A 57,671-nucleotide genomic window follows, 5' to 3' on the forward strand; every position below is an offset into this window, starting at 1 on the left:
GCAGATTGCGGCGGTCGGTTACCACCAGGCGCAGGTACGTTAGTTGCCGGTTGTGTTGGTCGATGAGCATATGCTAAAGGTGCAACTGAAACCGCGCCGGGTTGCATGGTCGATCACGTCTTCGTTACTCCGCACCATCACCATGGCAGTATTGGATTTGGGCGGGCACGCAGGTGCCAGGCTCGGAGGTAACGGCTGAACAGCTTCAGCCATCTACGCCCTGAAACTTATCCTTGATGTACGGAACCGCTGTCTCAACAAAGAACCCTTCTACATAATGACAAATGTCCGTAACTTAGTGTCAAATGTCTCCTATGGAATCCCTGCTGCAAGACATCTTCCCCGGGCAGCCGCTTGACTCCCGGGCCGACCTGATCGCGCTGAGCCGGGGCGGCATCAGCATGAAGGAGGTTCACCGATTGCTCGCGGCCCTGTCGCTGACCCTGCGGGAGATTTCACGCATCCTGCCCGTATCGGAGCGACAGCTGAACCGGTACCGTGACGATGACACCCTGCGCAAGGATCTGTCCAGTCACCTGATCCAACTCGTGGAACTCTTCGAGCATGGGTACGCCGTTTTCGGAAAGGATAAGTTCGACCGCTGGGTACGTACGGAGAACCGGGCCGTCGATAACAACCGTCCCATAGACCTCCTCGATACCCCGATCGGCATTGAACTGATCGGCGACATCGTCGGCAGGGTCGCTCACGGCGTATACAGTTAGCGGAATGCTGGTTTACCGCATCGCCAAGGACCGGTACATCCGTGACCTCACCGGTACGGGGGCAAAACTGTACGGCGGCCGGTGGAACCCCAAGGGTTACGCCATGCTGTACACTTCGGAAAACAAGTCATTGGCGGCGCTGGAAGTTCTGGTGCACCTCAGCCCCGGCACCGTACCCGATGATCTCACCATCGCCACCCTACGCTTGCCCGATGACGAGCTGCGATCCTACGAAGGTGAAGTGTTGGTATCACCAGGATCGAGAGAGCCGGAACACCGCTTCCTTGCGCAGGCGGGTAAAGCCTGGTTGGACTCCCGAGCCTGTCTGGCCTGGAAGGTCCCTTCCGTACTTATTCCCGGCGAACACAACATCCTTATCAATCCCCTGCACCCCGCAGCTAATGACATTAGCATCGAAATGCTAGAGCCGTTCACCTTCGACGAACGGTTTTTCATTCGGTAGTATAATCACTCGGCCTGCAAGGCTTCGACCTTAGAGCATTTTCTCCAGGCTGGCGATCTTGGCGCGGGCGTCTGCCTGCTTCTTGCGTTCCAGTTCTACGACCTCGGCAGGAGCGTTGGCTACGAAGCGTTCGTTGCTCAGCTTCTTTTCCACGCCTTTGAGGAAGCCCCTCAAACGATTCAGTTCCTCCTCGGTCTTGGCGCGCTCGGCGGCTAGGTCCACCTCCTCGTTCAGGATGAGGTAGGCCGTGTCGTTGCCCAGTAAGAATGGCAGACCGTTTGCGGGAGCTGCGTCAACCAAATCTACGGAACCCAGCACCCCGGCTTTTTTGAGGAAGGCTACGGCACCCGCGTCCGCGCCCAGCAACTGCTCGCTTTGCGGACTGCGCTTGACGGACAGGGTAAGTGCCTCGCCGTGGGAAATCCCCCGCTGATTGCGGACGTCGCGTACGTGGCTAACGGCCTCTTGCAGCCGGCCAAAGTCGTGCAGCATTTGAGGATCGTAAGTCCGGGCTTCCGGCCAGCGGCTGACGATGCAGTCCTCCCCGGCTTTGCGGTCCCGCAGCTGGTGCCAGACCTCCTCGGTAACGAAGGGCAGGAAGGGGTGCAGCAGGGTCATCATGCGTTCGAAAACCCCGATGGCCGCGTCATAGGTGGTGCGACTGAGGGTGCCGTCGCTGGGCTTGATGGCCTCCAGGTACCAGCTGCAGAAGTCGCTCCAGATCAGGCGGTAGAGGGTGACCATGGCCTCGCTGAGACGGTATTCGACCATGAGGCGGTCCACCTCGGTGATGGTAGCGTTGAGGCGCGCCTCGATCCAGCGTGTAGCGAGTTCGGCCGCCGGTTCCGGAGTACGATCGACTACCGAAAAGCCCTGGATGAGGCGGTTGGCGTTGAAGATCTTGTTGCAAAACTTGCGCCCCTGTTCACAGAGCTGGCTCTCGTTAAGCACCTCGCCGTCGGCGATGGGGGCGTCGAAGATGATGTCGTTGCCGGCCGCGGCGCTGGACAGCATACCGAAGCGGACGCCGTCGGCCCCGTAGGTTGCCAGCAGTTCCAGGGCATCGGGGCTGTTGCCGAGTGATTTGGACATCTTGCGGCGCTTCTCATCGCGGACCATGCCGGTGAAGTAGACGTCGCGGAAGGGCTGGCGGCCGTGTTCCTCGACGAATTCCTTACCGAGCAACTCCTCGCTGAATTCGTAGCCGGCCATGATCATGCGGGCTACCCAGAAGAACATGATGTCCCAGCCGGTGACGAGGTCGTTGGTCGGATAGTAGTACTTCAATTCGGTCTTGTCCTCCCCGAAACCATCGAAGACCGACATGGGCCAAAGCCAGCTGGAGAACCAGGTGTCAAGCACGTCGTCGTCTTGCTGCAGGTCGTCCATTGTCAGCCCGGGATGGTGATGGCGGGCATCTTCGAGTGCCTCTTCTGCGGTTTCGGCCACGTAGACCTCATCGCCGTGGTACCAGGCCGGTATACGGTGACCCCACCAGAGCTGCCGGCTGATGCACCAGTCGCGCACGTTGTCCTCCTGCAACCACGAACGGTACATATTGACCATACTGTCGGGATGGAATTTGACCTCCCCGGACTCTACGGCCTCCAGCGCGGTGGCTGCCGTCTCGTCCATCTTCATAAACCACTGTAGGGTAAGCCGGGGCTCCACCACGGCGTTGGTGCGCTCGCTGCGGCCGATCTTGGTGCGGTACTGCTCGATCTTGATGAGGTCGCCGCTTTCCTTGAGCAGTTTGATGATCTCTACCCGTGCGTCTTCCCGGCTCAGACCCACGGCAAACTGCGCCAGCTCGTTCATTTTTCCGTCGGCGGTGATGGTATCGATCACCTCCAGGCCGTACTTCTCACCCAGCGCGTAGTCGTTGGGGTCGTGGGCGGGGGTGATCTTGAGCGCACCGGTGCCAAACTCGGCGTCGACGTAGTCGTCCGGGATGACGGGCACCACGCGGTTCACGAGGGGTACCACCACCTTTCGGCCGTGAAATTTCATGTAGCGCTCATCGTCGGGGTGGACGGCCACGGCCGTGTCGGCCATGATGGTCTCGGGGCGGCTGGTGGCGATGGTCAGGTAGGTATCGTCGGTGCCCTCCATGCGGTAGCGCACGTGGTAGAGGTTACCGTTCTCTTCGGTGTGGATGACTTCCTCGTTGCTCAGCACGGTCTGGGCCTCCGGGTCCCAATTCGTCATCCGCTGGGCGCGGTAGAGCTTGCCCCGCTTGTAGAGCATCACGAAGACCTTGATGACGGTGGCGTACATTTTTGGTTCCATCGTGAAGCGGGTACGCGACCAGTCGCAGCTGGCACCGAGCAACTGCAATTGTTGCAAGATGATGCCCCCGTATTCTTCCTTCCATTCGAAGGCGTGCTTGAGGAATTCCTCGCGGCCGATGTCCGATTTCTTGATGCCCTGTTCCCGCAGTTTCCTGACCACCTTGGCCTCGGTAGCGATGCTGGCGTGGTCGGTGCCGGGTACCCAGCAGGCGTTCTTTCCGTCCAGACGGGCCTTACGGATCAGGATGTCCTGGATGGTATTGTTCAGCATGTGGCCCATGTGCAACACGCCCGTCACATTTGGCGGCGGGATCACGATGGTGTAGGGCTCCCGCTCGTCGGGCACGCTTCGGAAGTAGTCGTGCTCCATCCAGTGGGCGTACCATTTCTTTTCTACCTGGCGGCTGTCGTATGTGGCTTTGGCGGACATAAGGGGTATTTGGACCGGCAAAGATAGGCAGTTGTCCTGCGCCGATCGTCCGGCGGGGGGAGCACGCGAAAAATCTAGTTAAGCGCCTGCTTCAGATCGGAGATGATGTCCTCCACATGCTCTATTCCGATGCTGAGGCGAATCAGTCCGTCGGTGATCCCGTTGGCCAGGCGGGTTTCCGGGTCGAGGCTACGGTGACTCATGGTACTCGGGTGCAGCACCAGGGTATCGACGTCGCCCAGGGTAGGTGTAAGGGTGCAGAAAGTGAGCCGGTTCATGAAACTTTTCGCGCACGGCAGGCCGCCCACAAGCTCAAAGCTTAGCATTCCGCCGTGCAGGATCATTTGTTTACCAATCGTGGAGCAGTCGGGGTGGCCCGGCAGACCGGGGTAATTGACCGCCGCAACGCGAGGATGAAGCATCAGGAATTCGGCCACCCGTTCAGCGTTTGAGGAGTGACGCTCCATGCGCAGCGCCAGGGTTTTGAGGCCATTGAGTACCAGCCAGGCGTCCCAGGCATTACCCGTGCCCCCGTGGAGGCGATGGATCGGTACGAAGACCTCTTCCATCAGTTTCTTGTCGCGGGTGACGATCGCTCCCGCCACTCCCGTGCCGTGCCCGTTCAGGTACTTCGTGGTGCTGTGGACGACTACGTCCGCTCCGTGCTTAAGGGGTTGCTGGCCAATCGGGGTAGCGAAGGTGTTGTCGACCACCAACCGGGCGCCGTAATGGTGCGTGAGGTTAGCCAGCAGTACCAGGTCGGTACAACGGAGTGTAGGATTACTGGGGGTTTCGACGTAGACGGTATTCAGGCTGGGGTTTTCGGAGAGTATGTCCTCCAGTTTTTCCGTATCGCGCAGGTCGGCGGTAATGCGCCGCACGCCGCGAGCGGTCAGGCTGTCAATGAGCGCGCTGCTGCCGCCGTAAAGGTCGCCCTGGGTAAGGATGATATCCCCGCTCTGGCACAGCCCCGCGAGCACCGTGGAGATGGCCGCCATACCGCTGGCGCAGAAGAGTCCGAAAGCTTCTCCGTCCAGGCCATGGTTTTCCAGGGCCGCGATTTTGTCCGCCGCCGCATCTACCGTCGGGTTGCCGAATCGCCCGTAGATGTGGCCCTTCTCAACGCCATCGAAGATGTTTATGCCCTGCTCGATCGTGTCGAACACAAAACTCGACGCGGCCACCAGCGGCACCTGGTGGGCGTGGTTGTAGTGGTTCTGAGGAGGATCTTTGACAACAAAGCTGGATATCTTCATGGGTGGGCACCAAACCCCTTCGATAATGCTTGCCATTGTCTATCGGCGAGACTATATCCGGAGGGGCATTTTGATCAAATTGATCTCCCGAAGATACTCCCCCTGCATCTGGGAAGAATATATTTCTTGAATTTCGGCAGCTGTCCGGAGATCGCTTCGGCAACCTACCTTTGCCCCATGGAAGATGAAGCAGACAACGAAGAACTGTTCGAAGTACAAGAAATACTGGTGGATCCAAAGCAGTCGCCGGTTCGGATCGACAAATTCGTCACCGACAAACTGCCCCGCGTCAGCCGCAACCGCGTACAAAACGGGATCCGTACCGGCTCGATATTAGTCGATGGGCAGCAGGTTAAACCCAATCATAAACTTTCCCCGGGAGAACTGATCACCGTCATCGTCCCCCGGCACGCCGATCGGCCCGAAGGACTGGTCGCCGAAGACATTCCCCTGGATGTTCGCTACGAGGACGACGCCCTGATGATCGTTCACAAACCGCCGGGCATGGTCGTACACCCCGGCGTCGGCAACCCCTCCGGCACGCTGGTCAATGCCCTGGCTCATTACCTGCGCCACGAAGGTGATATACCTGTACTTCCGGGTAATGACGACGACCGCGTCGGACTCGTTCACCGCATCGACAAGGACACTTCCGGTCTGTTGGTTATCGCCAAGACCGACGAGGCCATGAGCCATTTGGCGCGCCAGTTCTTCGACCACAGCATCGACCGAACCTACCAGGCCATCGTATGGGGCAGCCCCGATCCGGCCGAGGGCACCATCGACCGCAACATCGGCCGCCATCCCCGCCTGCGGCAAAACTATACGGTCTTCGACGAAGAGGAAGCCGGCAAATCCGCCGTCACCCACTACCGCACCCTGGAAGACCTGTACTACGTGAGCCTCTGCGAACTCAAATTGGAAACCGGCCGCACCCACCAGATCCGCGTGCACATGAAAAGCATCGGTAACCCCGTATTCATGGACGATAAGTACGGCGGCAACCGCATCGTAAAGGGCACCGTCTACAGCAAGTACAAAACCTTCGTGGAGCGCTGTATGGAATTGTGCCCACGCCAGGCCCTGCACGCCAAGAGCATCGGGTTCATCCATCCTACCACGCGGAAGTACGTGCATTTCGACAGCGACCTTCCCCAGGACATGCACGACAGCCTTGAGCGCTGGCGCACCTACGTGGGGCACCGACGCCACAACAATCTTCTGGAATCGTGAGCCCAGAACAGGATACCCGTCGGTGGGTGCAGGACTTCGTGGTCGGCCTGGGACTTTGTCCGTTTGCCGCCCCGGTGTTGGCCGAGGGCCGAGCCATGTTTCTGACCTGTCCGGAAGACTCGGTTGAGTTAGCCTTTTACTGGGCGGGGGCGCAGGTGCAAGAGTTGCTCAGCCAGCCGCCGTCGGAGGTGGATACGAGTCTGCTGATCTTCCCTGAGGTTTTGGCCGATTTCGGCGATTTCCTGGACTTCATTGCCGAGATAGAGGATCTGCTCCAGGCCAGCGGTGCCGACGAATGGGTACAGCTCGCGCACTTCCATCCCCGGTATTGCTTCGGTGGGGTTCCGGAAGAAGATCCGGCCAACGCCACCAACCGCTCCCCCTACCCCACCGTGCAGTTGTTACGTGTGGAGAGTGTGGCAAAAGCAATAGCGCGCTTCCCGGGGGCCAAATCTATTCCGGATCGGAATATGGCCCTGCTCAGGAAGCGCGCTACGTAAAAATCAGCGGGTTATCTATCCCTACTGCTTAATAAAGGTGCGGCTGATCACGCCGGCTTCGGTAGCCAGCACGAGACGGTATAGTCCGGCGGGCAGGTCGGCCACCGACAACTGACCCTGCAGTTGCCCGGTAGTTTTACCGTACTGCTGCTGTACCAGTTTGCGTCCGCTGAAGTCGTACACTGCCGCGGTAACGGTTCCCGCAGTGGGATTTTTGAGCGTGAAGGTCACGAAATTTCCGGCGGGGTTGGGGTACACCGCAACTTCACTGCCCTCGTCGAGGGGCGGACGGGTTGGGGTCAAAGCATTGCTGACACAGTTCAGGCTGAACTTACCAAATCCACTGGGCTTCGCGGCGTTGCGGCCGAGGTAGATTTTGTCCAGCTGGGTATCCGATTCCCGCTTCGCCACGGTAATGGTGTGCATGCCAGCGGAGAGATTAAAGCTGGTGCTGTCTCCCGACTTGTTGACCATTCTCCATTCGAATCCGGTGGTTTTGAGATCGGCCCCGCCGATTTCGTAGGAGAAGTCGATCCAGTCCGAATCGTCCACCTTGACCCAGAAGGAGTTGGCACCCACGTTCTGGGCGTTCATGAGGAAATACAGGAAGTATTCACCGCCTTCGGTGAGGTTCACCTCAAAATTCACCTTGGCGCGGTCATCAGTGGGCGACGGAACGTTGAGGTTGCTGGGCTGGGACGTTTTGAGAAATCCGCCGTTGGAAGCACTGGTATTCACCGTGTACTTGATGTCGCTGGACAGATTACCACACTCGGCTTCGATCCACGCAGCACTTCTGCAAGCTTCGGGGAATCGGGTGCAGTCGGTCTCTTCGTCGCAGTTGATGGCGGGGCCACCCAGTCCGGTAGGAGAAGCGCGCATGGAACTGACGTAGATCTTGTCCAGGCGAGTATTCGGTTCCCGGAAAGCAAAATCGATGATCATCGGTCCGGCGGGTGCGGGGAAGGGGCTTCCGGCTACCTCCCGCCAGTGCCATTCGTTTTGAAAGCGCAGCCGGTTAGACCACTGTACCCATTCGCCTTCGTTGATTCTTACCCAGTAAGAGTCTTCATCCGGGCCGGCCGAGCGTACGCGACCCCACACGTGGAAATCGTCGCTTTGCAGCACGTTAAGGCGGAAGCGCACGCGGTTGGCGGGTACGTCCTCGGGGGGAGTTTGCATGGACTTAAAGCCCGGAGCGATTACTACGAAACTGTCCTGTGAAGCCAGGGTGTCCCGGAGGATTTGCCAGTTGCCGCCCACTTCGGCACATTCACCTTCGAGGAAAACGGCAAAGGGTACTTTGTAAGGGGTTTCTTGTGCCTGTAGGGAAGTGGTGGTAAGACCACCCAAAAGGATCATCAGCAACAGGGCAAAGAGGGGGCGACCAGATTGGCCGCGAAAAGGAGTAAAATTGTTCATCTATACCTATTGGTTAGGATTTGAGAATACGGCAGATGGAGAAACAAAAGTGAATTAAAGGAATCGAACCGGAGGACTAAACCTCCGAAATGTCGGATAATTTCCACGTACCACACAATAGCAGGAATGATTGCCGGATGTTCACCGTACCATCAGAATGGCATTTCACGTAGGAGATTACCTAATTCAATTATTGAAGGATCCGCCATCGTTCTTGATTCCATTTAACAATCACGAGGTAGGCGTGTTCGGTTTTGATTCCGTAACGAAAGGTTAATTGTGCCTGCTTTCCGTTGCCGTGCCAACATCCGGCGACTGGTAAACCATGCCGACGCGGAATTGTACCCTATCGCAGCGGTCGAGCCGGCCGGTCAATCTCCCGATCTATGCATCTTGACGAACGAATCGAACTATTGTCACAATTGGGCAGCCATCTTCTTGGTCCGGAAGATGAGTTTCTGACCGCCCTGATGAAGCGCACGGAGTTTAACAACGGCTGGTTCAGCCTCGAACAGCAGCAACGCGCCTTGCAGACCGTCAGCCGCCAGCTACTCGACCGCGATAAACTTCGGGAGTGGGTCGGAGATTATTCCCTCCCGGCACCCGCGGCCCCGCCCGAACGCACGGTAGGGCTCGTCCTGGCGGGCAACATTCCCCTCGTGGGGATCCACGATCTCGTGAGCGTATTCGTCGCCGGCCACCATGCCCAGATCAAGTTGAGCAGCAAGGATCCGTACGTCCTACCGTACCTCATAAAGGTCATGGTCCGCCTCAACCCCGCCGCCGAGCCGTACTTCCAGATCGTAAACAACCTTTCGGGCTTCGATGCCATCATCGCCACGGGCAGCAACAACAGCGCGCGCTACTTCGAGGCCTATTTCGGGCATTACCCACACATCATCCGCCGCAACCGCAATGCCGTGGCCGTTCTCACCGGCGAAGAAACCGAAGAGCAGTTGCGGGGGCTCGGCGATGACATCTTCTCCTATTTCGGACTGGGCTGCCGCAACGTATCCAAAATCTACGTGCCGGAGGGTTACGATTTCAACCCACTCCTGGAAGTTCTGCACGAGTGGCGGCACCTGCAGAACCACACCAAGTGGAAAAACAACTTCGACTACAACTTCGCCCTGCTCACCCTTAACAAGGAGCACTTTTTGCACAACGGCTCGATCATTTTGCGCGAAGACACCGGCATGGCCAGTCACATCGCCGGCCTGTACTACGAGTACTACCACGATCTGGGCGCCGTAGCGCGGGTGCTGCGTAACCGTTCCGAAGAGATCCAGCTGGTCGTGGCACAGCCCGGGTTGCTGGCCCAACCGGCCACCTACCCCTTCGGTACCGCCCAACAACCAGGTCTGGCTGACTACGCGGACGGCGTTGATACCCTTTCCTTCCTGACTACCGGGCTTTCACAAACGGCCGGGTAAGTCGCTCCTTTCCGTTGATGAGGTGCAGTTGGTACACACCCGCCGGCAGATCACTCACCGGCAGGGTCTCCTGCAGCACTTCATCCGCTTTGTCAAAGGCCCTCCGCAGCACGATCCGTCCGGTCAGGTCAGTCACCAGAACATCGACGCGCCCGCTTCCCGCCCCCTCGAGATGGAAGGTAAGTAGATCGGAAGCGGGGTTCGGGTACACCTCCAGGGAGTTTTCCGCCGTGGGGGTTACGCCTTCGCTCGCTAATGGTGTTGCATAGGCTTGGTTGCCGAGTGTCTGGCTGCAATTTGTAGCGGCCGACCCCGATCCGGTGGGCAGTGTGGAAGACGTAGAGAGGTACACTTTGTCGAGCTGGGTGCCGGCCTCACGGTTGGCGATCGTGATCGTGTGGTTGCCGGCAGTAAGGGGGAAAGATACCGGCCGGGTGTCGTCGTTGACCCTGCGCCAGGCAAACCCCTGAGTGAGCATATTGCTGCCGTCCTCATCCTTCCAGAACTTGATCCAACTGCCATTATCCACCCGCACCCACAGGGAGTTGCGGGCGTTGTCGATGGCGTTGAGTCGGGTGAAAAGGTAATATGTGCCGGCATCCGGCAGGGAGACCTGAAAAGAGAGGTGATCGGTGGAGGGGGAAGCGCCCGGGACCGAGAACTGCGAATCACCCTCCCAGGCAACGTACTTGCCGTTTGACGCCGTGGTCTCCGACTGCACCGTCCAGCGACCACCCTGTAGAGCGCATTCGGCTTCCCCCCAATACTCCGCTGAGGTTGCGGGCGGATCGGCAGGGGGGGGTGGCGGCGAACCGCAGGTGCCGTCAGTGTCACCCAGACCGCTGGGCGCGGTAGTTACGGTAGAACTGAGCATTACTTTGTCCAACTTCAGCCCATCCTCGCGGTAAGCAATGTCAAGGGTAACGGTTCCCGCCGGCAACGAAAAGTCGGTTACGGGTGCCTGGCGCCAGTCGTAGGTTCCATTTCCGGTGACCAACCCGGTCCACCAACGCACCCAGCTGCCGCCGTTGAAGCGATAATAAAAGGAGTCGTCGGAAGTATTGTCAGCCGAAACCCGGGCGAAAAAATTGAACTTGTCCGCCTGAGGCAGGTCGAACTGAAACCGGATCTGGTTGGCGGCGAGGTCCGCGGGCGGAGCGCCGGTGCTATTCATTCCGGATTTGATGGTAGCGAAGGAGCCGTTCGAAGCTCCGCTGGCCTGCTGTACGATCCAGTTGCTTCCCACCGTTGCGCATTCCACCTCCCGGTACTGGGTAAAGGTGGTGGGCGTCGGCTCGCTGGGCGGATCGGGGTCGGGAGCCGCACCGCAAGTAGGATCGGATCCGCCAATTCCGGTAGGTGCCTGGCTGAGGGAGGTCAACAGGATTTTGTCCAGTTTCAGTCCGTCCTCCCGGTAGGCAAAATCGATCGTCGCCGTGCCGGCCGGCAGGGTAAAGGCCGTTACGGGTGCCCGGCGCCAGTCGTAGGTTCCGTTGCCAGTGACCAGCCCGGAACCCCAAGTAACCCAACTGCCCCCGTTAACGCGGTAGTAGAAGGAATCGTCCGCGGTATTGTCGGCCGAGACCCGGGCGAAGAGTTGGTATTGGTCGTTGCGCGGCAGGTTAAAGGTGAAGGTGATGCGGTTGGCGGATGCATCCGCGGGCGGACCGCTGGTGCTGTTCAGGCCGGGTTTGATGGTCACGTAAGAGCCGTTCGACGCACCACTCGCCTGGCCGACGACCCAGTTGCTACCGACGGCGGCGCATTCCACCTCGCGGTAGGCTACGTAGCGGTCGGTGGATGGAGCGGGCTGCCCAACGGTGAAGCTGATGGGCAAACTCGCTGCCGGATAACCCGGGGCAGTAGCGCGCAGGGAATACTGGTAGGTGCCGGAGGGAAGGCCACGCGGGTCTACGGTTACTTCGACCTCGGCGAAGGACTCCCGGGCCACTCCGGTATTGCGGTCGATACTGAGCCACTTTGGGAGGTTGCTGTTGTCGATCTGGTAGTTCACCTCATCCTCGGCACTGTAGTTGGCGAGGATAACCTCCGTGGTGGAACGCTCCTTGCCGCTTACGGCCAGGGTGGCGGGGTGGAAACCCAGCCGGACGGTCTGGTTGGGGGCGAAGGTCTTTATCCGGGTGTGGGATCGGGCTTGGTTTACAGCTACCTCCCCTCCCGTCATCACGATGAGGTTGCCGTCGTGGACGCGGGCGCCGGGGGCAATAAGGCGAATCGGCAGTTCCATGTCGGTGAGAATCCGCCAGGCATTGGTGGCCGGGTCGTATTCGCAGACTTTCCGGCTTTCCTGACCCTGCCCGCCAAGCACGTAAATTTTGCCGTTGTAGGCGAAGGTGCTTGGTTCGATGTGGGAGTTGACGAAAGGAAAATCGGGCAGCCGTTCCCAGCTATCGGTGTGGGGGTCGTAGCGGTGCACGTACGTCAGGTTCTTGCCGCGCTCGCAGGCATCGTGCCCGTGTTGACCGGCCACGGCGTAGAGTTTACCGCCGAGGGTGGCCGCTCCGAAATGGTTGCGCGCCAGGGGCATGGGGGAAGTACCGCTGTAATCCTGCCAGCCCGCGGCCGGGTTGTCGAGATCGTATACCCAGTGATCGTCCACGTCGCAGGCGGAGCGGTAGTCAAAGCCACCAACGTAGTGTACCTGCCGACCAAGTCGGACCAGGCCGCCCCCACCCCGCTTTATCGGCAGTTCGGGACCGAGGCGCCAGGTATCCAGGACGGTGTTATAGACCCACACCTCTTCGGCCACCTCATAGGTATAGTTGCCCGAGCGACCACCCAAAAGCCAGATGTCGTCGCCCACTACCGTTATCCCGGTATGGGTGTTTCCCTTGTAGGATCCATCGGGGTTCAGGGGGATACTGGCCAGCTTGGTCCAGGTGTTCGTTACCGGGTCATACCGCTCGTTTTCATTCAGGTAGGCTACGTCGGTGGTGAAGCCGTTGAAGAGATAAAATTTTCCCTTGTGAGAGATCATGGAACCCTCCGCCCGGGGGTAATTGGCATGACCGATGGTGGTCCAGGTGGGATAGTTGGTTTGCCCTGGGAGGGCACCCGGCAGGCTGATAAGGAAAAGCGGCAGCAGAATTATCAGGGTAAGGCTGTTCTTCATGTGGGGGTGTTCATATGTGTCCTAAAAGGAATTAAAAATAACGGGCCAGGTTTGATTTGTTCCGAGATGTGGGAAAATAATTTTCCAAATGGGACATTTTTCCCCATCGGCTTCCACAGCGGTCATCGGGCGGCATTCTATATATTGTCGGCTGAATTTTCCAGATCATGCCCAGCAAACTTCCCCACCAAATTTCCAGCTTCGACGAGTACCGTGAGGTATACCAAAAAAGCGTCACTGACCCCGAATCGTTCTGGGCCGCGGAGGCCGACACCTTCGTCTGGCGCAAGCCCTGGGACCGCGTGCTTTCGTGGAACTTTACCGACCCCGAGGTGAAGTGGTTTTCGGGCGGGCAGCTCAACATAACCGAGAATTGCCTAGACCGCCACCTGGCCGAACGGGGGGAACAGACGGCCATTCTCTACGAACCCAACGAACCGGACGGTAAGGTGGTGAAACTCACTTACCGTGAACTCCACGCCCAGGTATGCCAGGTCGGGAACGCCCTGCGCGAACTCGGCGTTGGCAAGGGCGACCGCGTCTGCTTCTATATGCCTATGGTGCCGGAACTCGCGGTTTCGGTCCTGGCCTGCGCCCGCATCGGGGCCATTCATTCGGTGGTGTTCGCCGGATTTAGCGCCCAGGCACTGGCCGACCGCGTCAACGATGCGGACTGCAAGGTGATCATCTGCTCGGATCACAACCGGCGGGGACGGAAGAATATCCCCGTCAAGGAGGTGGTGGATGAGGCACTGGCCATCGGCTGCCCAAGCGTGGAAACCGTACTCGTGCACCGCAACACCGGCGAAGACATCAGTTGGGACCCCAGCTACGACCAGTGGTACCACGAGGCCGTCGAGCGGCAGGACGCCAACTGCCCGGCCGAAGTCATGGACGCGGAAGACGTACTGTTCATTCTCTACACTTCGGGCAGTACCGGTAAGCCGAAAGGCGTCGTACACACCTGCGGCGGGTATATGCTCTATACCGCCTACACCTTCCGCAATGTATTTCAGTACTCTCCAGGCGACGTCTACTGGTGTACGGCGGATATCGGATGGATCACCGGGCACAGCTATATCCTGTACGGACCCCTGCTGTGCGGCGCCACCACCATGATGTTTGAAGGGGTGCCGACCTACCCCGACGCCGGCCGTTTCTGGCAGGTTTGCGAAAAGCACCGGGTGAACCAATTCTACACGGCCCCGACCGCCCTTCGCGCGCTGATGGCACGCGGCAATGAGTTTGTAGAGGGGCACGACCTGAGCGCCCTGAAGGTCATCGGTTCCGTCGGTGAACCGATCAATGAGGAGGCCTGGGAGTGGTACCACGAAAAAGTCGGCAAGGGTAAAGTGCCCATCGTCGATACCTGGTGGCAGACCGAAACCGGCGGGATCATGATCTCCGGCCTGGGTGGGCTGAGTCCTCAAAAAGCCACCTTCGCCGGCTACCCCCTGCCGGGCATCCAAATGGCGCTCGTAGACAAGAATACGGGAGAAGAGCTAACCGGCAATCCGGAAAGTGGACTGCTCTGCGTTAAATACCCCTGGCCGGGCATGCTGCGTACGACCTGGGGCGACCACGAACGCTGTCAGAAGACCTACTTCAGCACCGTGCCGGGTATGTACTTCACCGGCGACGGGGCACGGCGCGACGAAAATGGCATGTACCGCATCGTGGGCCGCGTTGACGACGTGATCAACGTCAGCGGTCACCGCATGGGCACCGCCGAGGTAGAGAACGCGATTGACGAACACCCCCTGGTGGTGGAAACCGCCGTCGTAGGATACCCCCACGATATCAAGGGGCAGGGCATATACGCCTACGTCATCCTCGCCCCCGGCGAGCACGATCACGAACGACTACGGGAAGAGATCATCGAGACCGTTCGCCAGGAGATCGGCCCCATTGCCAAGCCCGACAAGATCCAGTTCGTGGAAGAGTTGCCCAAGACCCGGTCGGGCAAGATCATGCGCCGCATCCTGCGCAAGGTGGCATCGGGAGAAACCGACGGTCTGGGAGACACTTCCACCCTCCTTAATCCGGAAGTGGTGACGTCGGTTACGGCGGGGCGGCTTTAGTGTACTGCCTCAGCCGATTTCCGGCCCAGGCACCCTATCCGCGGAAGATGCGGTCGAAGCGATCCTGCAACCTTTCGGCGAGGTACCGGGCTCCGGAGCGCGTCAGGTGCACGGTGTCCTGGCTGATGAACTTCCCGTCCGGCGTAAAGACGAGCACCCGCCCCTCCTCGTTCGCCAGCAGTTCGATGAGATCGATGTAGCGATCGCCCCACTCCTCGCGGAGCTCCTCATTGATGGTCAGGACGTCACCCTTCATCGCGGTCCGGTAGTTCTGGAAATCCGTGTCGTCCTGAATACGGTTGTAGTGTATCCCGTTACTGAAGCCGAAGTCCTTGGTGCCGAGCATCCAAACCTTGCTGCGGTCGATCGTAATGCCGTGGGCCTCCTCCAGGGAAGCCAGGTAGTCCTGGTCGATGTAGGTCTGGGCGGCCAGAATGATGCGATCGGCTGCGAGTAATCGCGATTTCATTTCCTCCCTTTCCCGCAGTTCCTTCCATTCGGCGTAGCGCACCTCAATGCGGTCGCTTACCGACGATTCCAGCAGCAGATTGGCGGCGTCGCGGCCGAAGCTGTTGCCCACCACCAGGGTCTTGATCTTGTCCGTTTCGGAGAAGTCCCGGTCCAGGTCCCAAACGTTCTCGTTGTAACTGATGTGGATGTTGTCTGATCCACTGAAGAAGTTCCGCTGCTCGGGGAGTTGGTCTCGGTAGAGGGCCAATTCGGGATAGTCCTTAACGATCCCACCGATGGTGTACACGTAAAAGGCCGCGCTGGTGCTCAGCAGAAAGAGGCCACCGGTAAAGAGCAGCACCGTCCGGGTGCTCATCACGTTGCGGTCGCGGAAGGGGTTTTCGACGCCGTAGTAGGTGATGATGGAAAGGACGAAGGTCAGGCCCGTCAGGACGATCGCCCAGCCCGGAGTAATCTCTTCCAGGAAAGCATAGCGCGCGAAGGCAAACAGCAACTGGTGCCACATGTAAAGGCTGAAGCTGATGTTGCCGATGAAGGCTACAGCCGGGTTGGCCATCAGACCGGCGTACAACCGATCCGACTCGAAGTACTGCTTGCCGATGATGAGGATGCCCACGGTGATCATGGTGGTCAGGAGCACCCGCAACTCATTGGTGGGTATGATCGGCAGGAAAAGGATAAGCGTGATCAGGCCCAGCAATCCGTAAAGCACCATCCGACCCTGTTCGTGCCGTTCGATGACCACCTTGCTAAACAGTATCGCCCCCAGGCCACCGATGGCCAGTTCAAAGAAACGGTATTGAATAAAGTAAAAGGTGGCCGCGACGCTGTCCTGCAGCAAAAAGGCTCCTAATGACAAGGCCGTCAGTGCGATCAGTACGTGCTTCACGTACTTGAGTCGCGGACCGCCCATGGCGTAGAACAGGAAGGGATACAGCAGGTAAAATTGCTCCTCAATGCCGAGACTCCAGGTGTGCATCAGGGGCTTGTAGTCGTTCTTGACGGCCCAGTAATCCGCCGAGGTTAGGTACATCAGGATGTTGTTGGCCGACACATTGGAGGCGACTACGCTCTGACACAGGTTCTCCAGGTCGTCCGGAAGCATATACACCAATCCAAGCAGGAAGGCCACCGTAGAAACTACCAGCAGCAAGGGGATGATGCGGCGGATCCGACGCTCGTAGAAGTCAATGATGGAAAATTTGCCTTTCTCCGAGCGCCCGTAGACGATGCTGGTGATCAGGTAGCCGCTGATGACGAAGAATACGTCGACGCCGAGGTATCCGTTGGGCAAAAAGCCGAGGTGGAACAAAATTACCGCCACGACGGCCAGCGCGCGCAAACCGTCAATATCCGTCCTGTACTTCACAACATTCTCATTTCACGGAGTTACTGCACTAACCGACAAATTGAAGGAGTTAGCACCCAAAGGGCCAGGCCAACATACTGCAACCGAGCCTCGAAAAGGGATAGAGCCGAACTGTATTCAGGCGTTCAACCGCCCCAGCCCTTTCATTGGTAGCTTAACGACAACCGCCGGTAGCTTATTTGCCGACCCCGACAGGCAGTTTGGAACAACAGCGCAATTGCTGGACCACAAAACTACAGCAGGCGGGCATACTGTACAACCACGGTCACCGGCCACACGAGGATGCCGTGAGTCCGATGACCGGGTCGTCCAGTTCGCTTTCGCCGCGGGTCAGGCTGATCCGCCTAGCCCAGGAAGGGGTAACGGTAATCGACCGGCGGCACGAAATTTTCCTTGATGAGGCGGGGACTGATCCAGCGGTGGAGGTTCAGGGCACTGCCGGCCTTGTCGTTGGTACCCGAGGCACGGGCCCCGCCGAATGGCTGCTGCCCGACGACCGCTCCCGTAGGTTTGTCGTTGATGTAGAAGTTGCCGGCGGCGTTGCGCAGCGACCGGGAGGCCGACTCGATGACGCCGCGCTCGGTGGCGAACACCGCACCGGTCAGGGCGTAGGGCGAGGTAGTGTCCACCAGTTTGAGGGTCTCCTCCCACTTGTCGTCCTCGTAGACGTAAATAGTAAGTACCGGACCGAAGATTTCCTCCTCCATGGTGGTGGAGCGGGGGTCGGTGGTCAACAGTACGGTGGGTGGGATGAAATAGCCTTCCGATTTGTCGTAGTCTCCTCCAGCAATAATCTCCACGTGCTCGTCCTTCCGGGCACCGTCGATGTAACCCGCGATGCGGTCGAAGGCCCGTTCGTCAATGACGGCATTTACAAAGTTGCCGAAGTCCTCCACACCGCCCATTTTGACGGTATCCAGGTCCTGGAGCAGCCGGTCCTTGATGTCGGGCCAGAGGGAAGCGGGCAGGTAGGCCCGTGAGGCGGCGGAGCATTTCTGCCCCTGGAATTCGAAGGCTCCGCGAAGCAGGGCGACGGCCACTTCTTCGGCACGGGCCGAGGGGTGTGCCACCACGAAATCCTTGCCGCCGGTCTCCCCGACGATGCGCGGGTAGCTGCGGTAATTACCTATGTTGTTTCCGATCTCCTTCCACAGTTGCTGGAAGACCTTCGTAGAACCGGTGAAGTGCAATCCGGCGAAGTCCCGGTGCTCGAAGACGATATCTCCGACTTGCGGCCCGTCGGTGTAGATCAGGTTGATGACGCCCTTCGGAAGTCCGGCCGCTTCGAATAGTTCCATGATGACCACGGCGGAGTAGATCTGCGTTTCCGCCGGCTTCCAGACCACGGTGTTGCCGCAGAGCGCGGGTGCCGCGGGCAGGTTCGCCGCGATGCTGGTGAAGTTGAAGGGTGTGATGGCCAGTACGAAGCCTTCCAGGGCGCGATATTCGAGGCGGTTCCAGGTACCGTCGGGGGAGTGCAGCGGCTGCTCGCGGTAGATCTCCTGCAGGAAGTAGACGTTGAAGCGGAAAAAGTCACAGAGTTCGGCCACCGCGTCGATCTCCGACTGGTATGCGTTCTTGCTTTGTCCGAGCATAGTGGCGGCGTTCATCCGCGCGCGGAAGGGACCGGCCAGAAGATCGGCGGCCCGCAGGAACACGGCGGCGCGTTGCTGCCAGGGCAGGGCCTCCCAGGCCGGCTTGGCGGCCAGGGCGGCGTCGATCGCGCGGTGTACGTGCTCGTCGGTGCCGCGGTAAAAATGGCCGAGGGTATGATTGCGCTCGTGGGGCGGGTGTACGCTTACTTTCTCCCCTTCCAGTACCCTTTCACCGTTGATGAAGGCGGGCAACTCGCGGACTTCGGCTTTTGCCTCTTGCAGGGCCTGTTGGAGGGACTCCCGCTCCGGGCTGCCGGGGGCGTAGGCCAGTACGGGCTCATTATTGGGAATAGAAATGTTGAAAATGGCGTCGGACATGTGGTTCTGATATGGTGTAGGGAAGGAAAAGGGCGGGGAGGCCTTCTCCCCTATTTCTTGCGGGCGGGGTCCGAATCCGGCAAACGCTCGAGCGCTACCTGCAGAAACCGCCGCTGGTTGTCGCGCAAACTTACAATAAGGCTGCGTGACTGGTAGCCGGGCGCGGCAATCACCAGCCGGTAGGTGCCGGGGGCGAGGTAGCGGTAAAAATCGCCCGTGCCGTATTCGGTGAATACGGAAGACTGCATCTCATCGTGCCCCGGGATGGTCACGTGGGCCCGCAGTGGCCGGCCCGTGATGCGATCGGTGACTATTCCATGGATCCCGTAGCGGGCCTCGTTGAGGTAATTGAGCAGGGCACCGCGGATGGAGAGCCACAGATTGGGCAGGTTGGCGGCCGGAAAGCGCTTGGTGTTGGTAATCTCCACGGTAGCCTCCCTGGTCCGGTGGAAGTAGTTCATATAGTCCTGCCGCGATCCCGCGATGGGGTACCAGTCGTGCCCGTTGGTGGTACCATTGGCCCGATCCTTGAAGTATTCCCCGAGCCGGCTGTCGCGCTGGGCGGTCTGGGCGAACTCCCGGCTCACGTCCTGCCACCAGTCGGTGTCGGGATGCCGGTTGCGGAAGGTATCCCAGGGGTAGTTGAAAAGCTCGGCCCCGCCGTGGAAATTGATGGCCAGGTCAAAACCGTGGGTGTCGGCGGCGCGCATGAAGATCCGGGTTTCGGGTTGGTGGTCGTTGCCGTCGGGGTAGCGTCCGTCGTCGGGGTCCGGGTAGTTGCGGTTCAGGTCGACGCCGTTGGCGTTGCCCCGGTGGGCCGCGGCCAAGCTGTGGTTGCCCGCCCGGAAGGCGCCGTCGGGGTTCGCCAGGGGGTTGATGTAAAGGGCGACGTCGTCGAGCAGACCGGTGGGATCGGATTCCAGCAATGACTCGGCGAGGCGCAGCAATACCCAGTAGCCCGCCAGTTCGTCGCCGTGCATCGCCGCGGTACAGAGTACCCGGGGCCGGGCAGGTCGTTCGCGGAGGCCGCGGGCCAGTTGGAGGACCAGGATCCTGCGCCCCGACGGCAGCGTGCCCCATACTTCCAGTCGGCAGCGGTCAGGGTAGCGCTGCGACAGGTCGTACATAATCCGTTCGTAGAGGTCGTAATTGGGATAAGCGGCGGCGGGAACCAGGTGGCGGCTGCCGGCATCACCCACCGCCGTAGTGCGCAGGTCATCCTGGGCGGTAAGGACGGACAGGCCGAATAACCAACAAATCAGAACCGGGGCAATCCACTTCACAAGGTAAAAGTACCCCAAAAGGGCCCAAATTGTTTTCGGGGAACGGCGGCCCCGGCCTCACCGCCTACTCTTGCGCCATAGTAGTGCGGGATAAATTTTGCGCTCCCCTCCAAGCTTTTGGGGCGATTATCTACGTATTGGCTACCTTGATCGCGCACTTTTACGCCACCTATGCAGCTCACTTCACTCGATTGGATCATTGTCTTCATCTTTTTTGCCGTGACCCTGGCCATCGGCCTGTGGGCCAGTCGGGGTTCCGGCAAGTCGACCCAGGACTTCTTCCTGTCGGGCCGCAACATGCCCTGGTGGCTGCTCGGCGTCTCCATGGTTGCCACCACCTTTTCGGCCGATACGCCCAACCTGGTGACCGACATCGTGCGCAAGCAGGGTGTGGCCGGCAACTGGGCCTGGTGGGCCTTCCTGCTTACCGGTATGCTTACGGTGTTCGTATACGCCCGACTGTGGCGGCGCTCCGGCGTGATGACCGACCTGGAATTTTACGAACTGCGCTACGCCGGCGGTCCGGCCCGATTCCTGCGGCAGTTCCGGGCGATCTACCTGGGCGTCTTCTTCAACGTCATGATCATGGCCACCGTCTGCCTGGCGGGCATCAAGATCGCGGGCGTGCTGCTGGATATCGACCCCATCACCACCGTCGTGCTAGTCTCCGTCGTTACGGTATTGTATTCCGCCCTGGGTGGCCTTAAAGGGGTGATCCTTACCGACTTCGTGCAATTCACCTTCGCGATGGCGGGGGCCATCTGGGCCGCCTACTATGTGATCAACCTTCCGGTCATCGGCGGACTGGAGGGGCTGCTCTCCCACCCGGAAGTCACTGAAAAATTGGATTTGGTGCCGGACTTCGACAACCCTGAGGTGTATGTCCCCCTGTTCGTCGTGCCGATCGCGGTGCAGTGGTGGAGCGTCTGGTACCCGGGCGCGGAGCCCGGCGGGGGCGGCTACGTGGCCCAGCGCATGCTCGCGGCCAAGAACGAAAACCATGCCGTCGGTGCTACCCTGCTGTTCAATGCCTTTCACTACGCCCTGCGGCCCTGGCCCTGGATCCTAATCGCCCTGGCCTCCATCGTGGTGTTTCCCGACCTGGACAGTATCGCCGCGGCTTTCCCCAACGTGGCCGCGAACGTGATTAACGACGACCTGGCCTACCCCGCCATGCTCAGCTTTTTGCCCGCTGGATTGCTCGGACTCGTCATCGCATCGCTCATCGCGGCTGTGATGTCCACCCTTTCCACCCACCTCAACTGGGGATCGAGCTACGTGGTCCACGACTGGTACCACCGCTTCATCGACCCCGACGCCAGCGAAGATCGCCTGGTACTCATCGGCCGCATCAGCACGGTCCTGCTCATGGTTATGGCGGCCGTGCTGGCCCTGGCCCTATCCAATGCGCTACAGGCCTTCGCGATTCTCCTGCAAATCGGTGCCGGAACCGGCCTGATCTTCATTCTCCGGTGGTTTTGGTGGCGCATCAACGCCTACACCGAGATCGCGGGCATGTTTATCTCTTTCGTGGTGGCCCTTTTTCTGGAGTTTGCCTGGCTCCCGCTGGGGCTGCCCGAACTGGCCGGCTACGCCAAACTGCTGCTCGGCATCGGCATCACTACCGTGGGCTGGCTGACGGTGACCTTCGCCACCCGTCCTACCGACATGAAAACGCTGCAGAACTTCTATACCACTACCCGACCCGGCGGACCGGGCTGGGATCCCGTGGTCGCTACGCTGCCCGCACACGCCGACACCAGTGCCGACGGACAGCTTCCGCTGCGCATACTGGCCATGCTCGTCGGGGCGGTCACCATCTATTCCATTCTTTTCGCTACCGGCTTCTTCTTGTACAACAACCTCAGCGCCACGCTGATAGCCGGACTTATTGCCGCGGCCGGCATCGTGGCCCTGCTGTTCATATGGAGCAAGTTGAATAAGCCAAAGCCGCGGATCGTTTAGGTCGGCCTACCGGCGCAACCGTTTTTGGTGTGATCGCGTTTCCTGACTTCCTCATTAACCGGTATGTCAGATATAGCCACCATCGAACGGGCCATTGCCCCCCTTCACCACCGCCTCACCACCCACCGCATATACGACCTCCTGCGCGACGTCGATGACATCCGCATTTTCATGGAGCAGCACGTTTACGCGGTGTGGGATTTCATGTCCCTGCTCAAGGCCCTGCAGAACGAATTGACCTGCACCACCCTACCGTGGAAGCCGAGCCCCAACCCCCGCACCGCCCGCTTCATCAATGAGATCGTACTGGGAGAAGAAACCGACGTCGACCGCCACGGCGTACCCGTCAGTCACTACGAACTCTACCTCGAAGCCATGGAAGAAATCGGTGCCGATACCTCCCCCATCCGCGGGTTGCTGTCGCGCATCGACAGCCTCGCGAGCGCCCGTACCGTCTTGCGGGAGGCTGGCCTGGGCAAGGGCGTGACCAGCTTTGTAGACTACACCTTCGAACTCATTGCCGGCGGTGAGGCCCACCAGATCGCCGCGGCCTTCACCTTCGGGCGGGAAAGCATTATCCCCGAACTCTTCATCGAAATCCTCAATGGATCGCCGGAAGATAAAAGCCGGTTTCCGCGATTGGTGTACTACCTCGAGCGCCACATTGAGGTGGACGGCGACGAGCACGGCCCCCTCTCGGAAGCCATGGTCGCCGAACTCTGCGGACAGGACGTCACCAAGTGGGCCGAGGCGCAGTCGGTAGCCCAGGAAGCCCTGCGCCGGCGTATCGGCCTGTGGGATGCCATTGCGGAGTCGCTAGAGGCGGCTACTGCTGCCGAACAGCCGGTGGCGGGCTAGCCATCCGGAGGTATACGCCGTTGCTCCAGCCGAAGCCGTCCTGAACGGGATATTCGCCCCCGCCCGCTTCCAGGGTCATGTCTTCCACGTTGTATTTCTCGACCATCTTGTCGACGTTCTCGTACACCCGTTCGTTGTTTTCCATCCACCGCTCCCGGATGGTTTCGGCGAGTGCGTCGTAGCCGTAGTTGCGCAATCCTACGTAGGCCATCCACTGCAGGGGGGGCCATCCGTTCGGGGCGTCCCACTGCTGCCCCGTCTCTTTCAGACTGGTACGCAGCCCGCCGGGAGCCAAAAAATTGTTCTCCAGCCGCAGGGCAACGGCTCCGGCATGGGCAGGGCTGGCCGCGCCAACGAAGAGGGGATAGATACCCGCCAGCGTGTGGTAGCCGGTAAATTGCCCGGTGGTCCAGTTCAGGTCCTCGTACCAGTTGCTTTGGGTGTTAAAAAGGTAGGTTTCGATGGCCTCCTTGCGCCGTTCGGCCCGGCGGGTCCAGGCTTCCTTCTCGGGGATGAGTTCGGTGTGTTCGGCAATGGTGTGCTCCAGGTGGTAAAGCAGGGCGTTCAGGTCGGGCGGCACGATATCGGTGGTAATGATGGTCGACAGCTTTTCCCCGTCGGCAAACCAGCGCGCACTGAAGTCCCAACCGGATTCGGCGGCGGAGCGCAGGTGCCGTGCGACCAACTGGCTGTCGCGCCCACTTTCGCGGATGGTCATCACATCTTCGCGGTAGCTCTCGGCGCGCGGCCGGTCGCCACTGTCGTAGTACCGGTTCAGGTAGACGCTGTCCGCCATCCACACCACGTGCTGCACGGCGCGGTTGTCGGGCCCCGTTTGTTCCTGTCCTTCCATCCAGAAGGCGTGCTCCGTCTGCATCTCCTCCAGAAACTCGGCGTACACGTCCGGGCCTTCCATTCCGGCCAGCACCTCCACCATGTGCGAAAAGAAGGGCGGCTGGGAGCGCGTCAGGTAGTAGGTGCGGTTGCCGTTGGGGATGAAACCGATCTCCCGGATCAGGTAGGCGAAGTTTTCCACCATGTCGCGCACGAGGCTATCCTTGCCGGCGGCCGCCAGGCCCAGCATGGTGAAGTAGCTGTCCCAGTAGTAAACTTCGCGGAAGCGGCCGCCGGGTACCACGTAATCTTCCGGCAGGACGATCAGGCTGCCGGCACTGCCTTCGTCGCTGCCGGCCTCCCGGGTCAGTACCGGCCACAGGCTGTTGACGTGCTCGCCGATGGAACGGTCTCCGTCGCTGACGAATCCGTTCTGCGGGGTAGCCGGAGGATCGAAATGGCCGTTGACGAAAGCGCGCAGGTTGAAGTCTTCCGTACCCTTCCGATTCTCATAGTCGGCCATGATTTCCCGTGCGCTGCGGCGAGGTACCATGTCCACGAAGGTCTTGCCGTCGTCGAAGACCTGCTGCATCTGCACTTCGCGGAACAGCTCGCCGAACAGCTCGTCGGGGGCCCGCAGCCGTTCCTCGTTGAGGCTGTCGGTGGTGACGTTTACCGTTTCCGGCCCGCTGGTCTGCGGATCGGCGTTGCACGACAGGAAAGCCAGCAATAACAGAAAGTAGAGGTAGCGCATAGCGGTAAAAAGTTGGTGAAGTGGTGGTCGGGCGCCCTACCCAAGTGGAAGGTTGGACGTGGAAAGTAAGCGCAGGGCTTCACCAGATGTTCGTCACCGGCCTACCTTCGCGCCATGCCCAGCTACACCGCCGACTACCTCTTTCCCATTGCCTCCGACCCCATCCGCAACGGAATCATCGTCCTCGACGACGCAGGACGGGTGACGGACCTACTGGACCCCGCATCTCCCGATTTCACGGCACCCGCGGACGCGCCCGAACGCATCGACGGCATCCTCATTCCCGGATTCATCAACGCCCACTGCCACCTCGAACTCAGTCACCTGCAGGGCAAAAGCGCCACGGGCAAGACCCTGCTCCCCTTCCTGGTTGACGTGGTGACCCTGCGGGAGGTACCCCAGGCCGAGATCGAGGCGACCATCCGCGAGCAGGACCGCCGGATGTGGGAAGCGGGCATCCAGGCGGTGGGCGATATCTGCAATAAACCGGACACCGCCGCGGTGAAACGCGAAAGCCCGATCAGCTACTACAGCTTCGTGGAGATGTTCGACTTTCTGCAGGAAGACCGCGCGCAGGCCAGTTACGATATGTACCTGCCGGCCTACGACGCCCAACCGGAACCGAAAAGCGCGGTGCCGCATGCGCCCTACACCGTTAGCAACGCCCTCTACGCCAAGATCAACGCCTTGAACCGGGGGCATGAGTCGGTGAGCATCCACAACCAAGAAACCGTAGCCGAAGACGAACTCTTCCTGACGGGCCGGGGTGATTTCCGGGAATTCTTTGCCGGCTTTGGCGCTAACCTAGAGCAGTTCACGGCACCGGGCACCCCCTCGATCTACCACGCCATGCAGCACATGGTCCCCCGGCAGCGCACCCTGTTCGTACACAATACCTTGACTACGCCGGAGGCTATACTGGCGGCCACCACCTGGGGAGAGAACGGGGTGTACTGGGTCACCTGCCCCAACGCCAACCTCTACATTGAGAACCGCCTGCCGCGCTACGCGCACTTCCTGAATGCCGGCGCAAAGGTGTGCATCGGTACCGACAGCCTGACCTCCAACTGGCAACTGAGCGTGCTAGAGGAACTCAAAACGATCAACCGCTACCAGAGCTACGTGCCTTTCACTACCCTGCTCCAGTGGGCCACCCTGAACGGGGCCGAAGCTTTGCAATTTGATCAGGAACTGGGCAGTCTGGAAAGTGGCAAACGTCCCGGTTTACTGGCGCTGGAGGGCCTGGCGGGCTCCGACCCCGACAGTTTCCGGTTTACTCCGGATTGCCGGATAAGGCGATTAATCTAACCGTAACGGGATCACCCCCCCGCCAGCAGGGGCACGTAGGTGGCCGGCAACTCCTCGCCTATGGTCCGGCTGAGGTGAAAAGCCCGGCCGATCTCCCGGATCGAGTCCGCTATCGGGATGTACGGTTTCCCTATTTCCCATACGTAGCGACTGCCGTCGTAGCGGTAGGTCGACTGCACGGTACGGTGGCTGTCCAGCGTGATCAGGGGCGTCTGTCCCGTAGCGCGGGCCCGCAAGCCTTCCAGGGGCCACAGCAGGGAGGACTGCCAGCGCGGCATGGCGTAGGAGGGCGGCGGGGCGGAAATGCTTTCGGCAATGGCGGTGAGGGCTTCGCGCCAGGTGAGGTTGGCCGCACTCAGCAGGAAGCGGTCCCGGTCCAGGTTGCGGTCCAGCACGGCGAGTACGGCGGCGGCAACGTCGCGTACATCAACAAATCCGTTGGCTCCAAGCGGATAGGCGCGCGCGCCGTCGGCGGCGCGGCGCCAGAGGGCGGGGGTATTGCTGCCTTTCCAGTCGCCGGCCCCGAGCACCACCGACGGGTACAGGGCGGCCACCGATAGTCCTTCGGCCTGTCCGCGCCAGACTTCCCGCTCCGCTGCGAATTTCGAGCGGCCGTAGGCAGTGGGAATCTTGTCCAGGGGCCAGCGGTCGGTGATCCCGGTGGGGCTGCCGCCGTCGACCCGGTTGAGGGCGGCCACGGAGCTCAGGTACACCAGTCGGGGCGTACCGGCCTCCAGCATCATATTGACCAGGTTGGCCGTACCGCCGGCGTTCACCCGCAGCATCTCATCTTCCTCCCCCGGCTGGTAAGAAACGCGGGCGGCAGCGTGGATCACCGTGTCGATTCCGGCCAGCGCATCGACCAGGCTTTCCGGGTCGGTAACGTCACCTTCCCGCAGCGTACACCATTCACCCAGCTCGGTGAGTTGCCCAGTATCCGCCCCCTCCCGGACTAGGGTCGCGAATGGGCGTCCCGAGGCCGCCAGGGCGCGAGAGAGGTAGTAGCCGATAAAGCCGGTGGCGCCGGTCAGGAGAATGCTAGGCGGCATACAGGGCACCGTTGATTGTGTCGCGCTCCGCGCCGGTAGCGGAGGCCAGGCTATTGGGAAGGCCTTCCAGCCGAAAGAGCGCGCACAGGGCCACGAGGGCGGCCTCCTTAAAGTCGGTGGTGGGCCCCGTCCCCGCGGTGAACTGCAGCGGACTGTCGGACGGGCGGGCGGCTTGGAGCTGGTCCATAAGAAATGCATTGTGGGCACCGCCACCGGTCACGAGGACCGTGAGCGCACCGCTGCCACTTTCAGCCCGGTACTGCCGGGTGAACTCCCCAACCAGGGTCCGGGCGAGCCAGGTAGCGAAGGTGTGGAGGCGGTCGGCCGGGGATCCGGCGTGGTCGCGCAGGACGGGCCAGAGTTCTTCCACTACCCACTGGTTGCTCAGCGATTTCGGGGAGGGGGCCCGGTGAAAGGGCATCCGGTCGAGCGCCGCCGCGAGTTCGGGGAGGGGGCGGCCGGAGCGCGCCAGGTTGCCGTTGTGATCGTAGGCGGCACCGGTTTCCCGGGCCAGGCGATCCATGATCTGGCAGCAGCCACTTACGTCGCCGGCCAGGTAGTCGCCGCCGGGGCGTCGGTAGCTGTAGTTGGCGATTCCGCCGAGGTTGAGAAAGGCACCGTAGTCCGGGAACAGGTGGCGGTCGGCTACCGGGGCCAGGGGTGCTCCCTGCCCGCCCGCCGCGATGTCAGCGGTGCGCAGGTCCGTCACTACGGGAAGTCCCAGGCGGACCGCAATGCGGGCGCCGTGACCAATTTGCAAAGTATAGCCCCGGGAGGGTTCGTGATAGACGGTGTGGCCGTGACAGCCGACAAGTTCGGGTCGGTCGGATCCTTCCAGAAATTGGGCGGCGCGATCACCGATCCAGTCGCCAAGCTCGGCGTCCAGGCGGTACAGTTCCGTAGCGCTGAGCTCCGAAGCGCGCGCCAGTCGCGACCGCCATTCTTCGGGATAGGAAATGGTATCGGCCTTGAGGATGGACCAGTCGGTCACCGGATCGATAGCCTCGCCATCGAGGGCGAAGGAACACACCGCCAGGTCGATCCCATCGAGGGAGCTACCCGACATAATGCCGAGGACGGTATGCCGGGTAGCGGACACCTGGTTTACAGGTTCTCGTTGAAGGTCATGGTGTACTTCGCCATGGCCTCTATCTCCTCGGGGGAGAGAATATCCTTGAAGGGGGTCATTACGCCGTTTTCACTGCCGTTCGTAATGATATTGACGCGGTAGGCCAGATCACGGGTTGATTCCTGCAGGTTGGCCGCACCGTTGGTGCCCATATCACCGTACAATCCGTGGCAGGCGATACAGCGGATTTTCCAAATTTTCTTGACGTCGATATCCTGGGCCGCGGCAACGGCCGGGGTTTCACCGGGGGCTTCCGAGACCGTTTCCTCGCCGCCTCCGCAGGCCAGCATGATCAGGGTAAGCAGGAGCAGGGGGAAGAGCCTTTTCATAGTTGCAGTCATCTTTAAGTTTGTAGCGGGAAAGGTAAGCCAAGGTGGACTAAGTGCCCGTTTGGATTATGCTTTTCTGGTCGAAAACGGCCAACTATTTACGGCTGCCGGGCACCGAACGCGTACGACGACTGGGTTGTCAGACCGCATACACCGATGCCCGACGGGCTAAACAGAAGCCGTTGGCCGGCCGGATGTTAATGTCCGCACCCGCTTCAGTTATAAACCGGCACGCCCTGGATTGTTGCGCCCGGAGGCCGACCACTAAAGTTTTTGCCCGAATAGTACCCTACGCCGAATAAACTCCCTATCTTTGCGGGCCGATAGCGAAACAGCGCGAAAGTATTAACGAATGGAAGTTGTAAAAGTAAGCGGAGAAGTCCGCGAGAACCTGGGAAAGAAAGCATCAAAGGAGGCCCGCCGCAACGGACGGGTTCCCGCCGTCATCTACGGTGCCGGTGACCCCGTACACTTCAGCATTGACCCGCTGGACGTCCGCGACCTGGTGTACACCCCCGATTTCAAGCTCGCCGAGCTCAGCGTGGCCGGTGCCACCCACCGCGCTATTGTTAAGGACTACCAGTTCCACCCCGTCACCGACCAGCTCCGGCACATCGACTTCCTAGCCCTGGAAGACGGTCGCACCATCAAGGTGGAGGTACCCGTTACCTTCTCCGGTACCAGCCCCGGCGTTCGTGGCGGTGGTAAGCTGCAGGTCAGCGTACGCCGGATTAAGATCAAAACGACCCCCGAGCACCTCGTTGACCACCTGACCCTCGACATCAGCGAACTTGAACTCGGACAGAGCATCCGCGTCCGCGACCTCGACCCCATCGAAGGCGTAGAGATCCAGAACCCCGCCGGCCAGCCTATCGCTACGGTAGAAGTACCGCGCGCCCTGCGTTCGGCCGCTACCGCCGAGAAGAAGGCCGCCGAGAAGGACGCCAAGAAAGCCGCCAAGGCACCCGTGGCCTAAACCGCCCCGAACGCCCCTGGCACCCAAGAAAAAGGGTAAGCTACCGACCGGTGGCTTACCCTTTTTTCGTTGATCGACCGGGCCGCGGAACCACATTTTGTTTCAGGGCGGGATATTCCCTATTTTTGTTGGTGAATTCGACCCTTACTGCTACCGACAACCCATGAAGAAACAGAAAGTAAACCGGAAGTACAATTTCCCGGACGCCGACCTTTACCAGATGGCGATGGACAGCATCCGGTTGGCCAAGCGGGACCTCGATAAGTTCAAAAGCGGCTACCAGTACGGCGGCCACCGCCTGAAAGGCTACCACGACCGCTGCCAACGCTTCGTGGAAATGCCGGACGATGATGAATTACTCGGCGACCAGATGGTGGTAACGGACAAAAAGTACGAAGCCGCCGAGCAGCTCCGCCACGCCATCCGTTCCGTAATGACCCGCGTCCGTATGGCCTTCAGCAACCGCACGGGACGCTACCGCAAGTTCGGCACCGCCAAGATGGGCGACATGACCGACGCCCAGCTCCTCTTCTGCGGCCGCCGCGTCATCCGCGTGGCCCGGGCGCAGTGGGATTTCCTGGCCGATACCGGCCTGAACGAAAGCCACCTGGAACGGCTCGCCAAAGCCTGTCAGGCCTTTGAACTGGCGATGAACATCCAGCAGGACAAGGTGGCCGACCGGGATATCCACGTCGAATCGCGGATCGACCTGGGCAACCTCATCTACGACGAGCTGATTACGGTCTGCGACATCGGCAAGGACATCTGGGCAGAGACCGACCGCGCCAAGTACGACGCCTACTGCATCTACGAGAGCAACATGGAGCAGAAGCGCATCGCCAAGCAGGTGCCGTAACCGGCTGCCTATCTTCGCCCCCGATATGGGGGATCTTACCGCAATTCTCTGCTGGCTGCTGCTGGCCACCGCTTTCGGCGTGCTCACCGTACGGCGGGGTAGCCTCTCCACGAGTGGTGCCCTGGCCGCGGTGGTCCTGGGTTTGACGGTGGTGTTCACCGCCGGCCCCCGGTGGCTGCTGCCCCTGTTCGCTTTCTTCGCCAGCAGTACGCTGATCGACCGACTCCTGCCGGCCCGGGGAATCTCCGGTGACGTCAAGGACCGGCAGCCCCGCGATGCCGTGCAAGTGTTCTGCAACGGTGGGATCTACGGTCTGGTGGCCCTCTGGGGTTGGGATCCCAAATTGCTGCTGGTGGCTGCTGCCGTGGCTACCTCCGATACCTGGGCCAGCGCGGTGGGCAAGTACTTTCGGCAACCTACACTGGACATCCTACGGCTGCGGGAGGTACCCCCGGGCCTGAGCGGTGGCGTTAGCGTGGCGGGAACCGTGGGCGGGGCCGCGGGTGCCATACTGATCGCCCTGCTGGGTTTCGTGGTTTTGGAGGGGTTTTCCTGGGGGGCAGGAGCCTGGGTTGCCGCCTTTGGTTTCTGCGGGATGGTGGTTGATTCCGTGTTGGGTGCCGGCCTGCAGGCGCGGTACCGACATGAGGATGGTGGACTCAGCGACCGCGAGGTGCCCGGGGCGCAGCTAGTGGCCGGGCGGGCGTGGATGACCAACGACCTCGTCAACCTGCTGGCGATCGCCGGTGCTACCACCGTTGCCGGCTGCATGCTGCTGTAGGTCAGGTACGGTGCTAGTCATCCAGTAGCTAAACCACCCTCCCCGGCACTGGCTGTCCGCTACGGCACCCGCGACCCCGGCAAAGCGGTTACCTTCGCGGCAAATATCGATACGTAATGAAAGCCGCCAAAACACTGCTGGTCATCCTCGACGGATGGGGACTCGGTCAGCGCCCCGAAGCCGACGCCCTGGCGCAGGCCGAAACGCCGCACTTCGACCGCATTTTCAAGTCTAACCCGCACGCCACCCTCGTCACCTACGGAGAAGAGGTGGGACTGCCCGAAGGACAGATGGGCAACTCCGAAGTGGGCCACCTCAATATCGGCGCCGGGCGGGTAGTATACCAGAGTTTCGCGCGCATCAACAAGGCCATCCGCGACGGTGAACTGCGGCAACTCGATATCCTGCAGGAAGAACTGCGCTACGCCCGCGAAAACGGCAAGGCAGTGCACCTGATGGGCCTGCTCAGCGACGGCGGCGTACACAGCCACCTCAAGCACCTGCTGCACCTCTGCGACGTGGCCAACGAGGCGGGGAACGAGAAGGTATACATACATGCCTTCACCGACGGCCGCGACGTGGCCCCTACCTCCGGCAAGGGCTACCTGCAGACCCTGCTGGAACACATCAAATTCCAGCCCGCGCGCTTGGCCACCGTTACCGGCCGCTTCTACGGCATGGACCGGGATACCCGCTGGGAACGGATTGCGGAGGCTTACCACGCGATGGTCAACGCGCAGGGAGAGCGGACGCGCGACATACTCGACACCGTGCAGCGCCATTACGAGGCCGGCACTACGGATGAGTTCCTGAAGCCGATCGTGCTCACCGATGCCGACGATCAACCGGTCGCAAAGATCGAGGAAGGCGACGTGGTGCTCTGCTTCAACTTCCGCACCGACCGGCCGCGGCAGATCACGCGGGCCCTCACCCAGGAGGACTTCCCGGAACAAAAAATGTACCGCTTCCGCGACCTGCACTACATCTGCATGACCCAGTACGACGAGAAGTTCGAGAACGTACGGGTGCTGTTCACGCCAGACGACCTGACCAAGACCATGGGACAGGTAGTCAGCGAAGCCGGAAAAACGCAGGTGCGCATCGCGGAAACGGAGAAGTACGCCCACGTTACTTTCTTCTTCAGTGGCGGACAGGAGGACGCCTTCCCGGGCGAGCGCCGCATCCTGATCGACAGTCCGCGCGACGTAGAAACCTACGACCTGAAGCCGGAAATGAGCGTGTACGGGGTGACCGACGCCATCGTACGGGACATCGAGGAGAACGCCCCGGACTTCATCTGTCTTAACTACGCCAACACCGACATGGTAGGGCATACCGGCGTGTGGGAGGCCGCCATCCGGGCCGCCGAAGCGGTGGACGAATGTCTGGGCCGATTGTTGGCTACGGCCGTGACCCACGGCTACCACGCACTGGTGATCGCCGACCACGGCAATTCGGACGTGATGATCAACGAGGACGGCAGCCCCAACACCGCGCACACCACCAATCCGGTACCGGTGGTATACGTGGGTGAGGCCGCCGATGAATTACTGTTTCGCGGCAACGGAAAACTGGGCGACGTGGCCCCTACCCTGCTGCAGCTGCTGGGCATACCCCAACCCAGGGAGATGACCGGACAAAGTTTATTCCTGTAATCGTTTCCGGCCGACACAACCCGGTGGGGGCTTAACCTATACCGGATCTGCTTGTTTGAGGGAAGTACCTATTGTATAAGACACATGAACTACCTCCTTCTCCCTCTTCTCATGGCCCTCAGTCTGGCCGCCTGCGACAGCCAGCGCAATAGCGTCGGTACCACCACCTCGGAAACCACGCCGGCCGCCGCCACCGCCAGCGATGCCCAACTGGCCGGCGGGATCACCATTGAGGAGCTTGACGCGAAGTACCCCGACGCCGAGAAGGCCTACTTCGCCGGGGGCTGCTTTTGGTGTACGGAGGCCTCATTCACCCGGATCCAGGGCGTGGAGGACGTATACAGCGGTTACGCGGGCGGTACGGCCGACAATCCGACCTACAAGCAGGTGAGCAGCGGACAAACGGAATACGCCGAGGCCATCGTGGTCTACTACGACCCGAACGAGATCACCTACGACAAGTTGCTGGATATCTTCTTCGTGGCGCACGACCCCACCCAGGTGGACCGGCAGGGCCCGGACATAGGTACCCAGTACCGCTCGGCCATCTTCCCCCTCAACGACGAGCAGCGGCAGCAGGCCGAGGCCAAGATTGCCAAGCTCAACGGCAGCGGGAAATTCGACCAGGAGATCGCCACGACCATCGAGGATTACGGTACCTTCTACGTGGCCGAAGCCTACCACCAGAACTACTACGAGGATCCCACCAATCCCAACCAGGGCTACGTACAGAGCGTGAGCCGCCCCAAGGTGGAGAAGGTGATGAAGGAGTTCAGTGACATCCTCAAGCCGGAATACAGGCAGTAGACCCTACCAGCGCCGGTGAGGTAACCGCCTCCTGGTGTTTCGCCGCCGCCCGGTACTCCACCCCAAATCCACTGCCCCATGCACGATATCGAGCCCCACTTCCAATGGCGCGACAACTACCGCGCAGAAGACGACGCCGCTTCCCCTTTTTACGGGCGCCGCTACAGTGAATTCAGCTACAGCAACCGCGTATACAACTACCTGCTGCACCCGCAGTGGGATGAGTTCGGATCCGAGACGCTGTACCTGAAAATCCTCTTTGTCGACTACGATGAACGCTACGCGATCATCGAACTCATCGGGGAATGGAACGACGCGCTCCACAACGATGTCATGTTCCTGAAGCGGGAGGTTATCGATTACCTGATGGCGGAGGGCATCACCCAGTATATCCTCATTATGGAGGGCGTGCTCAACTTCCACTCCGACACCGATGATTACTACGAAGAGTGGTACCAGGAGGTGGTGGATAACGGGGGTTGGATCGCGCTGCTGAACGTGCACGAACACGTAGCCGACGAAATGACCGGCTCGGGGCTGGACCGCTTCGTCCGCTACGGGGAGTACCTCAATCACCTCACCTGGCGGCCGCAGAAGCCGCGCCGCATCCACGAAGCGGTGGAGGGCCTGCTACAGACTGAAGTACGCAGGGTGTACTGATCAGGCGCGCTCGTCCTTGTGCTTGCGCAGCACGATCCGGCCAAGGCGGCGGTCGGGGCTCAGCGCTTCCGGGGAAACCTCTTGCCAGAAGCCTTTCAGGGTGCTGTCCCACAGGTCCGGTTTATAGACGATCTGGTACTGCCGGTTGAATTCGGGGATGATCTTGTTTTCCGGGTCTCCGACGAAATTCACCTCCGCCAGCGCCATCGAGCGGTCGTGGTAGAGGTAGCCTTGCAGGTCCATGCGCAAAATATTGCCGTCGGGCAGGGTGACGTAACTGCGCCCCGTGACCCGTTGCCCCTCGACGGTGATGTAGAGTTGCATGGGCAGCGTCTTGTCGGAATAGATCCCCCCCACCGTCATGGTGCCTTCCCAGAGTCCGTCCAGTGCCGGTTGGGCGGTCAGGCAGACGGGCAGCAGAAGCAGGGAAAGCAGGATAGTCTTCATTGGCGGGGAGGAATAGGCACGGGAAAATAAAGGAAATTGCGCTGGGAAGGTTCAGGGCGGTTCTGACGTCGGGCTTACCTTGCGTTCAGATGGCCGCCCCACCACCCCCCTACCGTGAACTGCTACACGCCCTCACCCTGGGCACCGCCCGCCGCTCCCTCGATCCGGCGGTGATGAAATGGCTCGACGAGCGTGGGGCAATCGATCCGGTGGCCGACGCCCCCGAACAGTTGCTCGCGGCCTGGGCGCTGGTAGAGCGGTCAGAGCGCGTTCGCGACCGCCCCCTTGGTGAGCTTCCCACCACCACGGCCATCGCGCCGCCGGAGACCCTGGCCGCCCCCACCCCCCGACTGGCCCGCGGCCTGCAACTGATGCTGGAAGGGACCTACGCGCAATTGTTGGACGAGGGGATCAACCTGCTGCTGGCTGCCGGTGCCTACCTCCCCCATGCCCTTCTGCCGGCCCTGCTCCCGCGCGCCGCCGCCGTACTTGATGAAGAACCCGAACGCGCGGCCCGCTGGATGCGCGCAACCGGCAACCGCGGACCCTGGCTGGCCGCCCAACATCCCGACTGGGCACCGCTGGGACCGAACTTTGACTACCCCGCCGCCTGGCGCCGCGAAGACCAACCCGGAAAACTGGCAACCCTCCTGGCGCGCTGGCGCCGCGCGGACCCCGCCGCCGCCCGCGAGGCCCTCGCCCGTAGTTGGGGCAATCTAAGCCCGCGCAGCCAGGAAATTACGGTAGAGGGCCTGCGGACAAACCTTTCCGAAGCAGACTGGCCATGGCTGCGCGAGTCCCTGGTTCCCAAACGCAAAGGCGTGCGCCGGACGCTGGCGGCCCTGCTCCTGCAGAGTGGAGAACCGGCGGCCCGGGAGGACTTTTTGCGGATCGCCCGATCGGTCTGTTCAGCCGACGAGGGTCGAAAGGGCAACACGCTGGATAGCCAGGATCGGGGGATTCTGAAGGCATACGGAGGTGTAAAGGCCCCGCAGACCATCCGGCAGCGGCTGCTGCAAATTATGCCTCCACCGGCCTGGATCGAGGTAAGCGGCCAGGCCCTGTCCGCTTTCTGGGCCGGCCTACCCGTGCTCGAACTGCGTGAAGCGGGTCGGGCCATCAGTGATTACGGCGACCCGGAAACGCGTACGGCCTTCCTGCGCTACCTGCTGCACGAGGAGCCGCAGCAGTTCCCACGCGAGGTGGCCGCTGACCTGATCCGGCAGTTGACAGCGACGGAATTTGAGGAACTGTACGAAGAGTTACTCACGCGGCGCGACGACGCACTTCGCCTGCGCGGACTGCCCCGATTTCTGGCCCTCCAACGCCCAACTGCGTGGAACGAGCGACTCACCAAAGCGATGGTGCGCCGCCTGCTCGACGACCTGCACAACCGGCAACTGGATTATACGACCCAACGTGACCTCGGACTGCACTGGCAGCAGTCCATCCCGCTGCTGGATCCCGAAGTATTCCCCTGGCTGCGGCAACAACTCCACACTACGGCCGAACGGCCCGATGCATTCGGCAAACTGGCAACCCAGATGCTGCAGACTACCTCCTTCCGACGGCAGTTGCGCCAGCCGTGATGCGTATATTTGCGGCCGCGTATGGACCGTAAACAACACGAACTCCGCAACCTGCTGCCCCGCGAGGTACTCCAGGCCCGTCTCGACGCCGAAACGGAGCCCCGGATCACCCTGTCGTTCTACCGCTATGCCCGTATCGACGACCCGCAGGCCTTTCGCGACGACTGCTACGCGCGCTGGGAACCCCTCGGGGTACTGGGGCGCATCTACGTAGCCACCGAGGGCATGAACGGGCAGCTTTCCGTCCCTTCATCTCATCTCGATGCCTTCCGCGAAGCACTGTACAGCGTGCCCTTCCTGGAAGGGACCCGGCTCAACATCGCCATCGAAGCCGAGGCACGCTCCTTCCTGAAATTGATCATCAAGGTGCGCCCTAAGATCGTGGCCGACGGGCTCGACGACAAGACCTTTGACGTGACCAAGCGCGGTCGCCACCTCAACGCCCGTGAGGTAAACGAACTACTCGACCGGGAAGACACCATCGTGGTCGACATGCGCAACCACTACGAAAGCGAGGTGGGCTACTTCGAGGGGGCCATCCGTCCGGCGGTAACCAATTTTCGCGACATCCTGCCGGTGGTGGAGGACCTGCTGGAAGACCAGAAGGACAAGGAAATCGTGATGTACTGCACCGGGGGAATCCGCTGCGAGAAGGCCAGCGCCTACTACCTGCACCGGGGCTTCGAGCGGGTGAGTATGGTCGACGGCGGCATCATCGAATACGCCCGGCAGTGCGAGGCCCAGGGGCTGGAAAAGAAGTACATCGGCAAGAACTTCGTTTTCGACGAGCGGCTCGGCGAGCGGATTACCGAGGACATCGTTAGCCGCTGCCACCAGTGCGGCCGGCCGAGCGACCGCCAACTCGATTGCGCCAATACCGCCTGCCACATCCTCTTCATCCAGTGCGAAGACTGTGCCGCGGACTATGCGGACTGCTGCTCGGAGGAGTGCCGCGATTTCAATCGGCTGCCGGAGGAAGAGCGTGCCCGACTGGCGCCGGGTCGTACCTTCAACGGACAGCGATACGGCAAGGCAATGCCGCCCCGCAGCGAACCGGAGGGCGGCGCCGGCATTCACTAGATATGACGCTTAAGATTTCCCTGCGGTCAGTGGCCGCGACTGCTATCCTGCTTTTCCTGTTCTCGTCCTGCGTACCCTTTTCCGGTGGGCGGGGCTCCGGTCCCGAAGACAATCCCCTGCGGGTCATGTCGTACAACGTCCGCTACGACTCCCCCGACGACGGCCGCAACCGCTGGGAGAACCGCCGTGACCTGCTGGTGAGTCAGGTGCTTTTCCACCACCCCCACGTCATCGGCACCCAGGAAGTACTTCCCAATCAGCTGGGCTATCTGCGCCGGCAGCTGGACGATTACGACTACGTCGGTGAGGGCAGGGACGGAGGTGATGAGGGGGAGTATTCCGCCCTCTTTTACGACAAGCGCAAGCTTCGGCTGGAAGACAGTGGAACTTTCTGGCTATCCCCCACGTCCGGACGGGTCTCCACCGGCTGGGATGCCGCCCTGCCCCGCGTCGTGACCTGGGCCCGACTGCGGAGGCTGGATACCCGCGAGTCATTCATAGCCTTTAACACCCACTTCGACCACCGCGGCGAACAGGCGCGCCTGGAAAGCGCCAAGTTGCTGGTCAACATGATCAGTCAGCTCAACCGCGACCGCCTCCCCGTGGTGGTGACCGGCGACCTCAACCTGACCCCGGACACCGAGGCCATTGGAATCCTCACCGGCTATCTGAGGGATGCCTACGCGGTCTCCCCCGTTCGCCTGGGGCCCGAGGGAACCTTTACCGGCTTCGACTACGACGCCCCGGCGGAGCGGCGCATCGACTACATCATGGTCTCACCGGGCGTTGAGGTCCTGCGGTTTGCCACCCTCACCGACGCCGTCAACCGGCGCTTCCCCTCCGATCACTTCCCGGTGGTGGCCGAGGTCGTGCTGCCCTGACCGAAGATACCTTTCAGTAGGTAATTGAAGACTTCCGGCGCGTTTAGCTTTTCCGGCTTTTCCTGCCGGCTGATAAATACAGGCAGGTCGCCGTCCGGCGCGCCCAGCCGGCCGTGGGATCCCTTCACCAGTTCCGGGCGCAGCGGCACTACGTCCATCAGCGTCCGGAAGCCCAGTTTTTTGCCTACCACCTTTAGTCCGATGCGGGGGATCATGAGCTTCTTGTCGGGATCGAGGAACATCTCGACTGGGTCATACCCAGGCTTCTTGTGGATATCGACGGTGCGTGCGTAATCGGGTGCCCGCGCATCGTCCAGCCAGTAGTAGTAGCTGAACCAGCTGCGGTCGTCGGCCACCGCTACCAGTTCCCCGGCCCGCTCGTGGTCGATTTTGTATTCCCGCTTCCCGTGCTCGTCCAGCAGCAATTCGATGCCGGGTTCGTCCTTGAGCAGGTCGCGGACGAGGGGGATGTCGGCCGGGTCCTGGATGTAAATGTGGGCGATCTGGTGGTCGCAGAGGGCGACGGCGCGGCAGGTGCCGACGTCAAGCAGCTCGGTCCCGCGTTCTTCCCGCACGCTGATCAGACCGGCCTCCCGCAGCCGCCGGTTGATGGGTACCGGCCGGTCGACGTTGGTGATGCCGTATTCGGAGAGCACGCAGACCTCCACGCCGTTGGCTTCGTAGTAGTTGATCAGCTTTTCCACCACGCCGTCGATTTCCCGCAGGTCCTGCCGCACCGAGGGGTGGTCGGTGCCGTGCCGCTGGAGGTTGTAGTCGAGGTGGGGCAGGTAGACCAGGTTCATCGTGGGCCGGTGCCACTCGTGCACCAGGCGGGCGGCGTCGGCGATCCACTGGCTGCTGACGATGTTGGTCCGGGGGCCCCAAAACGAGAACAGCGGGAAGGTACCCAGCTCCTGCGTCAGGCGGTGCCGCAATTCCATGGGGAAGGTGTAGCAGTCGGGCATCTTGCGACCGTCGGCGAGGTACTGGGGGCGCGGCGTCACGGTGTAGTCGACCGAAGCGTACATGGCGTACCACCAGCAGATATTGGCTACCGTGAAATTGGGATCGCGCTCGCGGGCTACCTCCCAGATCTTGGGCGACTGCACCAGGTGATTCGACTGTCTCCACAGCTTCAGTTCCATTTCGTCGCGAAACAACCAGCCGTTAGCCACGATCCCGTGGTCTCGGGGATATTTGCCAGTGAGGTAGCTCGTTTGCGCGGTCGTGGTCACCGCGGGCAGGGCGGGCCGCACGGTGGTGATTCGGCGGTTGGCCGACCACCGCGACAGAAAGGGGGTATCCGGACCGATTAGGTTAGCGGTGAGTCCTACGATGTTGAGGATGGCAGTGGGGCGCATGGTCGGTTAGTCTTGAAGTTGGCGGCGTACCCAGTCGAGTTCGCGGTGAATGGAATCGGTGAGCCCAAGCCGCTGGTGATCGGGCAGCACGTCCCAGGTGTAGGTTTCCACCTCCAGGTGGTTGGTGAAGGGCTCGGCCTGCCACAGCCGCAGCGTCTCCCGGATGGTGTCGTTGGTAGAGTGCAGCAGTCCGTAACTGTTGGCGTAGATGGGCACATGGAAGTGCGTCCGCAGGCTGCGGTAAGCCGGGTCATCCAGCACGTCCAGGGCCGGTGCCAGATCGGGGAAGCGGTCGATGCGGCCGTCGTCCCGCAGCAGGGCCGCCTGGTGCAGGTAGACGGGTTCGTCGTAGGGCCGCAGGCTTGCGCGGACTGATTCGCGGTCGCCCGTCAGGTCGGCCCGCAGGGCGGCGCTGATCTGCAATCGCCCGATCCGTACGCCCTCATCGAGCAAGGCGTGCAGGGCTTCGGCCGGCTCCTCAAAGGCTACCGCGAAGTGACAGACGTCGTAGCAAATGGCTAGGTGCCGACGGACGTCCGCCTCCCGGCCGCCCCGGGCCAGGCGGCGGTAGAAATCAAGAAATTCCCCGCTGTTCTCGAGCAGACCGTCGGGCTCCGGTTCCACGTCGAGGTGCAGGTCGAGCCCCGTGCGCTGGCGTATGGCGGCGAGGTGGTCGATCACCTCCAGGATATGTTGCTCCATCCGTTCGTAGCCGGGCACCCGCGCGCCGCCGCCCACCGGTGCGTGCCAGGGTTTGTAGGAGAGCGGTGAAGTTGAAACGCCGCCGTCCATCCCTTCCGGGAGCAGGGCAGCCAGGATGTCGAACAGGAGTTTGGTGTAGACCAAGCGCTCGCGGGTCGACCAGTCGGGAGCGTGCACCTCGTCCTTAACCCGCTCCCCGTGGAAGCCGCCGTAGGGGAATCCGTTCATGGTAAAAACGTAGCAGTCGTGCTCATCGAGCCACCGCCGGAAGGCCTTGAGGTTGCGGGGTTCGGCCAGTTCGCTCGCCGCGCGTCCCGACAGCCGCAGCCCGATACCGAAGGGTTGGTCCGGGCAGGATTTACGCTTTACTTCCAGCACGTGGCGCAGGCTGTGCCGCACCTCCGCCCAGCTTTCGCCGGGGTGAATGTTCGTACAGTAGGTCAGGTGATGGTCGGGTGCAATCTTCATAGGGCGCGGACGCGGGTGCAAAAGTGGGTAGGGTGAACCGCCGGGAGGGGTGGTTTCAGGTCACGGCAAAGTAGCGCGCCAGACCGTAAGACACGGGTAGCAGGGCCAGCACGACCAGTCCGGCGGGCAAGCCCATGAATCCCGCGGCCAGACAGGCATTGAGGGGAATGAGGGAAATCACGCCGGTCTTGACGGCATTCTTAATCGTAGGGGGGCGGTTGTCGCGGATGGCCCCCACCTTGGCCCGCAGGTTCATGCCGTACCAGAGCAGCAGGAACGGCAGAGCGGGCCAGAATTCGAAGACCGTCCAACGGCTGAGCAGCAGCAGGGCCACGGCCACGGCGGTATCGAGTCCCAAGGCCAGTTGAATGGAAGAGCGGTTCTGGCCGCCAACCTCGCCGCGGCTGGTCAGGGTGATCGCCCCGATGAAGACCACCGGCAGGAAGCTCAGCCACCAGAAGATGTCGAGCGCCGCGGCACTCAGACTGATACCAAGGAGCAAGTTGCCGCCCCGGCACATCCCCATGACGAGCGGACCAAAGAAGGCCTGGTGCTTGGCCCAACCGTTGTAGAGCAGCGTCAGCAAGGCTACGGCCAGGGCTATGGCGGCACTCGAGGTACCGGCGAATGCGGCAACCCCTACTCCACCGAGGAGGAGCAGTCCGCCCAAAAGGATAGCGGACGTCAGGGATACCTTGCCGCTGGGCAGGGCGCGTTCCGGTCGCTCTACGCGGTCGAGGTCCAGGTCAAATACGTCGTTGAAAACAACGCCCCCGCCGTACAGCCCGAGGGTCGACACACAGAGCCAGCCCAGGGCTTCGCTCCAGCTGCCTTCGAGGGCAGCGGCTACGCTCGCGCCGGCTAGGATGTCGGCCACGGCGGTGACCAGGTTGGCGGGTCGGAGGAGGGTAAGGTAGGGGCGTAGTGACACGGGCCGGGAGGCTTTAATTTTCGATGATGTTGTCTCCGGCGGAGGTGGTGCGGCGCCCGTTGCGTAGCACGCTGTTGCCACTGAAGAGCTGGCTGCGGTCAATCTCCGGTGCGTCGAGCCAGTCGCTTTCCTTCATTTGTCCGCTCTGCGAGTACGCGGTAAGGGCGTTCTGGTAGGTGACCTTGCGGACATCCTCCTCGGAGATGCCGCGCTCCAGCATAAGGGCGGCGGTTTTGGGTACGGAGAGCGGGTCGCTGATGCCCCAGTCGGCGGAGCTGTCGACGATGATGCGCTCCGGGCCGTAGTGCTTCATAAGGTCAACCATGCGTTCGTTACCCATCTTGGTGCCGGGATAGATGGTGAAGGCGGTCCAGTAGCCCCGGTCGAGCACCTCCTGGGCGGTTTCCTCATTGCAGTGGTCGATAATGACCTTGGTGGGGTCGCAGCCGTGCTCCTCGAGTACATCCATACTCCGGTAGGTCCCGTTCTTTTTGTCGCGGTGCGGCGTGTGGATCAGGATGGGCAGGTCGAGTTCCTTGGCCAGTTCGATCTGCTGGCGGAAGTACTTGTCTTCGGCCTCAGTCTGGTCGTCGTACCCGATCTCGCCGATGGCGACCACGCCCTCCTTGGTGGCGTAGAGGGGCAGCAGGTCCATCACCTCCTCGGCCAGGGCTTCGTTGTTGGCTTCCTTGGAGTTCAGGCCGATGGTGCAGTAGTGGCGGATGCCGAACTGGGAGGAGCGGAAGCGTTCCCAGCCGACGAGGGTGCTGAAGTAGTCGCGGAAGGAGCCCGCGGCGGTGCGGGGCTGTCCGAGCCAGAAGGCGGGTTCGATGAGCGCGACGATACCGGCCGCGCGCATGGCTTCGTAGTCGTCCGTGGTGCGGGAAACCATATGTACGTGGGGGTCGATAAATTGCATAGCTGCTGGGTGTTTAGTGGAAGGGGTATCGGCTCGGAAATTCGGGAACCGGCCCGAAAACCAAAAAAATCTGGTGCGTAAAGTAAGGAGGATCAGGTAGCGCGCCGCTCCTGCCGCCGGCCGATGGTGTTCCAGGCGGGAAGGTCGGTGGTAGACAACTGCTGCTCCTTTAACCATTCGCGCGCCGGGGGGTACTTGCTATCGGAAAGGGCCCGGGCGGCGGCGAGCTGTTCGAGTTCATCGCCTTCGAGGAGGGTCTTTTGCAGTGCCGGCAGCGATCGCTCGTTGACGAAGCCGTCTACGAAGCGCCACAGTTCCGGACTTACCGGCCGGTGGGCCGACCACCGCTCCTCGGCGTAGTCGAGGAAAATATCGGCCAGCCGTTCGTTCTTGCGCTCCTCGATGCGGTAGATGCGGTACATGGGCCGCTGCATGAACATGGCCTTGAGCACCATCTGGTTCCAGGCGTCTTCCGAGAGGTAGCGGGCGGGATAGGGATTGTCCAGAGCGATGGCATCGAATACGCCCACCATATTCGTGCGCAGTCCTTCGCGGGCGCGGCCGGGAAATTCCGCGGCGTTGCTCAGGAAGTACAGTCCGCGGTACAGCGCCATCAGCTCCCGGTAATCGGCGGTGGTGAATAGTTCGTCCAGAACCGCCCGGTTGTCGGAGGGCGGAAGGGCGCACATCAGCAGGATGCGCCCGAGTTCGTCGGCGGTCCAGGGGGTAGCGGCGAAGTTGGGATAGATCGCGTTGAACGAACTGTACTCCGCTTCGGTAAACTGCAGTTCTTCCTTACCCAGGAAGCGCGGACAGGCCCCAAAGGCCAGGTAAAAGCTGCGCGCCTTGAAGTCCGTCTCCAAAGCAGTCAATTTCCCTTCCAGCCACCGCCTTCCCTCGGGCGACAGGTGGCGGAGCAGGATGTGATGGATGGTACCGTTCATGTCGAAAGCTAGGTATTTTCTCGGGGAAGGAACTGCATGCCCCACGGTAAGGTTTCCTCATCCCGGCAATGGAAGGCGGGCAAGGCACAGCGTCGCGGAACCCTCCCGGACGGCCGTGCAGTGTTAGTCCCGACACCCGCGGGCGCGCCCCGGGACAAATTCAGTTCTCCTTGAGGACCATGGTGCCCATTTTGAGTTTGGCTTTCAGGGCGAAAACCTCGTCGCGGTACTGGGCCGCGCTCATGAAGTCGAGTTCCTTGGCGGCTTTCTTCATTTTGCGTTCCGACTCCTGGATGGCCATCTCGATCTGCTCCTTGGTCATGGCCTGCAGCACGGGATCGGCGGCCAGACTGGGCTGGGTGGATTCGACGTAGGCCTGCCGGCCCTTGCGGCCACGAATGTCGAGGATGGTACTGCGGTTGATGATCTCCTCGCGCGTTTTGGCGAGGGTCTCCGGGGTGATGCCGTTCTCTTCGTTGTAGGCCATCTGGATGGTGCGGCGACGGTTGGTCTCGTCAATGGTGCGCCGCATGGAATCGGTCATGACATCGGCGTAGAAAATGACCAGTCCGTTGCTGTTGCGCGCGGCCCGGCCCGCGGTCTGGGTTAGGCTGCGTTCGTTGCGCAGGAATCCTTCCTTGTCGGCGTCCAGGATGGCTACCAGGGAGACTTCCGGCAGGTCGAGTCCTTCCCGCAGCAGGTTGACCCCCACCAGTACGTCGAACTCCCCGAGGCGCAGGTCGCGCAGGATCTCCACGCGCTCCATGGTATCGACTTCGGAGTGGATGTAGCGCACCTTGATGTTCATGTTGGCGAAGTAGCTCGTGAGTTCCTCGCTCATGCGTTTGGTGAGGGTGGTGACCAGTACGCGTTCGTTGACCTTGCGGCGCTCGTCGATCTCCTCAATTAGGTCGTCGATCTGGTTGAGGCTGGGCCGGATCTCAATGGGTGGATCGAGCAGTCCGGTGGGCCGGATGAGTTGCTCGACGATCTCGCCGCCCGTCTGCTCGAGTTCGTAATCGCCGGGCGTGGCCGATACGTACACCACCTGGTTGATTAGGCTTTCAAATTCGGTAAAATTGAGCGGGCGGTTGTCCATGGCCGAGGGCAGGCGAAAGCCGAAATTGACCAGGGACAGCTTCCGCGCACGGTCGCCGCCGAACATGCCGCGCACCTGCGGGACGGTTACGTGGCTCTCGTCAATGATCATCAGGTAGTCGTCCGGGAAGTAATCCAGCAGGCAGAAGGGCCGCGTGCCCGGGCGGCGGCCGTCGAAGAAGCGGCTGTAGTTTTCCACTCCGTTGCAGTAGCCGAGTTCGCGCATCATTTCGAGGTCGAAGCTGGTGCGCTCGTGGATGCGCTTGGCTTCCAGCAGGCGGCCTTCTTTCTCGAAGTAGCGTTCCTGTTCGTAGAGCTCATCCTCGATGTTGCGGATGATGCCGTTGAGCCGCTCCTTGGGGGCCACGTAGAGGTTGGCGGGGAAGATGGCGGCGTTGCGCATGGTTTCGATGCGCTTGCCAGATTCGATCTCGATGCGCTCGATACTTTCGATCTCGTCGCCGAAGAACACCACGCGGTAGCCGAAATCCACGTAAGGCAGGTTGATGTCCACCGTATCACCCCGTACGCGGAAAGTGGCGCGGCGGAAGTCGGTCTCCGTGCGGCTGTAGAGACTGTCGACCAGGTCGTAAAGGAATCCGTTGCGGCTTTTGGTTTGGCCCACTTCGAGGCGGATGATGCCTGATTTGTAGTCTTCGGGGTTTCCCATACCGTAGATGACCGACACGGAGGCGACGATGATGATGTCGCGGCGGCCGCTCAGCAGGTTGGAGGTGGCGCGCAGGCGGAGCTTGTCGACCTCCTCGTTGATGGCCAGGTCCTTCTCGATGTAGGTATCGGAGGTGGAGATGTAGGCTTCCGGCTGGTAGTAGTCGTAGTAGCTCACGAAGTACTCCACGGCGTTGTCCGGGAAGAATTCTTTGAACTCCCCGTACAGCTGGGCCGTAAGGGTTTTGTTGTGGGTAAGCACCAGCGTGGGGCGGTTCAGCTGGGCGATGGCGTTGGCCATGGTGAAGGTCTTGCCGGAGCCGGTGACGCCCAACAGGACCTGGGAGCGTTCGCCCTCGCGTACGCCGTGGACCAGTTTCTCGATGGCCGTGGGTTGGTCACCGGTGGGGGAAAATTTCGAGGTCAGGTTGAAGGCCATAGGGGTCGGTTGCGGGTCTATTGGGGAACCGGTGGCGAGGCCAATTGTTGGTCGGCGGCGGTCACCTCAGGCGTCTGCTGCGTCCTCGTCCAGCAGGTCGGGCCGCCGCTCGCGGGTACGCTCCAGGGCCTGTTCTTCGCGCCACGCCTCGATGGCACCCGTGTCGCCGCTGCGGAGGATCGGGGGTACCTCGCGGCCCCGCCATTCGGCCGGACGGGTGTAGACGGGCGGGGCGAGGAGGTCGTCCTGAAAAGTGTCAGTAAGGGCGCTGGTTTCGTCGCCGATCACGCCGGGCAGGAGTCGGCCGATGCTGTCGACCAACACCGCAGCCGCCAGTTCGCCGCCCGACAGCACGTAATCGCCGATGCTGATCTCGATGGTTACGTACGCTTCCCGGATCCGCTCGTCGATGCCTTTGTAGTGGCCGCAGATGAGCAGCAGATTCTGGCAGAGGCTGAGTCGGTTGGCGCGGCGCTGGGCGTATCGCTCCCCGTCGGGGGTGAGGTAGATCACTTCGTCGTACTGCCGCTGCTCGCGCAGTTCGTCGATCAGGGCGGCCAGGGGTTCGCAGCGCATGACCATTCCGGCGCCGCCGCCGAATTGGTAGTCGTCGACGCTGTTGTGCTTGCCAATGCCGTAGGGGCGCAAGTCGTGCACGCGGACGGTCAGCAGCCCCTTGTCCTGCGCGCGCTGCAGGATCGAGTGGGACAGCGGGCTGTCGAGGAGTTCCGGGACGGTGGAGATGATGTCGATGTGCAAGATGTCGGGGTTGGCTGGGGCAAAAGTAAGACCTGGTCCTGCTGCATAGTGGTCGGACGACTAAAGTGGTCCGATCACTTACCGGTCGGACCAGTCATCCCCCCGCCCCCGGCATCCACCACGGCTCATTCACCGCCGGCTGCACCAGCTGATCGGCCAGTCCGTGCTCGTTCATCAGCCGGGCCGCCCACAGGATAGGCTCGGAGGGAGGCTCAAAACTCAGGTCGTAGGTTCCGTGGTGCATGGGCCACCAGTAGTGCGCGCCGAGGTCGCGGTAGCCGCTGAAGGCCTCGGCCGGATCGGCGTGGTTGCTTTGCATCATGTAGTCTGGTTTGTAGGCGCCGATGCCGAGCAGCGCCACGTCGATGTCGGGGAACATGGTTCCGATTTCCTTCCAGTAGGGTGTCTCGGCGCTGTCGCCGCCGAAGTAGATGCGCCGCCGGCTTTCTCCCTCCCCCACCGTGAACATGAAACTTCCCCACAGTCGCCGGTTGAAGTCGGTGATCCCCCGCCTGCACCAGTGGCGGGTAGGTAGGAAGTACACCTCCACCCCGGTGCCCGCCAGGTCGTAGCGCTGGAACCAGGCCGCCTCCTCGATTGGGGTGCCGCCCACCCAGTCGCCGATCACGTCGGTCATGCGGAGCGGGGCCAAAATTTTGCGGATGGTGTTATTCGCGCAGATCGCACGTATGCACTGTTCGTCGACGTGGTCGCGGTGATCGTGGCTCAGCAGGAGATAATCGATCCCCCGCAGCTCGCGGTAATCGAAGGGCGGATGCACCCGGCGCGGCACCAACGGCATATCCGCCAGTTGGGGGTCGGTCAGGAAGCGAATTCCGTTCAACTGCATCAGAAAACAGGCGTGGCCCAGCCAGACGATGTAGTTGCGCTTCCGGTCTTCGAGATACCGCACATCCTGCGCCACGGGCGGCACCCAAGGGTCGGCCTTCTTCTGCGCCCGCTGCGGATTCGGGGAGAGCAACATCTTCAGCAGCGGCGGCCAGCTGGCCCGGAAGGGGTGCTGCAGGTACTGAAATTCACCGTCCACGATGGGGTTGCCCCGCCACCGGCCCGCCTGGTCGGGGTGTACGGGTAAGGCAGGATTGAGCAGGTATTCCATAGGTTCTTTTGGCGCGTACGCGGGTGCAAAAAGCGGTCAAAGGTGCAAAGTCGGTTTGGCGGCGGCGTGTTGACCCTGGCATCAAAACTGAACCTGAACCTCCGGTCCCTGCCCGGCCGGACGACCGCTGAACCAGGATTTAACCCGGAAAGTGAAAAAGGGTGCACACGTTGTGAAATCCTGCGCGCGCGCCCACTTCCCGCTCAGAATACATTTACGAAACGCACGATCGGAAACCCCGGATGACCGATCGGCCAGTCGATCATTCCCCGCGACCCGGCCCCGGCCGGCAACCAGCGGCCAAGCTTACTCAGTGAAACGCTACCTTCTATTTGCGGTATTGACGGCCCACTCCACTTTGGTCACCCTTTGCGGGCAGTCGGCCGGTCCGGATCCGGACCGCGATTCCTACCGCAACCCCATCCTGCACGCCGATTATTCCGACCCCGACGTACTGCGGGTAGGCGATGACTTCTACCTGACGGCCTCCAGTTTCAATGCCGCCCCCGGGCTCCCCATCCTGCATTCGCGCGACCTGGTGCACTGGCAACTCATCAATCACGCCCTGCCCCGGCAGGTGCCCCTGGACACCTTCGCCCAACCCCAGCACGGGAACGGGGTGTGGGCACCCGCCATCCGCTTCCACGACGGTTACTTCTATATCTACTGGGGCGACCCCGATTTCGGTATCTATATGGTACGTACGCAGGACCCCGCCGGTGCCTGGGAAGACCCCGTGCTGGTCCGGGCCGCCAAGGGCTGGATCGACCCCTGTCCCCTCTGGGACGACGACGGCAAGGCCTATCTGGTCCACGCCTTCGCCGGCAGCCGCGCTGGCATCAAGAGCGTGGTGGTGGTCCACGAGATGTCGCCCGACGGCCGGGAGCTCCTCGACGACGGCGTACTGGTATTCGACGGCCACGCGGCGCACGGAACCATTGAGGGCACCAAATTCCACAAGCGCAACGGCTACTACTACATACTGGCGCCCGCCGGCGGCGTGGCCACCGGCTGGCAGACCGTCCTCCGCTCCCGCAACGTCTACGGCCCCTACTCCGAGCAGGTCGTCCTGCACCAGGGAGACACCGACGTCAACGGTCCCCACCAGGGCGCCTGGGTCGAACTGGCCAACGGCGACGACTGGTTCGTCCACTTCCAGGAAAAGCAACCCTACGGGCGCATTGTCCACCTGCAACCCGCCCACTGGGAAGACGATTGGCTGCGGATCGGCGTGGACCACAACCAGGACGGCATCGGTGAACCCGTATCCTCCCATGCCGTACCCCGCACTACTCACCGGTCCACACCCGCGGCTCAGGTGGCCGACGATGAGTTCGATGCCCCCCGGCTTGGGCTGCAGTGGCAGTGGCAGGCCAATCCGGATGCCACCTGGGCCTTCCCGACGGCCCTCGGTTACCTGCGGTTGAACCCGGTGGTCACCGCCGGTATGCGCAATCTCTGGGACGCCCCCCACCTGCTGCTCGCCAAATTGCCGGCCGAATCCTTTACGGCCACTACGAAGGTGACGTTCTACCCGCATTTCGACGGCGAGCACACCGGACTGATCATGATGGGACGCGACTACGCCTACCTGGCCGTCGAACGGGTCGAAGGCCAGCTCCGGCTGAAGTCCGTCCAGTGCCTAAATGCCGAGAACGGAGCGCCGGAACGCACCCTGGCCACCACGCCCCTCGAGCAGCCGGAAGTATATCTCCGCCTGACCGTCTTGCCGGGGGGAATGACCCGCTTTGCCTACAGCATCGACAACAAACAATTTACCCCCCTCGGTCCCCCCTTCCAGGCCCGCGAGGGCAAATGGATCGGCGCAAAAATGGGATTGTTTGCCTCCCGCGACCGCCGGGAAAACGACGGCGGTTACGCCAATTACGACTGGTTCAGAATCACGCCATGAAACACCTGATCGTACTTCTTGCCCTACTGTCCACCGCCGCCCTGCCGGCCCAGTACGCCACCGACCTCTATGTGGCGGCCGACGGCTCCGCGGAATTCACCCGCATACAGGACGCGATCGATGCCGCCAAGGCCTTTCCGGATAAGCGCATCACCATCCACATCAAGAACGGCACCTACCGGGAGAAAGTCAGCGTCCACGCCTGGAACAACCGCCTGACCCTGGAGGGGGAAAGCGCCGCGGCCACCATCATCCGTTTCGGCGACCACTTCGACGGGATCGATCGGGGGCGCAACAGTACGTTTCATACCCCTACCCTGCTGGTGCGCGGCGACGAATTTCTCGCCCGCAACCTCACCGTGGAGAATACCGCCGGACCGGTGGGGCAGGCCGTAGCCGTGGCCGTGGAAGCCGACCGCGCCCGGTTCTTCGATTGTCGCTTTCTGGGCCACCAGGATACCCTCTACGCCGACGGCTTGAACACCCGCCAATACTACAAGAACTGCTACATCGAAGGAACCACCGACTTCATCTTCGGGGCCGCTACCGCCCTGTTCGAGGACTGCACCATCCACAGCAAGGCCGATTCCTACATTACCGCCGCCAGCACCCCGGAAGGACGCGACTTCGGTTTCGTCTTTCTTAACTGCCGACTCACCGCCGCCCCCGGCGTGGATGCGGTCTATCTGGGCCGGCCCTGGCGTGCGCACGCGAAGACCGCCTTCATCAACTGTGAACTGGGCGACCACATCGTGGCGGCGGGCTGGGACAACTGGAGCGATCCGTCGCGCGAAGCCACCGTTTTTTACGCCGAATACGGCAATACAGGAGCGGGAGCGGCTGGCGGCGCGCGGGTGCCGTGGAGTCACCAACTGAGCCGTGCCAGGGCGGCCCGCTACCGGAAATCCGAAATTTTCAAACCCTTTACCCTGCCTGTCATGGCAGACTGACCTATGCCAAGATCATTCATATTTCTGGGACTTCTCCTCGGATCGTCCTTTGGCCTCTCGGCCCAGGCGGGAGACACCTTTACCGTCGTCAACACACAGAACGTCCCCCATGCGGATGGCGTAGTGCGCCTCGACCTCGCCGACGTCCCGATCCTCGATCCGGACACCCCCGTCCGCTTCTCCGTAGCCGGCAAAAACGTGCCCTACCAAGCTTTGGACGAGGATCGCGACGGCCGCACCGATGGCTACGTGCTGCTGCTGGACCTGGCCGCCCGGGAGCAGCAGACCGTTGCGGTGCATCCCCTGAAGGAGGGGGAAGCGGTGCCGAATTTCCCGCAGCGCACCCAGGCGGAGCTCTCCCACAAGATCAACGGACGGTGGCAAGACCGGGAATACCTGGGCGGTACCTTCCGCAACGTTGATTCCCTCACCGTGCCTCCCGAGCACACCGATCATTCCTGGTACCTGCGGTACGAGGGTCCCGGGTGGGAGTCGGACCTCGTCGGGTACCGTTTCTACCTCGACTGGCGCAATGCCACCGACGTATTCGGCAAGCGCACCACGGACATGGTGCTGCAGGACGTGGGTCAGGACGGCTTCGATTCCTACCACGAACCGGCCGACTGGGGCATGGACGTACTCAAGGTGGGCAAGGCGCTGGGCGTAGGCTCCCTCGCCACTTGGCACGAGGCGGGGGCCCTGCGGGTGGAACAGACCGATTCGGTTTCTGCCGCCATCGTCGCCAACGGGCCCGTGGAAAGCCGCATCCGCACCCGCTACCACGGTTGGACGGTGGGCGACCGCACCACGGACGTGGTCTCCGAACTTTCCATTCACGCCGGCAGTCGGTTGACGCGCCACGACGTCGCCCTCTCCGACCCCCTCGACAACCTGGCCACCGGCATCGTGAAGCTGGAGCAGGGTGAGGTACTCCAGGGACAAGCCGGGGACTGGGCCTACCTGGCCACCTGGGGGCCTCAGAGCCTCGCCGGCGACCTGCTCGGTCTGGCCGTCCTGTACCGCAGCTCCGATCTGCAGCAGGTCACGGAAGATACCCACAGCCACGTGGTGGTGCTGACCCCCCGCGACCGGCAGCTGACCTATTACTTTCTCGCGGCCTGGGAAATGGACCCCCAAGCCATCAAAACGCGCGAAGCCTTCACCAGCTACCTGGAGGAGCAACTGCAGCGGCTCAACGCCCCCCTCGCCCCTTCATTTTCCCGGCGCTAACGCACCGTTTCCGCAAAACGACAAACGATATGTACCATAAATCACTGACCAACTTACTCGGCGGGATGGCCGCGGCCATCCTGCTGCTTGCCCTGGCACCCGCGTGTACCGCCCCCGAAACGGAAACCGGCACCGCCCCCCCACCCGCCGTTTCGGTGGCCATCAAGGATACCCGCCCCTGGTCGGAAAGGATGGCCCTTAGCATCATGCAGCGCGCGCCCGAGGCCTGGCGGAACGACTTTCAGGAGAAGCCCCGCTGGAACTACACCCTGGGCCTGGTCCTGCAGTCCATCGCCGAAGTTGGCAAGCAACACGGGGATCCGGCCTTTGTGGCCTACGCCCGGGGGTACGGCGACACCATGATCAACGCCGAGGGTGAGATCCGCGACTATGAGCTGACCAAGTTCAACATCGACTACATCGCCCCCGGCCCCCTGCTTATGGACCTGTACGAGGAGACCGGTGAAGAAAAGTACCGCACCGCCATGAACACGCTGATGCGGCAGCTGGAATGGCAGCCGCGCACAACGGAGGGCGGCTACTGGCACAAACTGCGCTACCCCTGGCAGATCTGGCTCGATGGGCTCTTCATGGGCGAGCCTTTCCAGGCCGAGTACGCCCAAAAGTTCGACCGCCCGGAGGCTTTCGACCACATCGCCGAGCAATTTATCCTGGCCGAAAAGAAGATGCGTGATCCGGCAACGGGTCTGCTCTACCACGGCTGGGACGAAAGCCGCCTGCAGCGCTGGTCCGACCCCGAAACCGGTCTTTCCGACCATTTCTGGGGCCGCGCCGTGGGCTGGTATTGTATGGGACTGGTGGACGTTCTCGACTTTTTTCCCGCCGACCACCCCCAGCGGCCGGAGCTCCTCGCCATTCTGAACCGCACCCTGGAGGCCGTGATGGAGGTAAGGGACCCCGCCACCAAAACCTGGTGGCAGGTACTCGACCTGCCCGAACGCGAAGGCAACTACCTGGAATCGACCGCCAGCTGCATGTTCACCTACGCCATGATCAAGGGGGCCAACGAAGGGTACCTGGATGAACGGTACCGGAAGCTGGCTCAGGAGAGCTTTGACGGCATCCTGGAGACCTTTATCCGCGTCGACCCCGACGGATCCGTGCACCTGACGCAGGGTTGCTCGGTGGCCGGACTGGGGGGAGACCCCTACCGCGACGGATCCTTTGAATACTACATCAGCGAACCCGTGCGCGACAACGACCCAAAAGGGATCGGGCCCTTCATGCGGGCCAGCCTCGAATTCGAGAAGGCGTCGTCCACTTCAAAATTATAAGCGAAGCGGCGGAACGTACGCCAGGTTGCCGGAGGATAAATGCTGCACAGCTTATGTGAATTCATGCATGCCCCCTAATTCGGCTACCGCCCTATGCTTTCACTTCCTTTGCCATATATGCTTTTCGGCTCACCAGTATTATAAAATTTATGATCATGCGACAAAAAGAGTACAACATTATCTTCGGCGTACTGCTGTTCCTGCTGGGGGTCTTTCCCCCGGACCTGAGCGCGCAGGGCACCGTCACCGGTACGGTTACCGATCTGGAAGGCGAGCCCCTGATCGGCGTAACCATAATGGTCAAAAACACGGGTACGGGTTCGGTGACCGATTTCGACGGCAAGTACGACGTCGGCGCCGCCCCCGCGGATACCCTGGTATTTTCTTATACCGGCTACGGTTCCCAGGAGGTGGCCGTCGGCAACCGGGAGGTGATCGATGTGGAACTTTCCGCCGAGGCCTCCCTGCTGGATGAAGTGGTGGTCGTAGGATACGGTACGGTAAGGCGATCGGACCTGACGGGCTCCGTGGCCTCCGTCTCCGGCGAAAAACTGGCCGCCACCCCCTACGCCAGCGCCGCCCAGGCGATCACCGGCCGCCTGCCCGGCGTGAACGTCCTGACCACCGACGGCTCCCCCGATGCCGAGGTAGTCATCCGGGTACGGGGCGGGGGATCCATCACCCAGGACAACTCGCCGCTCTACGTGGTCGATGGGTTTATCGTCGGCAGCATCCGCGACATCCCGCCGACGGACATCGCCAGTATAAGTGTACTCAAAGACGCCGCCGCTACGGCGATCTACGGGGCCCAGGCCTCCAACGGGGTGATCGTGATCACCACCAAGCGCCCGGTGGCCGGTAAGATCAACATCAATTACAACGGCTACGTACAGGCCAAGGAATTGCCCACCAACCGCTCCTACGACGTACTCTCCCCCTACGAATTCGCGCTGGCGAACTACGAGTACGCCGCGGTTCGGTCCGAGGCGGACGTGCGCAATTTTGAGCGCTTCTTCGGCAAGTACGACGACCTGGAGCTGTATCAGCAGAAGCGGGGCACCGACTGGCAGGATGAACTCTTCGGCGACCCCCGCCTGTCGCAGTACCACAACCTGAGCCTCAGCGGCGGTAGCCAGGCTACCAAACTGAGCCTGAGCCTCACCAACAATACCGATGAGGGACTCTTGATCGGGTCCGGCTTCCGGCGCAATGCCCTCAACTTCAAACTGGAGCAAGACCTCTCCGACCGGCTCATCCTGGAAGCCGGCGCGCGCATCACCAATACGGTGGTTGACGGAGCGGGTACCTCCGGCTCGGCCCAGATCCGGATCCAGGATGCAGTACAGACGCGCCCCGTAAACGGCGTGGCCGACGAGCTCGAGATCGACCTGAACACCGTCAACGAATCCGACGACTTCCAGAGCTTCCTGCGCAGCCTGGTCAATCCTACCGAACTGGCCAAGCAGGACTGGCGGCGCACCACCGACAACGACTACATCTTCAACGCCGCCCTGGGGTGGAACATCGTCGACAACCTGATCGCGAAAACCACCTTTACCGGCTCCCGCAGCTTCGAGAAGCGCCTGCGCTATTTCGGCCCCCTCACCAGCGAATCCTTCAACAACGGCGGCAACCTGCCCCTGGGCGAAAAGACGAGCATCGAGCGCACGTCCTACCGCTGGTTGAATACCCTCTCCTACCGGCTGGTGTCGCTGAAGAACCAGAACCTGGACTTCCTGCTCGGCCACGAGATCTACTCCAACGGCGGCGAGGCCGACTTCCTGCGCGCCGAGGATTTCCGACGTTCCATCTCCCCCGAGGAACTCTTTGCGAACATGACCTTCGGGCGTACCGACCGGCACGAAACCCAGGTCTACACCAACTCCAACCGGCTTTCGTTCTTCGGCCGCGTGAACTACTCGCTCAACGACCGCTACCTGATCACCGGCACCCTGCGCTCCGACGCCTCGAGCAAATTTGCCGCGGGCAACCGCGTCGGCTACTTCCCCGCCGTGGCCCTGGGCTGGAAACTCACCGAAGAGGCCTTCCTGGAGAACGCCGACTGGCTGCAGGAGCTGAAACTCCGCGTGAGCTACGGTGAGACGGGCAACGACCGCGTAGACGCCACCGCCACCCAGTTCCTCTTCGTGGGGACTTCCAACCGCGGCCCCGGCTTCAACAACGTCGACAACGTCTACTATACGCCATCCGGCAGTACCCTCTACAATCCCTTCATCAAGTGGGAAACGACCATCAACCGGAATTTAGGACTGGACTTCTCCTTCTTCGACGGCATGGTGTACGGCGCCTTCGACCTGTACAAGAATACCACCGAGGACCTGCTGCTTCGCTCTTCGATCCCGTCCAATACGGGGTTCACCACTCAGTGGGACAACATCGGCTCCACCTCCAACCGCGGCGTGGAACTGGGACTGACCACCTACCTCGTTAGCCGTCCTGAGTTTTCCGTCTCCGCCACCTTCAACGTTGGCGTCAACCGCGCCCGGGTCGAGGACCTCGGGGGAACGGAGAGCCGCTTCTTCCAGTCGAACTGGGCGAGCACCGACCTCAAGGACCAGAACGACTTCCTGCTCACCGTCGGAGGTACCCTGGGTGACATCTACGGCTACGTGGCCGACGGCTACTACACCACCGACGACTTCACCGGCTACGACCCCGCCGCGGACGCCTATACCCTCCGCGACGGCATCGCCAACTCGGGCGCGACTGTGGGCAACCCCAACGTCCGGCCCGGCTTCATGAAGCTGAAGGACATTAACGGCGACGGCGAGATCACCAGCGACGACCGCCGCGTGATCGGCAACACCCTGCCGAAGCACCAGGGCGGGTTCGGCTTCGACGCCCGCATTAAAGGGTTCGACGCCTCGGTCTTCTTCAACTGGTCGTACGGCAACGACGTCTACAACACCGGCAAGATCCAGTACAACCAGTTCCGGCGCGTCACCTACGGCAACCTGCTGGAAACCATGAGCCTCGACAACCGCTTCACCTACCTCGACGTGGACGGTTCCTACACCGGCACCCCGGGGGGCATCGTGACCGACCTCGATCAGCTCGCCGAACTGAACGCGGGCAAGAACATCTGGTCGCACAACAGCTTCGGCGTGGCCCAGGCCGTGATCTCCGACTGGGCCGTGGAGGACGGTTCCTTCCTGCGTCTCAACAACCTCAACGTGGGCTATACCCTGCCCAACGACCTGACGTCGCGGATCGGCATTTCCAGCCTCCGCTTCTACCTGACCGGCAACAACCTGTGGCTGCTGACGAACTACTCGGGCTACGACCCCGAAGTGAGCACTTCCCGCAGCTCCTCCTACGCCGCCCTGACCCCCGGGGTAGATTTCTCCTCCTTCCCGCGAAGCCGTTCCTACACCTTCGGGGTCAACCTCAATTTCTAATTCGCCTACTGCAATCGATCAATCATGCTATACAAAGCTATACTGGCGGTACTCGCGGTAACCTGCCTCTCCGCCTGTCAGGACTTCCTCGAACCGGAGTCCATCTCTACCTTCGACACCAACTACGTGTTCTCCAATGTCGACGACGCCCGCAAAGGGGTCAACGCCATCTACGAACCCTTCGGCGAGGATGCCTTCCGTTCCCGGCTCTCGAACAATATGACGGGCAACACCGACATCGAGCGGCAGAGCGGCTGGACGAGTTCCTCCGACCGCTACCAGATCTGGGACCTCGAGGCCCTGTCGAGCAATAACGACCTGCGCCGCGTCTGGAACGCCGCCTATCAGGCCATCCGGGATGCCAACATCGCCATCGACGGCATTGAAAACAGTCCCGCCCTCGCCTCCGAGGACGCGCTCACGACCCGCACCATGAACCACCTGCTGGGCGAAGCCTACACGCTGCGGGCGTACTGGTACAGCATCCTGGCTTTCTACTGGGGCGATGTGCCTTACGTCCGGGAGGCACCCAAGGCGGGCAACGACTTTTTCCTGGAAAAAACCGACCGCAACTTTATCCTCAGTGAAGTCATCCAGGACATGATCGACATCGAAGGCAGGATGCTGTGGGCGGAGGACCTGCCCTACGGGATCGAGCAGGTAAATCGCGAATACACCTTGGGCATGATCGCCCGCCTGTCGCTGCAGCGGGGAGGCTACTACCTCAAACCCGACCTGACACAGGCACGGGAAGCCGACTACCTGGACTACTACCAGATCGCAAAGAAGTACACCGAAAAGCTGATGGCCCTCAAGGACCGTCCGCTGCCCGAAGACTTCCGGCAGGTGTTTCTCAACAACGCCAAGTTCATTTCGCCGGTGAACAGCGACATCCTCTTTGAGGTGCCCTTCGCCATCGGCAACGGCGACGTGGGCTGGAACATCGGCGTCACCGTTCAGGGTGGGGCCACGGCTTCCCACGACTACGGCTCGGGCAATAACTACATGGCCATGCCCCCGTCCTACTTTTATTCCTTCGACACGGCCGATATCCGGCGCGACGTCACCTGCGCCCTTTACATGATCAACACCGACGGGGAGATTGAATTCGCCCGCGGCGGGATCTCCAACATCGCGCAGGGAAAATGGAGTCGCTGGGACCTGGATTCCCCCCCTGGGGCCTCCTCCGCCAAGGGGACCGGCATCAACTGGCCCATGCTGCGCTACTCCGACGTCATATTGATGCACGCCGAAGCCGAGAACGAACTGAACGGTCCTACGGCCCTGGCCCAGGAGTCGCTCAAACGGGTCCGCCGCCGCGCCTTCGACGAAGCCGACTGGGGGGAGAAGGTCGACGCCTACGTGGCCGACGTGTCCGCCGGAAAAGAGACTTTCTTTGAGGCCATCGTGAACGAACGCGCCTGGGAGTTCGGC

The 57,671-nt window shown here is 61.5% G+C and carries 45 protein-coding genes (2 of these 45 cut by a window edge); 24 read left to right on the top strand and 21 right to left on the bottom strand.

Annotated features, from left to right (window positions below):
* Positions 1–70 carry the 5' portion of a radical SAM protein gene (locus tag E4021_RS04065; protein ID WP_136456616.1) on the bottom strand. Its footprint begins 293 nt before the window's first position, so only the first 70 of its 363 coding nucleotides appear in the window; the start codon lies at positions 68–70; the stop codon falls past the left edge of the window.
* A 235-nt stretch (positions 71–305) separates the two neighbouring features.
* On the opposite strand from E4021_RS04065, the gene parS reads away from it, so the two are divergent.
* Positions 306–725: a type II RES/Xre toxin-antitoxin system antitoxin gene (gene parS / locus E4021_RS04070; protein ID WP_136456617.1), complete on the top strand. Its 420-nt coding sequence runs from the start codon at positions 306–308 to the stop codon at positions 723–725.
* 4 nt (positions 726–729) lie between these two features.
* Positions 730–1,188: an RES family NAD+ phosphorylase gene (locus E4021_RS04075; protein WP_136456618.1), complete on the top strand. Its 459-nt coding sequence runs from the start codon at positions 730–732 to the stop codon at positions 1,186–1,188.
* A 30-nt stretch (positions 1,189–1,218) separates the two neighbouring features.
* Here E4021_RS04075 and E4021_RS04080 read toward each other — a convergent pair whose 3' ends face one another.
* Positions 1,219–3,909, bottom strand: coding sequence for a valine--tRNA ligase (locus E4021_RS04080; protein ID WP_136456619.1), 2,691 nt, complete (start codon positions 3,907–3,909; stop codon positions 1,219–1,221).
* Positions 3,910–3,983: 74 nt separating this feature from the next.
* The gene (locus E4021_RS04085) at positions 3,984–5,165 is read right to left on the bottom strand and encodes a trans-sulfuration enzyme family protein (protein ID WP_136456620.1); all 1,182 of its coding nucleotides are present in this window, start codon (positions 5,163–5,165) and stop codon (positions 3,984–3,986) included.
* A gap of 177 nt (positions 5,166–5,342) precedes the next feature.
* Between E4021_RS04085 and E4021_RS04090 the strand changes: the two genes are divergently transcribed.
* Together E4021_RS04090 and E4021_RS04095 are read left to right on the top strand one after the other, a co-directional pair.
* The gene (locus tag E4021_RS04090) at positions 5,343–6,398 is read left to right on the top strand and encodes an RluA family pseudouridine synthase (protein WP_136456621.1); all 1,056 of its coding nucleotides are present in this window, start codon (positions 5,343–5,345) and stop codon (positions 6,396–6,398) included.
* Positions 6,395–6,898, top strand: coding sequence for a DUF1415 family protein (locus E4021_RS04095; RefSeq protein WP_168797461.1), 504 nt, complete (start codon positions 6,395–6,397; stop codon positions 6,896–6,898). Before E4021_RS04090 ends, E4021_RS04095 begins: the two co-directional genes overlap by 4 nt.
* A gap of 21 nt (positions 6,899–6,919) precedes the next feature.
* Here the strand turns inward: E4021_RS04095 and E4021_RS04100 are convergent, their stop codons facing one another.
* Entirely contained in the window at positions 6,920–8,320 is a 1,401-nt protein-coding gene (locus E4021_RS04100; RefSeq protein ID WP_136456623.1) for a T9SS type A sorting domain-containing protein, read from the bottom strand.
* 386 nt (positions 8,321–8,706) lie between these two features.
* Here E4021_RS04100 and E4021_RS04105 point away from each other — a divergent pair, with 386 nt between their 5' ends.
* On the top strand, positions 8,707–9,753 hold the full coding sequence (locus tag E4021_RS04105; protein ID WP_136456624.1) for an acyl-CoA reductase: 1,047 nt from the start codon (positions 8,707–8,709) through the stop codon (positions 9,751–9,753).
* On the opposite strand, the gene E4021_RS04110 is transcribed toward E4021_RS04105, so the two are convergent.
* The gene (locus E4021_RS04110) at positions 9,725–12,886 is read right to left on the bottom strand and encodes a Kelch repeat-containing protein (RefSeq protein ID WP_136456625.1); all 3,162 of its coding nucleotides are present in this window, start codon (positions 12,884–12,886) and stop codon (positions 9,725–9,727) included. The two genes, E4021_RS04105 and E4021_RS04110, sit on opposite strands and share 29 nt — an antisense overlap.
* Before the next feature lie 167 nt (positions 12,887–13,053).
* Here E4021_RS04110 and acs point away from each other — a divergent pair, with 167 nt between their 5' ends.
* Entirely contained in the window at positions 13,054–14,967 is a 1,914-nt protein-coding gene (gene acs / locus E4021_RS04115) for an acetate--CoA ligase (RefSeq protein WP_136456626.1), read from the top strand.
* Between the two features lie 34 nt (positions 14,968–15,001).
* Here acs and E4021_RS04120 read toward each other — a convergent pair whose 3' ends face one another.
* The 3 genes from E4021_RS04120 to E4021_RS04130 all read right to left on the bottom strand — a co-directional run bounded on the left by E4021_RS04120 (position 15,002) and on the right by E4021_RS04130 (position 20,063).
* A complete protein-coding gene (locus E4021_RS04120; RefSeq protein ID WP_136456627.1) occupies positions 15,002–16,807 on the bottom strand; it encodes an acyltransferase family protein in 1,806 nt (601 codons plus the stop codon).
* Positions 16,808–17,151: 344 nt separating this feature from the next.
* The gene (pruA, locus tag E4021_RS04125) at positions 17,152–18,780 is read right to left on the bottom strand and encodes an L-glutamate gamma-semialdehyde dehydrogenase (protein ID WP_136456628.1); all 1,629 of its coding nucleotides are present in this window, start codon (positions 18,778–18,780) and stop codon (positions 17,152–17,154) included.
* Between the two features lie 50 nt (positions 18,781–18,830).
* Positions 18,831–20,063, bottom strand: a complete 1,233-nt coding sequence (locus E4021_RS04130) for a M14 family zinc carboxypeptidase (RefSeq protein WP_136456629.1) — start codon at positions 20,061–20,063, stop codon at positions 18,831–18,833.
* Positions 20,064–20,234: 171 nt separating this feature from the next.
* Between E4021_RS04130 and E4021_RS04135 the strand changes: the two genes are divergently transcribed.
* Positions 20,235–22,028 (top strand): sodium:solute symporter family protein, encoded by a 1,794-nt coding sequence (locus tag E4021_RS04135; RefSeq protein WP_136456630.1) that lies wholly within the window; start codon positions 20,235–20,237, stop codon positions 22,026–22,028.
* A 63-nt stretch (positions 22,029–22,091) separates the two neighbouring features.
* Complete coding sequence (locus E4021_RS04140; protein WP_136456631.1) at positions 22,092–22,886, top strand: DUF3050 domain-containing protein; 795 nt, start codon at positions 22,092–22,094, stop codon at positions 22,884–22,886.
* On the opposite strand, the gene treF is transcribed toward E4021_RS04140, so the two are convergent.
* Positions 22,855–24,474: an alpha,alpha-trehalase TreF gene (gene treF / locus E4021_RS04145; RefSeq protein WP_136456632.1), complete on the bottom strand. Its 1,620-nt coding sequence runs from the start codon at positions 24,472–24,474 to the stop codon at positions 22,855–22,857. The genes E4021_RS04140 and treF overlap by 32 nt on opposite strands.
* Positions 24,475–24,588: 114 nt before the next feature.
* Here treF and E4021_RS04150 point away from each other — a divergent pair, with 114 nt between their 5' ends.
* Positions 24,589–25,782 carry an amidohydrolase family protein gene (locus tag E4021_RS04150; protein ID WP_168797462.1) on the top strand — a complete coding sequence of 398 codons (1,194 nt, stop codon included), beginning with the start codon at positions 24,589–24,591 and terminating at the stop codon, positions 25,780–25,782.
* 11 nt (positions 25,783–25,793) lie between these two features.
* Here the strand turns inward: E4021_RS04150 and E4021_RS04155 are convergent, their stop codons facing one another.
* From E4021_RS04155 to E4021_RS04165, 3 genes are read right to left on the bottom strand one after another with little or no spacing between them, the layout of a single operon-like run.
* Positions 25,794–26,831: an NAD-dependent epimerase/dehydratase family protein gene (locus E4021_RS04155; protein WP_136456633.1), complete on the bottom strand. Its 1,038-nt coding sequence runs from the start codon at positions 26,829–26,831 to the stop codon at positions 25,794–25,796.
* Positions 26,821–27,897: an anhydro-N-acetylmuramic acid kinase gene (locus E4021_RS04160; protein WP_136456634.1), complete on the bottom strand. Its 1,077-nt coding sequence runs from the start codon at positions 27,895–27,897 to the stop codon at positions 26,821–26,823. The genes E4021_RS04155 and E4021_RS04160 overlap by 11 nt, the downstream gene beginning before the upstream one ends.
* 38 nt (positions 27,898–27,935) lie before the next feature.
* Complete coding sequence (locus tag E4021_RS04165) at positions 27,936–28,289, bottom strand: c-type cytochrome (RefSeq protein WP_168797463.1); 354 nt, start codon at positions 28,287–28,289, stop codon at positions 27,936–27,938.
* 352 nt (positions 28,290–28,641) lie between these two features.
* Here E4021_RS04165 and E4021_RS04170 point away from each other — a divergent pair, with 352 nt between their 5' ends.
* The 6 genes from E4021_RS04170 to E4021_RS04195 all read left to right on the top strand — a co-directional run bounded on the left by E4021_RS04170 (position 28,642) and on the right by E4021_RS04195 (position 34,024).
* Entirely contained in the window at positions 28,642–29,265 is a 624-nt protein-coding gene (locus E4021_RS04170) for a 50S ribosomal protein L25 (protein ID WP_136456636.1), read from the top strand.
* 163 nt (positions 29,266–29,428) lie between these two features.
* Entirely contained in the window at positions 29,429–30,121 is a 693-nt protein-coding gene (locus E4021_RS04175) for a hypothetical protein (RefSeq protein WP_136456637.1), read from the top strand.
* 25 nt (positions 30,122–30,146) lie between these two features.
* A complete protein-coding gene (locus E4021_RS04180; RefSeq protein WP_136456638.1) occupies positions 30,147–30,902 on the top strand; it encodes a DUF92 domain-containing protein in 756 nt (251 codons plus the stop codon).
* A 116-nt stretch (positions 30,903–31,018) separates the two neighbouring features.
* Entirely contained in the window at positions 31,019–32,557 is a 1,539-nt protein-coding gene (gpmI, locus tag E4021_RS04185; RefSeq protein ID WP_136456639.1) for a 2,3-bisphosphoglycerate-independent phosphoglycerate mutase, read from the top strand.
* Positions 32,558–32,641: 84 nt separating this feature from the next.
* The gene (gene msrA / locus E4021_RS04190) at positions 32,642–33,364 is read left to right on the top strand and encodes a peptide-methionine (S)-S-oxide reductase MsrA (protein WP_246050219.1); all 723 of its coding nucleotides are present in this window, start codon (positions 32,642–32,644) and stop codon (positions 33,362–33,364) included.
* A gap of 78 nt (positions 33,365–33,442) precedes the next feature.
* A complete protein-coding gene (locus E4021_RS04195; RefSeq protein WP_136456640.1) occupies positions 33,443–34,024 on the top strand; it encodes a hypothetical protein in 582 nt (193 codons plus the stop codon).
* On the opposite strand, the gene E4021_RS04200 is transcribed toward E4021_RS04195, so the two are convergent.
* Positions 34,025–34,471: a hypothetical protein gene (locus E4021_RS04200; RefSeq protein WP_136456641.1), complete on the bottom strand. Its 447-nt coding sequence runs from the start codon at positions 34,469–34,471 to the stop codon at positions 34,025–34,027. It lies immediately after the preceding gene.
* An 89-nt stretch (positions 34,472–34,560) separates the two neighbouring features.
* On the opposite strand from E4021_RS04200, the gene E4021_RS04205 reads away from it, so the two are divergent.
* Genes E4021_RS04205 through E4021_RS04215 form a run of 3 tightly spaced genes read left to right on the top strand, consistent with a single transcriptional unit; the run spans position 34,561 to position 38,021 of the window.
* A complete protein-coding gene (locus E4021_RS04205) occupies positions 34,561–36,060 on the top strand; it encodes a DUF5691 domain-containing protein (protein ID WP_136456642.1) in 1,500 nt (499 codons plus the stop codon).
* A gap of 21 nt (positions 36,061–36,081) precedes the next feature.
* Positions 36,082–37,140 carry an oxygen-dependent tRNA uridine(34) hydroxylase TrhO gene (gene trhO, locus E4021_RS04210; protein ID WP_136456644.1) on the top strand — a complete coding sequence of 353 codons (1,059 nt, stop codon included), beginning with the start codon at positions 36,082–36,084 and terminating at the stop codon, positions 37,138–37,140.
* Between the two features lie 2 nt (positions 37,141–37,142).
* Positions 37,143–38,021, top strand: a complete 879-nt coding sequence (locus E4021_RS04215; protein WP_136456646.1) for an endonuclease/exonuclease/phosphatase family protein — start codon at positions 37,143–37,145, stop codon at positions 38,019–38,021.
* Here E4021_RS04215 and E4021_RS04220 read toward each other — a convergent pair.
* The 8 genes from E4021_RS04220 to E4021_RS04255 all read right to left on the bottom strand — a co-directional run bounded on the left by E4021_RS04220 (position 37,985) and on the right by E4021_RS04255 (position 47,431).
* Complete coding sequence (locus E4021_RS04220) at positions 37,985–39,382, bottom strand: alkaline phosphatase family protein (RefSeq protein WP_136456648.1); 1,398 nt, start codon at positions 39,380–39,382, stop codon at positions 37,985–37,987. The two genes, E4021_RS04215 and E4021_RS04220, sit on opposite strands and share 37 nt — an antisense overlap.
* A gap of 6 nt (positions 39,383–39,388) precedes the next feature.
* A complete protein-coding gene (gene eboE, locus E4021_RS04225; RefSeq protein ID WP_136456650.1) occupies positions 39,389–40,552 on the bottom strand; it encodes a metabolite traffic protein EboE in 1,164 nt (387 codons plus the stop codon).
* Positions 40,553–40,607: 55 nt separating this feature from the next.
* A complete protein-coding gene (gene eboC, locus E4021_RS04230) occupies positions 40,608–41,483 on the bottom strand; it encodes a UbiA-like protein EboC (RefSeq protein ID WP_136456652.1) in 876 nt (291 codons plus the stop codon).
* A gap of 13 nt (positions 41,484–41,496) precedes the next feature.
* Positions 41,497–42,402 carry a TatD family hydrolase gene (locus tag E4021_RS04235; RefSeq protein ID WP_136456654.1) on the bottom strand — a complete coding sequence of 302 codons (906 nt, stop codon included), beginning with the start codon at positions 42,400–42,402 and terminating at the stop codon, positions 41,497–41,499.
* A gap of 92 nt (positions 42,403–42,494) precedes the next feature.
* Entirely contained in the window at positions 42,495–43,346 is an 852-nt protein-coding gene (locus tag E4021_RS04240; RefSeq protein WP_136456656.1) for an EboA domain-containing protein, read from the bottom strand.
* A 160-nt stretch (positions 43,347–43,506) separates the two neighbouring features.
* Positions 43,507–45,552 carry an excinuclease ABC subunit UvrB gene (gene uvrB / locus E4021_RS04245; RefSeq protein WP_136456658.1) on the bottom strand — a complete coding sequence of 682 codons (2,046 nt, stop codon included), beginning with the start codon at positions 45,550–45,552 and terminating at the stop codon, positions 43,507–43,509.
* A gap of 66 nt (positions 45,553–45,618) precedes the next feature.
* On the bottom strand, positions 45,619–46,311 hold the full coding sequence (gene trmD / locus E4021_RS04250; protein WP_136456660.1) for a tRNA (guanosine(37)-N1)-methyltransferase TrmD: 693 nt from the start codon (positions 46,309–46,311) through the stop codon (positions 45,619–45,621).
* A 94-nt stretch (positions 46,312–46,405) separates the two neighbouring features.
* A complete protein-coding gene (locus E4021_RS04255) occupies positions 46,406–47,431 on the bottom strand; it encodes an MBL fold metallo-hydrolase (RefSeq protein ID WP_136456662.1) in 1,026 nt (341 codons plus the stop codon).
* A gap of 313 nt (positions 47,432–47,744) precedes the next feature.
* Here E4021_RS04255 and E4021_RS04260 point away from each other — a divergent pair, with 313 nt between their 5' ends.
* From E4021_RS04260 to E4021_RS04285, 6 genes are all read left to right on the top strand, one after another.
* Positions 47,745–49,343 (top strand): glycoside hydrolase family 43 protein, encoded by a 1,599-nt coding sequence (locus E4021_RS04260; RefSeq protein ID WP_246050220.1) that lies wholly within the window; start codon positions 47,745–47,747, stop codon positions 49,341–49,343.
* Complete coding sequence (locus tag E4021_RS04265) at positions 49,340–50,293, top strand: pectinesterase family protein (protein WP_136456664.1); 954 nt, start codon at positions 49,340–49,342, stop codon at positions 50,291–50,293. Before E4021_RS04260 ends, E4021_RS04265 begins: the two co-directional genes overlap by 4 nt.
* Positions 50,294–50,296: 3 nt before the next feature.
* Complete coding sequence (locus E4021_RS04270; RefSeq protein ID WP_136456666.1) at positions 50,297–51,523, top strand: DUF4861 domain-containing protein; 1,227 nt, start codon at positions 50,297–50,299, stop codon at positions 51,521–51,523.
* A 29-nt stretch (positions 51,524–51,552) separates the two neighbouring features.
* Positions 51,553–52,818: a glycoside hydrolase family 88/105 protein gene (locus E4021_RS04275; protein WP_136456668.1), complete on the top strand. Its 1,266-nt coding sequence runs from the start codon at positions 51,553–51,555 to the stop codon at positions 52,816–52,818.
* A 155-nt stretch (positions 52,819–52,973) separates the two neighbouring features.
* Positions 52,974–56,237 carry a SusC/RagA family TonB-linked outer membrane protein gene (locus E4021_RS04280; RefSeq protein WP_136456670.1) on the top strand — a complete coding sequence of 1,088 codons (3,264 nt, stop codon included), beginning with the start codon at positions 52,974–52,976 and terminating at the stop codon, positions 56,235–56,237.
* 24 nt (positions 56,238–56,261) lie between these two features.
* Positions 56,262–57,671 carry the 5' portion of a RagB/SusD family nutrient uptake outer membrane protein gene (locus tag E4021_RS04285; protein WP_136456672.1) on the top strand. The gene runs 411 nt beyond the window's last position, so 1,410 of the gene's 1,821 nt are visible here — the first part of the coding sequence; its start codon is at positions 56,262–56,264; its stop codon lies off the right edge, out of view.

This window comes from Neolewinella litorea (assembly GCF_004803465.1).
Classification (GTDB): domain Bacteria; phylum Bacteroidota; class Bacteroidia; order Chitinophagales; family Saprospiraceae; genus Neolewinella; species Neolewinella litorea.

Bases quoted from the DNA above. Each gene is read 5' to 3' on its own strand.
- parS (WP_136456617.1), top strand. From the start codon at position 306: ATGTCTCCTATGGAATCCCTGCTGCAAGACATCTTCCCCGGGCAGCCG.
- E4021_RS04075 (WP_136456618.1), top strand. From the start codon at position 730: ATGCTGGTTTACCGCATCGCCAAGGACCGGTACATCCGTGACCTCACC.
- E4021_RS04080 (WP_136456619.1), bottom strand. From the start codon at position 3,909: ATGTCCGCCAAAGCCACATACGACAGCCGCCAGGTAGAAAAGAAATGG.
- E4021_RS04085 (WP_136456620.1), bottom strand. From the start codon at position 5,165: ATGAAGATATCCAGCTTTGTTGTCAAAGATCCTCCTCAGAACCACTAC.
- E4021_RS04090 (WP_136456621.1), top strand. From the start codon at position 5,343: ATGGAAGATGAAGCAGACAACGAAGAACTGTTCGAAGTACAAGAAATA.
- E4021_RS04100 (WP_136456623.1), bottom strand. From the start codon at position 8,320: ATGAACAATTTTACTCCTTTTCGCGGCCAATCTGGTCGCCCCCTCTTT.
- E4021_RS04105 (WP_136456624.1), top strand. From the start codon at position 8,707: ATGCATCTTGACGAACGAATCGAACTATTGTCACAATTGGGCAGCCAT.
- E4021_RS04110 (WP_136456625.1), bottom strand. From the start codon at position 12,886: ATGAAGAACAGCCTTACCCTGATAATTCTGCTGCCGCTTTTCCTTATC.
- acs (WP_136456626.1), top strand. From the start codon at position 13,054: ATGCCCAGCAAACTTCCCCACCAAATTTCCAGCTTCGACGAGTACCGT.
- pruA (WP_136456628.1), bottom strand. From the start codon at position 18,780: ATGTCCGACGCCATTTTCAACATTTCTATTCCCAATAATGAGCCCGTA.
- E4021_RS04135 (WP_136456630.1), top strand. From the start codon at position 20,235: ATGCAGCTCACTTCACTCGATTGGATCATTGTCTTCATCTTTTTTGCC.
- E4021_RS04140 (WP_136456631.1), top strand. From the start codon at position 22,092: ATGTCAGATATAGCCACCATCGAACGGGCCATTGCCCCCCTTCACCAC.
- treF (WP_136456632.1), bottom strand. From the start codon at position 24,474: ATGCGCTACCTCTACTTTCTGTTATTGCTGGCTTTCCTGTCGTGCAAC.
- E4021_RS04150 (WP_168797462.1), top strand. From the start codon at position 24,589: ATGCCCAGCTACACCGCCGACTACCTCTTTCCCATTGCCTCCGACCCC.
- E4021_RS04155 (WP_136456633.1), bottom strand. From the start codon at position 26,831: ATGCCGCCTAGCATTCTCCTGACCGGCGCCACCGGCTTTATCGGCTAC.
- E4021_RS04160 (WP_136456634.1), bottom strand. From the start codon at position 27,897: ATGTCGGGTAGCTCCCTCGATGGGATCGACCTGGCGGTGTGTTCCTTC.
- E4021_RS04165 (WP_168797463.1), bottom strand. From the start codon at position 28,289: ATGAAAAGGCTCTTCCCCCTGCTCCTGCTTACCCTGATCATGCTGGCC.
- E4021_RS04170 (WP_136456636.1), top strand. From the start codon at position 28,642: ATGGAAGTTGTAAAAGTAAGCGGAGAAGTCCGCGAGAACCTGGGAAAG.
- E4021_RS04175 (WP_136456637.1), top strand. From the start codon at position 29,429: ATGAAGAAACAGAAAGTAAACCGGAAGTACAATTTCCCGGACGCCGAC.
- E4021_RS04180 (WP_136456638.1), top strand. From the start codon at position 30,147: ATGGGGGATCTTACCGCAATTCTCTGCTGGCTGCTGCTGGCCACCGCT.
- gpmI (WP_136456639.1), top strand. From the start codon at position 31,019: ATGAAAGCCGCCAAAACACTGCTGGTCATCCTCGACGGATGGGGACTC.
- msrA (WP_246050219.1), top strand. From the start codon at position 32,642: ATGAACTACCTCCTTCTCCCTCTTCTCATGGCCCTCAGTCTGGCCGCC.
- E4021_RS04195 (WP_136456640.1), top strand. From the start codon at position 33,443: ATGCACGATATCGAGCCCCACTTCCAATGGCGCGACAACTACCGCGCA.
- E4021_RS04200 (WP_136456641.1), bottom strand. From the start codon at position 34,471: ATGAAGACTATCCTGCTTTCCCTGCTTCTGCTGCCCGTCTGCCTGACC.
- E4021_RS04205 (WP_136456642.1), top strand. From the start codon at position 34,561: ATGGCCGCCCCACCACCCCCCTACCGTGAACTGCTACACGCCCTCACC.
- trhO (WP_136456644.1), top strand. From the start codon at position 36,082: ATGGACCGTAAACAACACGAACTCCGCAACCTGCTGCCCCGCGAGGTA.
- E4021_RS04215 (WP_136456646.1), top strand. From the start codon at position 37,143: ATGACGCTTAAGATTTCCCTGCGGTCAGTGGCCGCGACTGCTATCCTG.
- E4021_RS04220 (WP_136456648.1), bottom strand. From the start codon at position 39,382: ATGCGCCCCACTGCCATCCTCAACATCGTAGGACTCACCGCTAACCTA.
- eboE (WP_136456650.1), bottom strand. From the start codon at position 40,552: ATGAAGATTGCACCCGACCATCACCTGACCTACTGTACGAACATTCAC.
- E4021_RS04235 (WP_136456654.1), bottom strand. From the start codon at position 42,402: ATGCAATTTATCGACCCCCACGTACATATGGTTTCCCGCACCACGGAC.
- E4021_RS04240 (WP_136456656.1), bottom strand. From the start codon at position 43,346: ATGAACGGTACCATCCATCACATCCTGCTCCGCCACCTGTCGCCCGAG.
- uvrB (WP_136456658.1), bottom strand. From the start codon at position 45,552: ATGGCCTTCAACCTGACCTCGAAATTTTCCCCCACCGGTGACCAACCC.
- E4021_RS04255 (WP_136456662.1), bottom strand. From the start codon at position 47,431: ATGGAATACCTGCTCAATCCTGCCTTACCCGTACACCCCGACCAGGCG.
- E4021_RS04265 (WP_136456664.1), top strand. From the start codon at position 49,340: ATGAAACACCTGATCGTACTTCTTGCCCTACTGTCCACCGCCGCCCTG.
- E4021_RS04270 (WP_136456666.1), top strand. From the start codon at position 50,297: ATGCCAAGATCATTCATATTTCTGGGACTTCTCCTCGGATCGTCCTTT.
- E4021_RS04275 (WP_136456668.1), top strand. From the start codon at position 51,553: ATGTACCATAAATCACTGACCAACTTACTCGGCGGGATGGCCGCGGCC.
- E4021_RS04280 (WP_136456670.1), top strand. From the start codon at position 52,974: ATGCGACAAAAAGAGTACAACATTATCTTCGGCGTACTGCTGTTCCTG.